The following is a 40,885-nucleotide window of genomic DNA, read 5'->3' as shown; positions in this document are numbered from 1 at the left end:
GACCCCGAAATCGACCTCGACGTCGTCGCGGGCAAACCACGGCCGGGCACCTACGAGTACGCGATCAACAACTCGTTCGGGTTCGGCGGACACAACGTGGCCATCGCCTTCGGGCGTTACTGATAGACCGCGGGGTCTGATCCTCGAGCGCTCGTTTGGTGATGCAAGCACGGGGAAGTCAGCGACTATGGCTTTCGCCGAGTATCAAAACGAGTTGTACGACCAGTCGCTGCATGGCAATCAGCCGCAGTACCCGATCAGGTTCGAGGAGCTGGAGAAGAAGGCGTCGGCGGCGATGACGCCGAAAGTGCTGGGATATGTGGCCGGCGGCGCGGGTGATGAGCACACTCAGCGCATCAACTGCGAGGCTTTCAAGCGGTGGGGGTTGTATCCGCGCATGGGGATCGCCCCCGAGCAGCGCGATATGTCGGTCGAGCTGTTCGGCATCGAGTTCGGTTCTCCGATATTCATGGCGCCAATCGGCGTCATCGGGGTGTGCGACCCGAACGGCCACGGGGACATGCTGTGCGCGCGGGCCTCGGTCCGCACGGGTGTGCCGTTCTTCGTGGGGACACTGTCGGCCGACCCGATGGAAGACCTCGCCGCCGAGCTCGGCGATACCCCGGCGTTTTTCCAGCTGTACACGCCGCCGGACCGCGAGATGGCCACCAGCCTGGTGCACCGGGCCGAGGCGGCCGGCTTCAAAGGCATCGCCGTCACCCTGGACACGTGGGTCACCGGCTGGCGCCCCCGCGACCTGAAGGGCGGGAACTACCCGCAGGTGCCCAGTGGCTGCCTGGCCAACTACACCAGCGATCCGGTTTTCCGCGCCAATCTGAAACCGGGTGAAGACGCCACCGAGGCGGCGGTGCGCAAGCTGCCGATCTTCGGTGGGCCGTTCCGGTGGTCGGACCTGGAATGGCTACGGTCCGAGACCAGCCTGCCGCTGATGGTCAAGGGCATCTGCCACCCCGACGACGTTCGGCGCGCCAAAGATATTGGCGTGGATGGCATTTACTGCTCCAACCACGGCGGTCGGCAAGCCAACGGCGGACTGCCCTGCTTGGATTGCTTGCCCGCGGTGATCGAGGCCGCCGACGGGATGCCGGTGCTGTTTGACTCGGGCGTGCGCGGCGGCGCCGACATCATCAAAGCCCTGGCGCTGGGCGCGACCGCCGTGGGGATCGGTCGGCCCTACGCCTATGGTCTGGCCGTCGGTGGCGTGGACGGCATCGTGCATGTGCTGCGCTCGCTGCTGGCCGAAGCGGATCTGATCATGGCCGTCGACGGATATCCCTCGCTCAAAGATCTGACCCCCGACGCGTTGCAGCGCGTCGAATACGCTGAAGCGCAAAGTTACTCGTAGCTTCCCTCGAGGTACCAGCGCCGCCGGCGGTAGCACAGCAGAAAGGCCCGCTCGTCCTTTAGCAAGACCTGGGCGCGGGCGGTGCGCCCCTTGCTCAATTCGGGATCCCACCATCGCTCGTCGACCGGCCAGGGCCCCGACCACCAGCACAGCCGATCGTCGCGGCCGTGGGCGATCATGCGCGCGGGGTCGGCGGAGAACAGCCCCCGGATGGTCACCCGTATCGGGTTCCCTTGGGCGTCAAGCAGTTCCACCGGGTCGTCAAGCAGGACCGCCGGTGACGGCTCGGGCAGCCGCCCGGGCCACGGCGGATCGGGATCGGCCCGCGGCACCGGCTCGTCGCCGAGCGGGATCAGCGTGATCCGCTCGGCCGGGCCGCGCCCGCCGGACAGCACCGGCACTCGCACCGCCTCCGGGCCGAGCAGGCCCTGCACCCGCACCAGCGCCCTGCGGGCCCGCAGCCTGTCCTCCTCGCCCAGGCCACCCCAGAGCGGCAACTGCAGCGCCTCGGCGGATACCACCTCCACCGCCTTGACCCGCAACAGCGTCACCGCAGCGGTGGGACGGGGATTGTGCGCGGTGCGGCTGGTCAACCATCCGTCGAGCTGCCAGCGCACCCGGTCGGCGGTGGCGTCCTCGGTCAACGGCTCGGCGCACCGCCACACCCGGTGCAGTTCTTCGCCGTTGGCGGTGACGGCGTGGATGGCCAGCCGGGTGCATCCCACCCCGGCTGCCATCAGCGTCTGATGCAACCTGCCGGCCAGCGAACGCCCGGCGAACGCCGCGGCATCGACCCGGTCGATCGGCGGATCGCAGTCCAGCACGGCCTCGAGTTCGGCCGGCGGCTCCCGGCCCGACGGCGGCCGTTCGGGTTCGCCGCGGGCCAACCGGTGCGCGGTCACCCCGTCGGCGCCGAACCGGGAAGCCACGTCGCTGCGCGATAACGCGGCGAACTGCCCTATGGTGCGAATCCCCATCCGCCACAACAGGTCCGTCAGCTCTTCGCGACCGGCGCCGGACAGGCTCGGCTCGGTGGCAAGTTGGCGGATGGACAGCACCGACAAAAACTTCGCGTCACCTCCTGGCTCGACGACACGGCCCGCCCGCGCCGCGAAGACCGCGGTGGACAGCCGGTCGGCGACCCCGGCCTGACACTCGGCGCCGGCGGCGGCCACCGCGTCGATCAGCCGCTCGGCGGCGGTGGCCTCGGAGCCGAAATAGCGGGCCGCCCCGCGCACCGGCAACACCAGGAGCCCGGGCCGCAGCACTTCGGCGCGGGGCACCAGGTCGTCCACCGCGGCGATCACCGCCTCGAAAAAGCGGGCATCGCGGTCCGCGTCGGCGGCGGTGACGTGCAACTGCGGGCATCGGGCGGCCGCCTCGCGGCGTCGCAGCCCCCGCCGCACCCCCGCCGCGCGGGCGGCCGACGAGCAGGCGATCACCCGGTTGGCCAGGGTGACCGCGATCGGGGCGGTCGCGGACAGACCCGCGGCCGTGGCCGCCGCGACCGCGGGCCAATCCATGCACCAGATCGCCAGAACCCTTGAGCCAGAAGGGGATACCACGGTGCTACCCGGCCCGCGATTGGGTCATCACCCGTCGTCCCGCGCACGTACCGCTGACCTGCAGCCGCACCTCGCCGATCCGGCCGAATCCGGGACGGCCGTCTGCGGTGATCTCATAACCACAGACCCGGGCGGCAAGGCGCGTCGGGGCCCCCTGCCAATCGCCGCCGGTGACCAACAGGGTGCAGCCCTTGTTCCGGGCGCGGGCCACCACCGCCCGCGCCCGGGTGTGCGGCACGTGGCGCCCGCCCAGCCCCAGGACCACCAGATCCATGCCGTCGACGAGCACCGCGGCCACCTCCACCGGATCGGTGCCGGGATCTGGTATCACCGCGAGGCGGCTCAGATCCGCCCCCATCTCCGCGGCGGCCAGCAGCCCGATGTCCGGCTGGCCGACGATTGCGGCGTTGCCGCCGGCCGCCGTGACGGCGGCGACCATGCTCAACAGCAGCGACCGGGCACCCGAGAGCACCGCGACCGATCCCCGCGGTACCGGCACGGGCAGCAGTTCGGCCAGCCACGGCGGGAGGGCCAGCTGGGATTCGGAGTTCGGTAGCAGGTCCTCGGCGGGCGCGGCGGCGGCCGGGGCGGCCTTCTTCCCGGAGATGCTCGCCATCCGCCGGCGAAGCGATTCCAGCTGCTCAGCACGGGTTTCCCGGCGGCGACTGGAGGCAAAGGCCGCAGTCATGACCCAGCCTCCTATCACCAGCTTTCAGCGAGTGTATTCGAATGTATGTTCGATACATTTCGAAGTAAACACCCGCCCTCTGACAACCGTCAAGCGACGTGAGGGACAGTGTTATGCGATCGGTACTGGTGTGGCAGATGGGTGCAATGTGGCCGCATTTTCGCGACGGCCGGCTACTCCCACTCGATGGTGCCGGGCGGTTTGCTGGTGATGTCCAGCACCACGCGGTTGACCTCGGCCACCTCGTTGGTGATGCGGGTCGAGATGCGCTCGAGCACCTCGTAGGGAACCCGGGTCCAGTCGGCGGTCATAGCGTCCTCACTGGTCACCGGCCGCAGCACGATCGGGTGCCCATAGGTGCGATTGTCGCCCTGCACACCGACCGAGCGGACCTCGCCCAGCAGCACCACCGGGCACTGCCAGATCAGGGTGTCCAGGCCCGCCGCGGTGAGTTCCTCGCGCGCGATCGAATCCGCACGCCGCAGGGTGTCCAACCGCGGCGCGGTGACCTCCCCGACGATACGAATTCCCAGGCCGGGGCCCGGGAAGGGTTGGCGCGCAACGATTTCCTCGGGCAGACCCAGCTCGCGACCGACGGCGCGAACTTCATCCTTGAACAGCAGCCGCAACGGCTCTACGAGCTTGAACTTCAGGTCGCCGGGCAAGCCGCCAACGTTGTGGTGACTCTTGATGTTCGCGGTGCCGCTGCCGCCACCGGACTCCACCACGTCCGGATACAGCGTGCCCTGCACCAGGAACTCAACGTCAGAATCACTGTCGCCCACGATGTCTCGCACCGCGCCCTCGAAGGCCCGGATGAACTGGCGGCCGATGATTTTGCGCTTGCCTTCCGGATTGGTCACTCCCGCGAGCGCATCCAGGAAGGTGTCGGCGGCATCGACGGTGACCAGGTTGGCGCCGGTGGCGGCCACGAAGTCGCGTTGCACCTGTGCGCGCTCTCCGGCGCGTAGCAGCCCGTGGTCGACGAAGACACAGGTCAACCGGTCACCGATGGCCCGCTGCACCAGCGCGGCGGCCACCGCGGAATCCACGCCGCCGGACAGCCCGCAGATCGCCCGACCATCGCCGATCTGGGCGCGCACCTGCTCGATCAGCACACCGGCGATGTTCGCGGCGGTCCAGTCCGCGCCCAGCCCGGCGAAGTCGTGCAGAAAGCGGCTGAGCACCTGCTGCCCGTGCGGGGTGTGCATGACCTCGGGGTGATACTGCACGCCCGCCAGGCGCCGCTGCCGGTTCTCGAAGCCGGCCACCGAAGCGCCGGAGCTGCGGGCCACCACCTCGAACCCGTCCGGTGCGGCCGTGACCGCGTCGCCATGGCTCATCCACACCGGTTGCGAACTCGGCAATCCCGAATGCAGCTCGCCACCAAGAACTTTCAGCTCGGTACGGCCGTATTCGCTGGTGCCGGTGTGCGCGACGGTCCCACCCAGGGCCTGAGCCATGGCCTGAAACCCGTAACAGATGCCGAATACCGGAACCCCGAGATCGAACAGGGCCGGATCGATCTGGGGCGCGCCGTCGGCGTAGACGCTGGACGGCCCGCCGGAGAGCACCAGCGCCAGCGGATCACGGGCCTTGATCTCCTCGACCGTCGTGGTGTGCGGTATGACCTCGGAGAACACCCGCGCCTCACGGACACGGCGGGCGATCAGCTGCGCATACTGCGCGCCGAAGTCCACGACGAGCACGGGTCGGGCCGGCGCTCCGGACGCATCGGACACCTCGATTTCAGGGGTTTCGGTGGGGTCGGCCACGCACGCGAGTCTAGTGGCTACCTGCGTCGTCTCCGCCCCGGACGGCTATAGCCCAAACGCGGTGCGCAGCGCGCCGACGGCCGCGGCGTCGCCGTCGAACTTGATTCGCCGCAGGGCGGCGTTGCGGTCGCCTTCTTCGGCCCCGAGCCGGGCGGTGACGAGATCCGCGGCCACGGCCGTGCAGGTGACCGCGGGCTCACCGCGAGCCGGACCCAGGCGGCCCTGCGTGACGGCGAATTCGAAACGGCGACCGTCGATCTCGACGCGGTACGTCGCCTCCAGCCCCGCCGCCGCACCGGAGTTGAAGCCGAGCAGTATCCCGGCCAGAAACCCGTTGAGCGGTGAAACCGGCGCGTCGCCGATCGGGTCCAGGTGGTCCACCCCGAACCACGCGAGACCCTGCAGGATGGGCAGCACCCGCTGCCAGCCCAGATCACTGAGCGTGTAGACGGTGCGACCGATCGGCGCCGGTAGGTCGGCCCGCTCGACGAGCCTGGCATCCTGCAGCTCCTTGAGCCGCTCGGCGAGCAGATTTGTTGCGATACCGGGCAGTTCGGCTCGCAGGTCGCCGTAGCGACGGGCTCCGCCGACGAGCTCGCGCAGGATCAGCAATGTCCAGCGCTCGCCCAGGACATCGAGGCCGCGCGCGATCGGGCAGTTCTGGTTGTAGTTCCTGCGGGACGCCACCCCGTCACTTTAACCGCTGCCAGACATATTTTTCAACCTAGTACTTGATTTATTTGTCTATCAAATTTACTGTTTTGTCCATGCGCACCGACCCGACCCTCCGGACCCACCCCATCGCTGCCCTGAGCGTCATCTGCCTCGGCGTCTTCGTCATCAGCGTCGACGCCACCATCGTCAACGTCGCGCTGCCCACCCTGTCGCGTGAACTCGGCGCCGACACCGCACAACTGCAATGGATCGTCGACGCCTACACCCTGGTGATGTCGGGACTGCTTCTCTCGGCGGGCAGCCTTTCCGACCGCTACGGCAGGCGAGGCTGGCTGAACTCCGGGCTCGCACTGTTCGCCGGCACATCTGCGGTTGCCGCACAGATGCATTCGGCGGACGCATTGATCGCGGCGCGCGCGGCCATGGGCGTGGGCGCCGCGGTCATCTTCCCGACCACGCTGGGGCTCATTACCAACATCTTCACCGACCCGATACCGCGAGCCAAGGCGATCGGGCTGTGGGCGGCCATGGTCGGCGTCGGCGTCGCCGTCGGGCCGATCAGCGGCGGATGGCTGCTCGAACACTTCTGGTGGGGCTCGATATTCATGGTCAACATTCCGATCGCGGCGCTCGCCATCATCGGCGCCGCGCTGTTCGTACCCACCTCGCGAGACCCTGCGGCGCCCCGCGTCGACGTCCCCGGCCTCGTCCTGTCCGCAACCGGAATCACCACACTGGTCTACACGGTCATCGAGGCGCCCACGTGGGGGTGGACCGACGGCCGGACCGCGGCCGGATTCGCCTTCGCCGCAATCTTTCTCGGCGCTTTTGCGCGCTGGGAACGGCGCTGCACCCATCCGATGCTCGACGTCTCTGTGTTCTTCAACCGCCGGTTCTCCGGCGGCAGCCTGGCGGTGACCGCCGGTTTTCTCACCCTGTTCGGCTTCATCTTCGTCATCACCCAGTACTTCCAGTTCATCAAGGACTACACCGCGTTTCAGGCCGGCGTGCGCCTGCTACCCGTCGCCGCCTCGATCGCCATGGCGAGCGTGCTGGGGCCCCGACTGGTCGAACGGGTTGGCACCACCGCGGTCGTCGCCGCCGGACTTACCGTGTTTGCGGCCGGCCTGGCCTGGGCGTCCACCGCCGACGGAGCCACGCCGTACAGCCAGATCGCCACACAGATGCTGCTGCTCGGCGGCGGCCTAGGGCTGACCTTCTCGCCGGCCACGGAGGCCATCATGGGATCGCTGCCGGTCGACAAGGCCGGCGTGGGTTCGGCCGTCAACGACACGACACGCGAGTTGGGCGGCACCCTCGGCGTCGCCATCGCGGGCAGCATCTTCGCTTCGGTGTACTCCGGGCACCTCGGTGCGGCCGCGCTGACGGGATTGCCCGCCGACGCGATGCGCCACTCGATGGCGTTCGCGCACACAGTGATTCAGCGCCTGCCCACCCAGCAAGCCGGCCAGGTGCGCGCCGCCGTCGACCGCGCGTTCCTGGACGGCCTGCGGGTCAGTTCGCTGGTGTGCGCGGGCATCGCGCTGGGCGCGGCGGTCGTCGTCGGCTGGCTGCTCCCAGCCAGGGAACAGGCGCGTCAACGAGAAAAGGTTGCAGCACGATGAGCAACGCACCACAAGGCAGCACCTACGTCTTGGGCCACGCCGACGCGCAGGTGCAGCGGCTCCTCCTGCAAGGTCGGCTGTACGACCACTACACCGAGCACGCGCTGCGACTGGCCGGGCTGCGGCCGGGCATGCGGGTGCTCGATATCGGGTCAGGGCCCGGCGACGTGTCGTTCGTCGCCGCGCGGCTGGTCGGTCCGACGGGGACCGTTCTGGGTGTCGACGCCGCGCCCGCAATGGTCGAGTTGGCCCGCGCTCGTGCTCGCGAAAAGGGTTTGTCCACTGTTCGTTTCACGCAGGCCGCGGTTGACGAGATCGTGCCGGACCACCCGGTGGACGCGGGCCTGGGCACCCCGCGCCTCACCCGGGGGACGCCGATCGGTACCGCCGCCGACACCGAGCTGTTGGCCTGTGCCGCGGAAGTCTGGCGACTGGTGTCCCCGGTCGCTGAACAACACGGTTTCGCATCGAAATCGACATCGACACTTTCATCGGACAATTCCGTCGAGAAGCGCTCGAGGCCAACGCCCTCATCGCGATGCCCCCGATAATCACCGCATGGGTGCAGGTGCGGAAATGAGGAGCATCGAAAACCAGTACTCGACCGGGCTTTCGCGGCCCAACATCGAGCGGGCCCTGATCGACGCCGGTAAGGATCTCGAGCGCCTTGCGCCCGCGGACCTGGCGCCGCTGGAGGACTTTCACACCATGGGCCGCTTCGCCACCGCACAGTTGGTGGAGGTTTGCCGGGTCACCGATGACGACAGGGTCCTCGACGCGGGCAGCGGGATCGGCGGCAGCGCGCGCTACCTCGCCTCCACCTACGGCTGCGCGGTCAGCGCGGTGGATCTCACCACCGAGTATTGCAACACGCAACGCTGGCTCAATCGACTTGTCGGGCTTGATGATTCGATCACCGTTGCGCAGGGCGACGTCACCGCCTTGCCCTTCCCCGACGGCTCCTTCGACGTCGTTGTCAGCCAGCACGTGCAGATGAACGTGGCCGACAAGGCGCGCCTGTACAACGAGGCCCGCCGCGTGCTCGCGCGGGGAGGCCGGCTGGCCTTGTGGGATCTGACGATTGGCGATCACCGCAGGCTCGATTTTCCGCTGCCCTGGTCCGACGCACCCGCCAACAGCCACCTCGTCAGCCCTGGCGAGCTGCGCGCCCTGGTAACCACCGCCGGGTTCGCGGTCAAGGAGTGGAACGACCTCACCGAGCAGGCCAGCGCATTCATGCAGGCATTGCTGAGCCAGCCACCCCAACCACTCGGCCTGCACGCGTTTGTCTCCGACTTTCGGCGCAAGGCCCAGAACCTCACCCGAGCGCTGGCCGATGGGAGACTTCGCGCGATTCAGGGGGTTGCGACGGCAATCGGCGCGTGAACCTGGCGACACGCATAGCGGGCGTGGTGAAGTGGGTATCGGTTAACCAGCCCCGAGACCAGGAAGCGAGGACCGCCGGTGAGCTCAGCGCTGGGTCTGCCCGAGAAAGTCCGTGCCTGCCTGTTCGATCTCGACGGTGTGCTCACCGACACCGCCAGCGTGCACACCAAAGCCTGGAAGGCCATGTTCGACGCCTATTTGTCGGACCGGGCAAGGCGCACCGGAGATGAGTTCGTTCCCTTCGACGAGGCGGCCGACTACCGCGAATACGTCGACGGCAAAAAACGCGAGGACGGCGTCCGCTCGTTCCTGGAAAGTCGCGGCATCCACCTGCCCGACGGCAGCCCCGACGATCCCGACGACGCCGAGACGATCTACGGCCTGGGCAACCGCAAGAACGAAATGTTCCAGAAGGTCTTGAAGGAGGACGGGGTCAAGGTGTTCGACGGGTCGCGGCGCTACCTCGAGGCGGTGTCGGCCGCGGGGCTGGCGATCGCGGTGGTGTCATCGAGCGCCAACACCCGCGACGTCCTCGAGATCACCGGTCTGGACCGGTTCGTGCAGCAGCGGGTGGACGGCATCACTTTGCGCGACGAACACATCGCCGGCAAGCCGGCCCCCGACTCCTACCTGCGCGGGGCCCAGCTGCTCGACGTCCCCGCCGACGCCGCGGCCGTGTTCGAGGACGCCCTGTCCGGGGTGGAAGCCGGCCGGGCCGGTAACTTTGGGTTCGTGGTAGGTGTCGACCGGGTGGGCCAAGCCGAGGACTTACGCCGCAACGGCGCCGACGTGGTCGTCAAGGACCTCGCCGAGTTGCTGCAGTCATGATCACCGACGAAGCGTTCCCCGTTGATCCCTGGCACGTGCGCGAAACCCAGCTCGACCTCAACCTGCTGGCGCAGTCCGAATCCCTGTTCACCCTGTCCAACGGGCACATCGGGCTGCGCGGCAACCTCGACGAGGGCGAGCCGTACGGCCTGCCGGGCACCTACCTGAACTCCTTCTACGAGATCCGGCCGCTGCCCTACGCCGAGGCCGGTTATGGCTACCCCGAAGCCGGGCAGACGCTGGTAGACGTCACCAACGGCAAGATCATCCGGCTGCTCGTCGAGGACGAGCCGTTCGACGTCCGCTACGGCGAATTGCTCTCCCACGAGCGGAATCTGGACCTGCGCGCCGGAACGCTGACCCGCACGGCGCACTGGCGCTCGCCCGCGGGTAAAGAGGTCAAGGTGGTCTCCACCCGGCTGGTCTCCCTGGTCCAGCGCGGCCTGGCCGCCATCGAATACTGCGTGGAAGCGATCGACGAATTCGTTCGGGTGACGGTGCAATCCGAGCTGGTCACCAACGAGGACCAGCCACAGACCTCCGGCGACCCGCGGGTGGCGGCCATCCTGGAAAACCCCCTCGAAGAGGTCGCTCACGAAAAAACGGACACCGGAGCGGTTCTCATGCACCGGACGCGCAGCAGTGCGCTGATGATGGCCGCCGGTATGGATCACGAGGTCGACGTGCCCGGACGCGTCGAGGTCGGCACCGATGCGCGCGCCGATCTGGCGCGGACCACCGTCATCTGCGGCCTGCGCGAGGGACAGCGGCTGCGCATCGTCAAATACATCGCCTACGGCTGGTCGAGCATGCGTTCGCGCCCGGCACTGCGTGACCAGGTCGCCGCCGCGCTGCACAGCGGTCGTTACAGCGGCTGGCAGGGGCTGTTGGATTCCCAACGCAGGTATCTGGACGATTTCTGGGATTGCGCCGACGTCGAGGTCGAAGGCGACTCCGAATCCCAGCAGGCCGTACGTTTCGGGCTGTTCCACCTGCTGCAGGCCAGCGCCCGCGCCGAACGTCGCGCGATCGCCGCCAAGGGGCTCACCGGAACCGGGTATGACGGCCACGCCTTCTGGGACACCGAGGGTTACGTGCTGCCGGTGCTCACCTACACCGCACCGCACACCGTTGCCGATGCGCTGCGCTGGCGCGCCTCCACCCTGGATTTGGCCCAGGAGCGGGCGGCCGAGTTGGGCTTGGAAGGCGCCGCCTTTCCGTGGCGGACCATCCGCGGGCAGGAGTGCTCGGCCTACTGGCCGGCCGGCACGGCGGCATGGCACATCAACGCCGACATCGCGATGGCCTTCGAGCGCTACCGCATCGTCACCGGGGACCAGGACCTGGAAGCCGAGTGCGGGCTGCAGGTGCTGGTCGAGACCGCCCGGCTCTGGCTCTCGCTTGGGCATCACGACCGGCACGGCGTCTGGCACCTCGACGGCGTCACCGGCCCCGACGAGTACACGGCGATAGTGCGCGACAACGCGTTCACCAACCTGATGGCCGCGCACAATCTGCGCGTCGCGGCCGAAGCCTGCAACCGCCACCCCGATGTGGCCAAGGCGCTGGGAGTCACCACCGAGGAGACGGCGTACTGGCGCGATGCCGCCGAGGCCGCCAACATTCCGTACGACTCCGGGCTTGGGGTGCATCAGCAGTGCGAGGGATTCACCACCTACGCCGAATGGGACTTCGATCGCAACACGACCTACCCGCTGCTGTTGCACGAGGCCTACGTGCGGCTGTACCCCGCGCAGGTGATCAAGCAGGCCGACCTGGTGCTGGCGATGCATTGGCAGAGCCACGCGTTCACGCCCGAGCAGAAGGCCCGCAACGTGGACTATTACGAGTCACGCATGGTGCGTGACTCGTCACTGTCGGCCTGCACGCAGGCGGTGATGTGCGCCGAGGTCGGGCACTTGGACCTCGCGCACGACTATGCGTATGAGGCCGCCCTGATCGATCTGCGGGACCTGCACCACAACACCCGTGACGGCCTGCACATGGCCTCGCTCGCGGGTGCCTGGACCGCGCTGGTGGCCGGCTTCGGCGGCCTGCGTGACGACGAGGGCATTCTGGCGTTGGATCCCCAACTGCCCGACGGCATTTCGCGGCTACGGTTCCGGCTGCGGTGGCGCGACTTCCGGGTCACCGTGGACGTCAACCACGCCGAGGTCACCTACACGCTGCGCGACGGCCCAGGCGGCGAACTGACAATTCGGCACGCCGGCGAAGAGCTCGAGCTGAGCACCGACTCCGCGACGACAGTCGCAATACATCCCCGCAAACCACTGCTGCCGCCGCCGCACCAGCCGCCCGGCCGCGCGCCCATGCACCGACGGGCGCTCTCGCGTCGTCACTAAGGGTCGGAGGGCTCGAGAATCCGTTGCACCTCGGCGCCGACAGCCTGGCGGAGTTCGGCGTCCGTCAGGCTGTCGATCCCGGTGGCCGCGCGCAGGATTGGCGCGAACAACCGCCAACCGAATTGCAGGGCAAGGGCATTGGCGACCGCGACCCGGGCCTTGACCTCATCGTCGTAATGTGGCCGCACGCCGTCGAGCAGCGTCGCGATGTTGGGAAAGCGTTTCTGTAGCTGGCCCGCCGGATAGCCGTCCAGGACGGTCCGGGCCATCACCCGCATCTGCCGGTCCAGAGAACTCTCCAGCACGGCCGCGGGCGTATCGGTGCCCAGCAGGGCGCTCAGGTTCGCGCCGAGATGATCGAGCACGGCACCGACCAGTTGCTCCTTGGTGCCGAAGTGGCGGAACACCAATCCGTGGTTGACGTTGGATCGCGCGGCGATGTCGCGGATGGACGTCGCGGCGGGACCGCGCTCGGCAAACAGGTCGGTGGCGGCCTCCAGGATCGCCGCGGCGACTTCCGTGCGGCCGGTGGGCGTTTTCCCGCGACCCGTTGCGGAAGCTGTAGTCATCTGACTACACTACCAAATGTAGTCACCTGACTACAGCACTTTTGATCCAAGGACGACGAAAATGACAGGTCAGGTAACCGTCACCAAGCTGGGCAGCCGCATCGGCGCCCGGGTGGACGGGGTCCGTCTCGACGGCGAGCTCGACCGGGACGCGGTCGAGGAGATTCGCCGGGCGCTGTTGGCCCACAAGGTGATCTTCTTCCGTCACCAGCACCACCTCGACGACGAGCAGCAGCTCGCGTTCGCCGGGCTCCTGGGTACGCCCATCGGCCACCCGGCCGCCGGGGCGCTGGCCGCGCCTACCGTCCCGGTGATCACCCCGATCGACTCCGAGTACGGCAAGGCGAACCGCTGGCACACCGACGTGACGTTCGCCGCCAACTATCCGGCGGCGTCGATCCTGCGTGCGGTCAAGCTGCCGACGTACGGCGGTTCCACACTGTGGGCATCGACCGCGGCCGCCTATCAACACCTGCCCGAGCCGCTCAAATGTCTGGTGGAAAATCTCTGGGCGCTACACACCAACCGCTACGACTACGTGACCACAGAGGCGGCCTTGTCGATGAGCGACACCCAGCGGGCGTTCCGGCAGGCGTTCGAAAAGCCGGACTTCCGCACCGAGCATCCGGTGGTGCGGGTGCACCCGGAGACCGGCGAGCGCACCCTGCTGGCCGGTGATTTCGTGCGCGGGTTCGTCGGCCTGGACAGTCACGAGTCCACCGTGCTGCTGGAACTGCTGCAGCGACGAATCACCTTGCCGGAGAATACAGTTCGCTGGAACTGGGCGCCGGGCGATGTCGCCATGTGGGACAACCGCGCGACCCAGCACCGGGCGGTCGACGACTATGACGACCAGCCCCGGCTGATGCACCGCATCACCCTGATGGGCGATGTACCGGTGAACGTGCGCGGGGAGCGCAGCCGGGTGATCAGCGGCGCACCGCTCGAGGTGCTCGCGAGTTGATGGTGACGACCCGCAGCGCCGGGCTTCGCCGCGCTCGCGATCGTCACGAGCTAACTGGCGTCGGCGGCGGAGTTGATGTGATTGCTCGGCAACCAGCGCAGCGCGCCGGGCGCATCGGCCGGGACGACGGGCGCCTTGGGCGCGATCGGCTCCAGCCGGCGATACGGCTCGCCCTGCGCTGGGCGCTGGTCGGCCTCGCCGTTGTTCGGCCACAACGACGCGGCACGCTCGGCCTGGGCGGTAATTGACAACGAGGGGTTGACGCCCAGGTTCGCCGAAATGGCCGCGCCGTCTACCACGAACAGCGTCGGGTAGCCGTAGACCCGGTGATACGGGTCGATCACGCCATGGTCGGGATTGTCGCCGATCACGGCGCCGCCGAGGAAATGCGCGGTCAGCGGGATGTTGAACAACTCTCCCCAGGTGCCACCGGCCACGGCGTCAATCTTGTCGGCGATGCGCCGGGTCACCTGGTTGCCGACCGGGATCCAGCTCGGGTTCGGCTCGCCGTGTCCCTGCTTGCTGGTGTACCAGCGGATGCCCAGCCTGCCGCGCTTGGTGTAGGTGGTGATGGAGTTGTCGAGGTGCTGCATCACCAGGGCGATCAGCGTGCGTTCGCTCCACCGGCGGGTGTTGAGCAGCCGGAGCATCCGCTTCGGGTCCTCGCGAGCCTGGTCGAACAGCTGCTTCCAGCGCGGCACGTCGGTGCCCTCGGGGCCATGGCCGTCGGTCATCAGCGTCTGCAGCAACCCCATCGCGTTCGAGCCCTTGCCATAGCGGACCGGTTCGATGTGGGTGTCCGACGTCGGGTGGATCGACGACGTGATCGCCACCCCGTGCGTCAGGTCCAGGTTCGGGTCGACCTCGAGCTTCCCGGCGCCGACGATGGACTCGCTGTTCGTGCGGGTCAGCACGCCAAGCCGATTCGAGAGCCGGGGCAGCAGACCCTGATCGCGCATGTTGAACAGCAGATGCTGGGTGCCCCAAGTTCCGGCGGCCAGGACCACGTGCTTCGCGGTGTAGGTGCGCCGGTCGCGGCGCAGCCAACTTCCGGTGCGCACGGTGCGGACCTCCCACAGCCCATCGGGACGCTGCTGGAAGCGCTTCACCGTGGTCATCGGGATCACCTGCGCGCCAGCAGATTCCGCGAGGGCGAGGTAGTTCTTCAGCAGGGTGTTCTTGGCGCCGTAACGGCAGCCGGTCATGCAGCAACCACACTCGAGACATCCGGTGCGTTCCGGCCCCGCGCCACCGAAGTACGGATCCGGCACGGTCTTGCCCGGGGCCTTGGTGCCGTCGGGGCCGAAGAACACGCCGACCGGTGTCGGAACGAACGTGTCGCCACAACCCATCTCGTCCGCGACCTCTTTAACGATCCGGTCGGCGTCGGTGAAGGTCGGATTCTCCACCACGCCGAGCATCCGCTTGGCCTGCTCGTAGTGCGGCATCAGCTCGTCGCGCCAGTCGCTGATGTGCTTCCACTGCGGGTCGTTGAAGAACGGGTCGGGCGGCACGTACAGCGTGTTGGCGTAGTTCAGCGACCCGCCGCCCACCCCGGCCCCGGCCAGGATCAACACGTTCTTCAGCGGGTGGATGCGCTGAATCCCGTAGCAACCCAGCTTCGGCGCCCACAAGAACTTACGCAGATCCCAGGACGTCTCGGCAAAATCCTCGTCGGCGAACCGGCGCCCGGCCTCCAACACGCCGACGCGGTAGCCCTTTTCGGTCAGCCGCAACGCGCTGACGCTGCCCCCGAAACCCGAACCGATGATCAGTACGTCGTAATCCGGCTCCATCGCACCAGTATGGCCTTACCGACGGGTAAGGAGCCAGCGGCCCTCGTCGCGCTAGCTACCGACGCTCAGGCCGACCTTCTGGAACTCCTTGAGGTCGCAATAGCCGGCCTTGGCCATCGACCGGCGCAGCCCGCCGACCAGATTGAGGCTGCCGAACGGGTCGTCGCTCGGTCCATTGAGCACCTGGTGCAGCGGTGGGCGCTCGCCGACGGCGATCTGCAGCAACGCCCCGCGCGGCAGCGACGGGTGCGCCGCGGCGGCCGGCCAGAACCATCCCTCACCCAGCGCCTCGGCGGACTCGGCCAGCGGCGTGCCCAGCACTACCGCGTCGGCCCCGCAGGCGATGGCTTTCGCGAGCTCGCCCGAGGTGTGGATGTCGCCATCGGCCAGCACGTGCACGTAGCGGCCGCCGGTCTCGTCGAGGTACTCGCGCCGCGCGGCGGCGGCGTCGGCGATCGCGGTGGCCATCGGCACGCTGATGCCCAGCACCTCGTCGCTGGTGGTCACCCCCCTCGTCGCGCCGTAGCCGACGATGACGCCGGCGGCGCCGGTGCGCATCAGGTGCAGCGCGGTGCGGTGGTCTTGCACACCGCCGGCTACCACCGGGACGTCGAGTTCAGAGATGAAGGTCTTGAGGTTCAGCGGTTCGCCGTCGCTGGCGACGCGTTCCGCCGAGATTATGGTGCCCTGGATGACCAACAGGTCGATGCCGGCCTGCACCAGCACCGGCGTCAGCGCCTGGGCGTTCTGCGGGCTGACCCGCACCGCTGTGGTGACCCCGGCCTCTCGGATTCGCGCAACCGCGGAGCCCAGCAGGTCCGGATTGAGCGGCGCCGCATGAAATTCCTGCAGCAGCCGGATCGCCGCCGACGGTTCCGGCTCCTTGCTGGCGGCCTCGACCAGCTGCGCGATCTTGGCCTCGACATCGGCGTGCCGCCCGATCAGTCCCTCGCCGTTGAGCACGCCCAGACCGCCGAGTCTGCCGAGTTCGATCGCGAACTCCGGCGACACCAGCGCATCGGTCGGATGGGCCAGCACCGGAATCTCGAAGCGGTAGGCGTCCAGCTGCCACGCGGTCGACACGTCCTGCGACGAGCGGGTGCGCCGCGAGGCCACGATGCTGACTTCGCTCAGTTCATAGCTGCGACGGGCGACGCGGCCCATCCCGATCTCGACCATCTCCGGCCTCAGCGTGCGTAGTAGTTGGGGGCTTCGACCGTCATGGCGACGTCGTGCGGGTGGCTTTCCCTCAAGCCGGCCGCCGTGATCCGGACGAACTGCGCCTGCTGCAGCGCCTCGATGCTGGGCGAGCCGGTGTAGCCCATCGCCGCGCGCAGGCCGCCGGTCAGCTGGTGGATCACCGACGACAGCGGGCCGCGGAACGGCACCCGTCCCTCGATGCCCTCCGGCACCAACTTGTCTTCCGAGAGCGCGTCGTCGGCGAAGTAGCGGTCCTTGGAGTACGACTTTCCGCTGCCCGAACCGCGGCCGGCCATGGCGCCCAGCGACCCCATCCCGCGGTAGCTCTTGAATTGCTTGCCGTTTACGAAGATCAGCTCGCCAGGGGCTTCGGCGGTGCCCGCCAGCAGCGAGCCCAGCATGGCCGTCGACGCGCCTGCGGCCAGCGCCTTGGCGATGTCGCCGGAGTACTGCAGTCCGCCGTCGGCGATCACCGGCACACCCGCCGGACCGCAGGCCGCCACGGCCTCCAGAATCGCCGTGATCTGCGGTGCGCCGACCCCGGCCACCACCCGCGTAGTGCAGATCGAACCCGGACCCACGCCCACCTTCACCGCGTCGGCGCCGGCGGCGACCAGGGCCGCGGCCGCCGAGCGGGTGGCGACGTTGCCGCCGATCACTTCGACCTTCTCGCCCACCTCGGCCTTGAGCTTGCCGACCATGTCGAGCACCAGCCGGTTGTGCGCGTGCGCAGTGTCCACGATCAGCACGTCAACCCCGGCGTCGACCAGCATCATCGCGCGCACCCACGCGTCGCCGCCGACGCCGACGGCGGCGCCCACCAGCAGCCTGCCGTCACTGTCCTTGGTGGCCAGCGGATGTTGTTCGGTCTTGACGAAATCCTTGACGGTGATAAGACCGGTCAGTCGGCCGTGGCCGTCGACGATGGGCAGCTTCTCGATCTTGTGGCGCCGCAACAGGCCCAGCGCCGCGTCGGCGGACACGCCCTCCTGCGCGGTGATCAGCGGGGCCTTCGTCATCACCTCGGCGACCTTCTTGGTCTGGTCGACCTCGAAGCGCATGTCGCGGTTGGTGATGATGCCGACCAGCGCGCCCGACTCGTCGACCACCGGCAGCCCCGAGATCCGGAACCGCGCGCACATTGCGTCGACCTGAGCCAAGGTGTTGTCCGGACGGCAGGTGACGGGATCGGTGACCATGCCGGCCTCCGAGCGTTTGACCATCTCCACCTGGCCGGCCTGTTCGGCGACCGGCAGGTTGCGGTGCAGCACACCCATGCCGCCGGCACGGGCCATCGCGATGGCCATCCGCGACTCGGTGACCGTGTCCATCGCCGAACTCACCATCGGCACTTTGAGCCTGATCTTCTTGGTCAGCTGGCTGGAAGTGTCCGCGGTCGCGGGCACGACGTCAGAGGCCGCGGGCAGCAGTAGCACATCGTCGAATGTCAGGCCGAGCATGGCGATCTTGTGCGGGTCGTCGCCTCCGGTGGGCACCGGGTCATCGATCAGGCCACCTACCCGCACATACGCACTGCCGACGAGGTCAGAACTGTCTTCCAGGTGGGACGTGCCACGGGTCATCAGTGGGGCCCTCCATACGGTGCGTGGTGAGAGATCCATCCTATCGGCTTGTTCCCGCCGCAGTTCGCTTGCTCGGGCGCGCCGCGCGCGAAAGGGCAGGGAATGCCGGGTGGGTTCCCTGCTGGCGTTATCCCGGGCGGGCTGCGTAGGCTAGGGGCGTGCGCGACCACCTCCCACCGGGTTTGCCGCCCGACCCTTTCGCCGACGACCCCTGTGATCCGTCGGCTGCGCTGGAAGCCGTTGAGCCGGGCCAGCCCCTGGACTCCCAAGAGCGGATGGCCGTCGAGGCCGACCTCGCCGATCTGGCCGTGTACGAAGCGCTGCTGGCGCACAGGGGTATTCGCGGACTTGTGGTCTGCTGCGACGAATGTCAGCAAGATCACTACCACGACTGGGACATGCTGCGCGCCAATCTGCTGCAGCTGCTGATCGACGGCACCGTGCGTCCGCACGAGCCCGCATACGACCCCGAACCGGATGCCTACGTCACGTGGGATTACTGCCGGGGCTACGCCGACGCGTCGCTCAACGAGGCGACGTCGGACGCCGACGGTTTGAACCGCCGGCACTGATCGCTCACTGATTCGGACTCAACGGCGCCACCGGGGGTGGCGTCTTTCCGTGATGGTGATGCTTGCCCACTGATGGACTTGGTGGCACGCTCGGCGGGCTGAGCGGCGCAGGCGTTGCCGCCTTGGTCGGTGCGACCGACGCGGCGGGCGGCGGCGCCGGAATCGCAGTGGCCGGCGCGGGTGGCGCCGCCGGGGGCGGAGCGACCGGCAGCGTGGCGTTCGGATCGCGCGCGTCGACCTTGGCGTTCAACAGCCTCAGCTGGTTCGTCAGATCTTGTTTGCTGGCCGGGTCGTTGATCGACTGCACCAGGCTGCTCACCTCGGTCAGCTGTTGCTTGGCCTGCTCCCACTGACCGCGGTCGATCGATTCCTGGACCTTCGCCAGGTCGGCCTTGGCGGCCAGCATCTCCTGACTTCCGTGTAGCTGGGGCTCATCGAAGAACATCGCGTGCAACCCGTACAGGGTGCCGCCGGGCTGGGCCTCGACCACCATGGCGCCGAAGCCGCTGAGCGCTATCAGCGCCGCAGCGACCGATCCGACGACAGCCAGGCCACGATGGCCCCGCCGGCGCTCGGCCAGTCCGGCGCGCAACGCATTGACCGCCTCTTCGGGTGTCACCAGCGCGCTGGCCGGCGGCCACCTCAGGTTGTCGCGCCAGTCCTCGAGCAGGGTGGTCAGCACGTCGACGTCGGAATCCTCGACGTCCACCGGCCTGCGCTGGGAGAGCGCATCGAGCAGCAGGTCGGTGCGGGCAAATTCATCTAGGGATTCAGGCACAGTCACCTGCCGCGATCATTTCGGACTTCAACCGCGACAAAGCGCGGTGCTGGGCGACTCGGACCGCCCCGGTGGTACTGCCGACCGCGGCGGCCGTCTCCTCGGCGGACAGCCCGACGACGACACGCAGGATCAGGATCTCGCGCTGCTTGGCGGGCAGGATCTCGAGCATTTCGCTCATCCGGCTGACCGAATCGGCTTCGATCGCAACCTGTTCCGGTCCCGCGTCGTTGGACCACCGCTCGGGGATCGTGTCGGTGGGATAGGCGAGATCGCGCCCGGCGGCCCGGTGCGCATCGGCGACCTTGTGGGCCGCGATGCCATACAGGAAGGCCAGGAATGGACGTCCGCGATCGCGATAACGCGGCAGTGCCGTGATAGTCGCCAAACACACCTCCTGTGCCACGTCATCCGCTGACAGGCCACCCCGATCGACCGTGCCGACACGCGCTCGGCAATATCGCACGACGATCGGACGGATGGTCTCCAGCACCTCCCTCAATGCGTCGTGGTCTCCGGTGACGGCCTTGGCGACCACAGCGTCGAGACGTTCCCCTGCTGGAATTGTCATCGACTGTGATATCTCCAACGTTACGAAGCGGACACATCGCGGCCCAACCGGGCTAACTTACGGAATGACAATAACGGGCAGAGGGCCGTTTCAAGCGGAACGCCACGTCCCACCGGCGCGCCGCACCTGGCCTGCGCAGACATCTCGGATTTCGTGCAGCTGATGTGCTGTAAACGTGACACTTTCGATATCGATCAGCAAGCAAGCCAGCGCCCAGCGAAGGGGCAGCAGCCCTAGCCGGCCGGTGGTCTGCAGTGTGGCGTCCGCGACAGTGCGGGCGCGCTCGAGATCACCGGCGCAGCACAGCGCGGCGGCCAGCACCACTTCGCTTTTGGCCCGGTGCCGCGGCGATGCGACGGCCATGGTTGCGGCCAGCTCCACCCCTTCGCCGGCAAGACGGACGGCGGCGTCGCCCTCGCCGCGGGCCATCGCCAGCTCGGCGGCCACCCACCGTCGACGCACCGGGAGCCGGTCGGGCACTGGGGGGTTGGGCGATGCCAGCAATGACTCAGCGCGCGCCAGCAGCGTCTCCGCCGCCGCGAAGCGGCCGACACCCAGCGCGTCGGCCGCCAGCCCGATGAGGGCGTCGGCGCGCGCCTCGGGATCGCCGGCGGCCAGCGCGAGGGCGCGCCCGTCCCAGCCCCGAGCCAAAGTGTGCCAACCGAGTTGGCGCAAAAACGACCCCTGCGTGCTCATGCCCAGCGACACCAGCCGTCCGGCCGACGCGCTGCGGCGCAGCACCGCGAGGTCGCGGAAGGCAGCGCCGTAGCGCCCCTGTGCCCCGGCCGCCACGGCGCGCAGCCACAGTTCGGCCGGCGTCGTCGCCGTGGGCAGCGGCCAGCTACCGGGCCGGTCCCCGAAGGCGGCGTCGGCCAACTGCCGCCCAATCAGGCAAGTGTGACGAGTTTCAATCACAATGATGTAGTAAACAGTTTGTGGTCTTCATGTTACCGAGCCGTTAATCACTATAGCCCATGGATAAATTCGCCTTAACGCTCTGGTGGGCACTGAGCTGGGAAATCGCGTTTCGGCCAACTGCCTGGTAGCACGGTTCGGGATTCACATTTTCAATCGAGATGAACGCAACGTTAATTCTGCTCCAACAGGCACATACTTTGCCGGGCTAAGTGGCTATTGACGGAAATTCGCCGTCGCCCCTAACGTCTACGCATGACGGGTAGTCATCGGTGACCCCACTCCACTTAATTTAAGTTGCACCCAGTCGCTTTCATGAACCTGATCTCGAGCGGACGGTGCAGAGAGGGAGCAAGCCAATGCCACAGCCGGAACAGCTACCTGGACCCAACGCCGACATCTGGAATTGGCAACTGCAGGGCTTGTGCCGCGGCGTTGACTCATCGATGTTCTTTCACCCCGACGGAGAGCGGGGGCGGGCCCGCATGCAACGCGAGCAGCGCGCGAAGGAAATGTGCCGGCAGTGCCCGGTGATCCAGGAATGCCGCTCGCACGCCCTCGAAGTCGGTGAGCCCTATGGGGTTTGGGGCGGTCTGTCGGAATCGGAGCGCGACCTGTTGCTCAAGGGCGACATCGGGCGCGCCATCCGCCGCTCCGCCTAGCCCCTCATTCGACCCGTCCGCCCCGGTCGCCGATGAACGATCCTCGGTGCCAATCCGTGTCTTAGTCATGGACTAGGCCGGCCAGGCCGCGGTCCTAGTCGACGCGGCGTCGAACCCGTTGCGTCACGCCGGCTCTCGCATACACCGGAGGGGCCATGGCGAATCGGGGGCATTTCAATCGGATCCGCAGTACCGGGCCTGCGGTGCGGACAATCCTGGGGCGACAAGCTTGGCTGGATCGTCCCAGCTACCGGCTCGAGCACGCCTTGACCCTTTTGTTCGCGACCCTGGGCCGCAACCGCGATCGGGTCAGCGACGCATTGCACGGCACCTGGCTCGGCCATCCGCTGCATCCGGCTTTGACGTCGGTGCCGACCGGCGCGGTGGCGACGACGCTCGTCATGGATGCGGCCAGCATGCTGCCCGGCAGCACCACCCGACTGTGTGACGGGTCGAGGTACGCGTTGGGCGTCGCACTCGCAGGAAGCGTCGGCGCCGCCGCGACCGGCGTGACGGACTGGCAGCACACCCACGAGCAGTCGCGTCGGATTGGCCTTGTGCATGGCGCGCTGAACGCGATCGCGACGGGGTTGTACGCGGCGTCGTGGTGGGATCGGCGCCGCGGCCACCACCGGCGCGGGATGGCGAGCAGCGCACTGGGCTATGGCCTCACCCTCGCCGGCGGCTACCTCGGCGGGGATTTGGTGTTCGGTGCGGGCACCGGGGTGGACCGGTCCGGCGCCCTGCTCAGAGGCAACCGCTGGATGCCGGTGCTGCCCGCGGCCGCGCTGGACGGCCGGCCGCAGCGGGTGGCGGTCGACGGCGTCGGCGTGGTTCTGTATCGCACCGACGACCAGGTGACCGCGGTGGGTGAGCGCTGCCCGCACCTGGGCGCGCCGATGACTGACGGGTGGATCGACCGCGGCCGAATCGTATGCCCGTGGCATGGTTCCCGATTCGCGTGCGAATCGGGTGACGTGCTGCGCGGACCGGCGACAGCGGCGCTGCCGAATTACCCGGTGCGGATTCGCGACGGGCTAATCGAAGTGCACGGTGTGCCGAAATGAACGCCTACGAGGTGCTTTTCGAACACCACACGCTCTTACGCGAGCTCTGCACCAAGATCACCGGTACGCCGGTGGACAGTGACGAGCGGCAAGAGGCGCTCGATGAGCTGTTGATCGAGCTGGACATCCACATGCGCATCGAGGACGACCTGTTCTACCCGGCGGTAGCGGAGGCCAGCGCACTGGTCGCCATCGCCCATGCCGAGCATAGGCAGGTGTGGGATCAGCTGGCGGTGCTGCTGCGCACGCCGCCTACGGCGCCCGAGTACGCCGACGAATGGCATTCGTTCGTCACGGTTCTCGACGCCCACGCCAGCGAAGAGGAGCGCGACTTATGCCCGCCCCCAGTAGATTTGAGTGAGGACATGATCGAGGCGCTGGGATGCCGAATGAGCGAGCGCATCGCGCGGTTACACCTATCCCCCATCAACAAGTTCCGCGTCCGCAGCCGCAAAACCCTGCTGAGCTCCCTGCGGGGCTAGGCTCCGTCGCCCACCGCCGGGCTCGCCCGCCGAAGGATTATCTAAAAGCGTCAGAACGCGCCATCAACAACGCCTTTGAGGCGGTGAACACGACGGCGACGCACCTCGGGCGCATCGTGGGCCTGGTCGCTGGCGCGGCGGGCCGCGCCGCGCGGGAAATGGTGGATTTGGTCTGGACTACCGCGACCTGGCCGATGAGGTGCGCAAGCCCGCCCGGTGGTTCGCCGTTTCGGCACGGGCCAATGTGGGTAGCTACCGCAAATGAATAAGGCCGCATGTTTTGCGGTCGCGGCGCTCACCGCGGCCGTCGCTCCGCTAGCCGCCTGCGCGAATCAGCAAGGCAGTCAGCCCAACACCTCGCCGCTGACCAGTCCGACCTCCGGGGCGGAGAGGCTGACCACCCAGTTGAAGACCGCCGACGGCACCCCGGTCGCCAATGCCACCTTCGAATTCGCCAACGGGTACGCGACGGTGACCGTGGAGGCGGGCCCCAACCAGGTGCTCAGCCCCGGATTCCACGGGCTGCAAATTCACGCGGTCGGCAAGTGCGAGGCCAGTTCGGCTGCTCCGAACGGCGGCTCGACGGGCGACTTCGACTCCGCCGGGAGTGTCTACCAGGCGGCCGATCACACGAGTTACCCAGCCAGCGGCGACCTGACCGCGCTGCAGGTGCGCTCCGATGGCTCGGCGAAACTGGTGACCACCAGTAACGCCTTCACCTCGGCCGACCTGAGGAACACCTCGGGCACCGCGCTCATCATCCACCAGACTGCGGACAATCTGGGCACCACCGCCCCAGCGGGTGAATCGGGCAAGCGGCTGGCCTGCGGTGTGATTGCGGCGCCGTCCGCGACGACGACGTCGTCGACAACCAGCGTCACGACGAGCACCACCACCACCGTCGTGCCACCGGCCACTACCAGCACCAGCACCAGCACCGTGACGGTCACCGGCACCCCGACCACGACGTCCACACCGACCACGACCGTGCCGACCCCGCAGTACTCGCCGCCAGGGCGCTGACGCTCACCATGAAAGGAACACCCCGGATCCGCAAGGGACCGGGGGTGTTCGCGCCACCTACCCCATGGCGGGTGACGACGCGCTAATGCGCGTGTATGTCCGGCGTGCGGACGTGCTCGGGACGGAAGCCACGCCCGACGAAAAGTGGCGGAATCGCCTGCAGCGGGCCGAATCCCACGATCTTCGGAACGCGGATCGCCGACAGGTCACCGTCCAAGTTGGGCGCGACCACGTTGTCCTGCACGAGCACCTGAAAAGCCTGGATGATCCGCGTGGGCAGCTCGCGTCGCCGTTGCACCTTTGCGAGATCGGTGTCGGCCAACCGGCCTTGGCGCAGCGGGGCGCACAGGATGTTCGCCGCGGCCACCGCGTCGGCGACGGCAAGGTTGATGCCGACACCGCCGGCCGGCGACATGGCGTGCGCGGCATCGCCGATGCACAGCACACCGGTACGCCACCACCTATCGAGCCGGTCCACCCGCACGTCGAGCTCGCTGGTGTCATCCCAGGAGCTCAGGTCATCGACATGCTCGCGCAGCCGCGGCTGGGCGGTGACCAACCGCTCCTTGAACTCCGCCAATGATCCGGCCCTGGGATTTGAACCCTTAGGCATCAAATAGGCGACTTGCCAATAGTCGCCCCGATAGATCATGACCATCAGCAGGCCTCTACGGGCCACGCCGAACAGTTCCTGAGGGTCACCGAGGCGCCACTTCAGCCGGAACCACAGCACATCCATCGGGGAGTGCGCCGCAGCGGTCTGTAGCCCGGCGGCAGCGCGCACCGCGGACTTGCGCCCGTCCGCGGCGATGACGAGATCGGCCCGCACCTGAAGATCCGGCGTGCGCACCCCGGCCACCCGGCCACCATCGAAGATCAGGTCGGTGACCTCGGCGTTGCGAACCAGGGTGAATTCGGGGTAGGCGGAAGCCTTTTCAGCGATGAAATCAAGAAAATCCCACTGCGGCATCATGGCGATATACGGCTGTTTGAAGCCGAGCCGCTTGAGCACCTTGAAGTTGCCGAAGGTGCGAATCGAGCCATCGGTGTCGAAGGCGACGCGGTCGATCTTCGTGTGCGGTAGCCGCAGGAACTCGTCGATGAAGCCCAGCTCGTCCATGATCCGCAGGGTGGTCGGGTGCACGGTGTCGCCGCGGAAATCGCGCAGGAAATCGTTGTGCTTCTCCAGGACGACAACCCGGATTCCGGCCCGCGCCAGCAGCAGTGCATGAATCATGCCGGCGGGACCGCCGCCGGCAACGCACACCTGGGTCTGCATCAGTTGTGTCATGGCTCTGCACTCCCGGGTATTGTGAAATACAACTACAGTCTATATCAACTAATGTATCATGGCGGGCGAGGAGGTGGAATGGCTCGACAGGTGTCGACACCCGAAGTGGTCCAGGCCGCGCTACGCGCCGCGGAAAAACTGGGCAAGGATGTCGCCGACGTTTCCGTCGCATCGATCGCCACCGAGGCCGGGATCTCGCGCAGCACCCTGTTGCGACGCTTCGGTGGCTCACGCACCGCCTTGAACGACGCCGTTCGTGCCGCCGGAGTCGACCCCGGCGGGCTGCCCCCCGTCCGCATCCGGGCGGTGGCCGCTGCTGCATCGTTGATCGGCGAAGCCGGCCTCGCCGCAACAACACTGGAAGCCGTCGCCGACCGGGCGGGTTGTTCGGTGTACAGCCTCTATGCGGTCTTCGGCGGGCGCGACGAGCTGATGCGTGCGGTCTTCGAGCAGCACAGCCCGATCGCTGCTATCGAGGAATACCTCGCGCATCCCGGTGACGACCTGCTCGAAACGGTGCGGGGCTGCTACCGAACCGTGGCGAACGCGCTGGGCGCCGAACCCCTCGTTGCCCCAGCGATATTCGCCGAGGCCTTCGCACGGCCGAGCAGCCCCGCCGTGCGATCCCTCGCCGCCTACGGCGCCCCGCGCATGCTTGGTGTGCTCAGTCGCTGGTTCGACGCCGAGATCCGTGCCGGACGCATCCGACGTTTGCCGATGCCGCTGCTGGCCCAACAACTTCTCGGCCCCATCGTGATTCACTTGCTGACCCGGCCGGCGTTGCCGAATGTCGTCGCGTGGTCGCTTCCCGACATCGACACCACCTGCGACGTCTTCGCCGAGGCGTTCGTGCGTGCCGTCGCGACGTCGGGCGCGGTGCCGGGGATACTTACCTATCGACCTCAGAGATGAATCGGGTGAGCAGATCCTCAAGCTGTTTTGCCTCGCCGGGCCCCATTACAGAAACCAAGCGTTCGGCTAGTGGTTCGGCGATTACGTGAGCGGAGTCGAAGAGCTTAAGCCCCTTGCGGGTGATCTCCACCGCCCGCACCCGGCGATCCCCGGGGACGGACTTGCGGACGGCAAGCCCCTTACGCTCCAGGTCGTCCACTACCCGCATGATTCCTGCCTTGTCCGAACCCGTCGCCTCGACCAAGTCCCGCTGCTCGGTAGGCCCGCGGTTGACGAGGACGAGCAGCACGGCGAAATGCCGCATTTCGATGCCCAGCGGCCGAATCGCTTCCGACATCACCGTGGCTGCACGCCGGTGCGCCCGGCGCAGCAGCAAACCGAGAGCGAAAGGCGAGAGGTCTCCGGGGCGGTCGGTCGCACGGGCGGTGGGATGCTTGGCAGCCTCGCGGGTCATCGGGCGTGCCTTTCTTCATCCAGATCGTCACCGGCCTCGGTCCGAGTGGGGTGCTGAGCCTTCCGGAGACTTGGCGACTCGTCGTCGACGAATGTGACCGTCTCCTCAAGCGGTGCCCGGCCCGTACGGGCGTATTTCACAGCGGGATCCTCGTAACCAATCGACATGCCGCAAAAGAGGATCAGCCCGTCCGGCGGTGACAGGAGCTCCGCGACCGTTTCGCGAACCTGCGACCAGGCCATTTGGGGACAGCTGTGCAGCCCCTCGGCGCGGAGTAGCAGCATCACTGTTTGCAAATACATCCCGACATCGGCCCACTGGGCCACGCCTAGGTCGTGATCGATGTAGCAGAACAGTGCGGCAGGCGCACCAAAACAGTTCCAATTCCCAATAGCCGCCCGCTGGCGCGCCTCCCAGTCCTCGCGCGCAATGCCGAGGGCACTGTAGCGCTCCTTGCCGAAGGCGGATCGGCGCTCACTGTACGGCGGCTTCAGTGCGGGCGGGTACATCTGATACTCCCGCTCGTCCCAGGGGTCACCGTGGGCAACGCGCTCGACGGCGCGTGTCTTGAGCTCGGTCAGCAGGGCACCGGTCACCACATACGTTTTCCACGGCTGGATGTTCGACCCTGATGGTGACCACGCCGCGGCGGACAGCACCCGCTCCAGAACCTCCTTGCGCACGGGCTGATCCGTGAATCCGCGCACTGCCCGTCGACTTGTCACTGCCTCGTATACGTCCACGGTCTCGCCTGCCTAACCATCCGGTTTTTGTTATCTGTATCGTACAATACTGTATCAGTCGATACTATTCCCGTTGAAACGGGTGCCCTCGGTCGGACGGATCTAGGTGAGCGAGGTTGAGCTGCTAAAACAACCCAGCGCCCGGAGCTGGTCCAGCGCACTTGAGTAGTCGATTACGCGGTCAAACCCACGGCGCTCGGCGGATACTCACCTCAGAACCGGAGGGAGAACGTCATGTCGGACCAATTCGATGGCAAAGTCGCCTTCATCACCGGCGCCGCGCGTGGACAAGGCCGCTCGCATGCGGTTCGGTTTGCCGAGGAGGGCGCGGACATCATCGCCTTCGACCTCTGCGGTCAAATCGACAGCGTCGCCTACCCGATGACGACGCGCGAGGATCTCGACGAGACCGTCAACCTCGTTGAAAAGACCGGTCGCCGAATCGTCGCGGCGCAAGGCGACGTCCGCGACTTCCGGAGCCTGAAGGCTGCTGTCGCGAATGGCGTGGCCGAATTGGGCAGAGTCGACTTCGTGCTCGCCAACGCCGGGATCCTGCCGGCGGTCGGTGAACAGCGCCATGACATCGCCGCCTTCATCGATTCGGTGAACGTGTTGCTCAACGGCGTGTACTACACGATCGAGGCCGCCCTGCCCGCGATGCTCGACCACGGCGAGGGCGGGGCCATCGTGATCACGAGCTCGACTGCGGGGTTGAACAGCCTGTGCCCGACGTTCAGCGGTCGAAGCCACGGCCTGGCCGGCTACCAGGCCGCGAAACACGGCGTGGTCGGCTTGATGAGGTATTACGCAACCTCTCTGGCGGAGAAGAACATCCGGGTCAACACCGTGCATCCGACCGGGGTCGCGACGCCGATGATCGTCAACGAACCATTTGCCGAATTGATGGCCGAGCACCCCGAAGGTGCGTCCGCGTTACAGGCGCCGTTGCCCGTAGAGCTCATCGAAGCCGCCGATGTGAGCGAGGCGATGATTTACCTCTGTGGGCGCTCCGGGCGCTATATCACCGGAGTCACGTTGCCGGTCGACGGCGGAATCTCGGTCAAGTAGTTCAGCCCGGTTAATGAACCGCTGACTCAAGTCCGAAGATGTTCACGGCGGTCGACTTGCCTTTCAGTTCATGTGATCCCCGGTCGACGAGCCCACCTGGTCGAGACGCCAGCGCGTCAACGGTCTGCTGGGTGAGAAGGATGGCGTCACCTGTGGTCTTGGTGAGCTGCTCGACGCGGGCCGCGACGTTGACGGTGTCGCCGATCAGGGTGAACTCGAGCTTGCCTCCGCCCCCGATGGTTCCGGCGATCACCACTCCGGTGTTGATGCCGACCCCAATCCGAAGCTCACCGCCGAATCGCTCGGCCACGAGGCGCTGAATCCGCACCGCCGCGGCCACCGCGGCATCGGCATGATCGGCGAGATCGTGCGGGGCGCCGAACACCGCCAGTGCGCCGTCGCCGAGAAACTTGTTCACATGCCCGCCGCCCCCGACTACGGCCGGCACGACGATCTCTAACAAGGCATTGAGCCGAGAAACCGTGTCCTCGGCGGTATTCGCCTCGGCGAACGGGGTGAAGTCGCGGATGTCGACGAACATCACGGTCACCTCGCGGCGCTCGCCGGTGAAGACGTCGTTACCCTGCTGCAGCAGTCGCGCCGCCAACGCCGGGTCGACGTAGGTGCCAAACGCACTCTGAAGCCGTTGCCGCTCAGCCAAACCCGCCTGCATGCGGTTGAACGATGCCGCCAGCGCGCCGAGATCGTCATCCTGAACAACCTGCAGGCGTCGCGAATAGTCCCCGGCCGCAACGCGTTTGGTGCCTTCGGCAAGATCGCGAATGGGTTGCAGCAGCGGCGAGTACGCCGCCCAGAGCGACGGCCCGATGACGAGCACGAGTACACCACCGATCACCATGGGTAGGGCCGGGCCGTGCCTGGCCACGTCCAACACGGCTCCCAGAATCGCGCCCGCAACGGCAAACGCGAACCCCACCCCGAGCATGGCCACGTTGGTCCACGTGGCGAACGCCGGGCGAGAGCGAGGCAGGGAATCGCCGATCTCCGTGTTCGAGGCGATCGCGGCCCGGGCCGGCCGCACGGCTTGTTCGGTGTAGCTGTGCAGGGTGATCAGCTGGCCGGCAGTCCCGGCGACGGCGCCCAGAATCGCGTACTGGACGAGCCGCGACCCGCTTGCTCCGGCAATGATCGCGACACCGGCGAACAGCGCCGCGATCCAAAAGAAGGTGACGACCAGCCCTCTGGTGATCAATTTTCGGCCATAGCTGTAGGTGGCGCGCAGTGCGCTCTCTGGATCAACATCGTCGCCGGCGGCCCACCGCTCGATGAGACGTGGATCCTTTCCGCCGGGTACTGCCACCACATACAGGTACGCGAGCACGGCGACCACGGTCACCGCGGCCGCCTCGGTGTAGCGGTCAGATCTCTCGAAAGCGACGATGCCAAACGACCAGGCGAGATAGACCGGGAGCGCCAGCGGGAGCGTAAGCGCCCAGCATGCCCACGAATACCTGGATTTGTACCGCTCCCACGCCAATTGCCAGATGCGACCCATCCCAATAGCGAAACACCACCGGCGGTGAACCGGGGGTGTTTCTTCGGCACTACCCAGTGATCGCGGTGGCCGTGGTCACGATCGCAGCGACTTCAATCTCGATGCGCATCTTCGGACCCGCCAGCGCGGCTACGCCGATGCATGTCCACAGCGGTGCGCGGTCACCCATGCGCAGGCGAAACTGTTCGACCATGGTGTCGAGGTGCTCAAGCCCGATCCGGCCGTCCGCATCCGGCACGTGGTACGAGTGCACGGTTATCACTTGGCGCCAAGATGCTCCTGCTGTTGCCAATGTCCGTTCCACGTTGTCGAAGGCCTGAATGACTTCGTCGCGGACTGACTCCGGATAGCCCCACTCGTCATCCCAGCCTCCTTGACCGGCGGTCTCCACCCGGTCGCCGTACCGAACGACCTGTGAGTAGTGAAAGTCCCGCAGCGGGCGTTGCCCGTAGCCAGGAGTAATGGAAAAAATCGGCTCATCCATGTGTGCCATCTTCATGGCCGGCGGCCTCACCGGTATCGAGGATGACAAAACACCCCCGGGCCTATGACCCGGATGTATTCCGCTCACACTGTTTGTGGTGAATGTGGCAGTGGACTTCCTCTTCGGCTGGCTTGTCGACGACGGCCGTCTCGGTAATTCTCGATTGCAGCCCGCAACGGCACGGAAACCAGCGAACGAAATGCCCGACGCGTGTATCCAAGATCGCACACCCTAAGTGCAGGGGACGCCGCGCGCTGCTCAAAGCTAGCCGACTTGATGCGGGACGCCGGTGAGCATCATTTCTGTCACGCGCCGCGGCACTTCAGACACCATCGGGAAGATGGCGGTTCGCTTAGGAATCCGTACGTGCCTACGGCCTTTGCGAACGGCCTTGACAACCTTTTTGGCGACCTTCTCGCGCGGGACGTCCACCATGAGACGCGTCTGGTAGAAACGCCGGAACGATTGCGATGTTGGCTCGTAGTCGTGGAACCCCGCGCTCAGCTCAGTGGGGATCGGGCCGAGCTCCACAAGGGTAGTGCCGATCGGCAAGCCTCGGAGCTCGGCGCGCAACCCCGCGGTGAAGTGGGACAACGCCGCTTTGGATACGCAGTAGCTGACCAGGCCCGGCATCACACCGACGCCCGCCAGTGAAGACATGTTGACGATGTGGCCGCCGCCGTTCCCGAGCATCCGAGGTATGGCCTGACGGCACAGCTCGGCCGGGGGCGAGGTAGTTGACCTGGGTGATTTCGCGCAGGTGGTCGGGCCCGTCAGTGAACGCGGCGGGAGGCCCGATGCCGGCATTGTTCACCAGGACGTCGATCGGACCAGCTTCTTCGTCAATCTGATTGAAGAGGCCGTCGACCTGCGTCGGATCCGAGAGGTCGGCGGGATAGGCAGTGCCCCCAAGCTCGGCTGCGAGTGCATGGATGGCGTCCTTGCTGCGGGCAACGAGCACAACGATGGCCGCCGCCTCGGTGATGGCATGGGCAAGGGACTCACCGATGCCTCGCGACGCCCCGGTAATCAGCACCCGCTTCCCGCGCATGTCCACGCGTTGAGCTTAAGTAGTCCATCAGCAAACGGGGTGATCGGTGCGTCTACACACCGCGTTGGAGCCTGGCGTCAAGCACGCAGTGCGGCTAATCAACACCCGCCTTTTCGTCACCCTGCTTTTTCAGCGTCTCACTCGCGCTGCTGACGACGCTTCGGATGAACTCGTACTGGGTCTTGACGAGTTTGTCGGCCATGTCGAGAGCGGCGTCGACGATGGTCTCGCGTCTAGACGGGTGATCGTCGCCATGCCCCGGCAACGACTCTTCCACGGCGCCAACGAATTTGCGTACGGCATCGATCGCGTTCCGTTGTCCGGATTCCACCGATTTGAGCACTTCGTCAGACAAGCCTGCTGCCCGTCGCGCCAGGTCGGACGCACGTTCCACCGGAGAATTCTTCTCGGTCCCCTCCGTCATGATCACTCCTGAAGGATTGAGTGCAGAAACGAGCCAAACGGCTCCCCGTCAGGATGCGCTCCGACGTCGGGCTCTCATAGGGCCGATGGTCCTTAACTTAAGCGAAGCCTCACCCGAGCGCTAGATGCCGAATGTGGGGCCTATGCACGGAAATCGACGAAATCCCATGCATAGCCCCAGATTCGAGACTGCAACTAACTTCTAGTGAGATGGCCATGACCGTGGCCGTGCTCGTCCTCCTCCTCAGCAGGCTTCTCCACAACCGCCGTCTCCGTGGTGCGAGATGTACCACCGCCCAACATTTCCGTTCAACGCGCAGCGGTGTTTCGTCTAAGCGAGATCTAGGTGTATGAACTCGATCTGAATTCCATCAGGATCGACGAAGTCAAAGATGTGCGCGCGACCGTCCGCCGCTTCCCGAACGGCTGACCGCGCCACGCCGCGGACGTCGAGCCAAGTCGCCCACGCGTGCAACTCATCCAAAGACGTCGCCGTCAATGCGAAGTGATCGAGGCCGGTACGTGTTGGGTGGAACCGCTCTCCCCCGTTACCTGAATGTTCATAGAGATCAAAGATGCATCCGCCCAGGGAAAGGATGGCCATGCGACCGATAAACGACGCGCTCGTGCCGCCGTGCGGTCCAACCAAGAGATCCGCTCCCAGCACGTCGCGATAGAAGCCCATGCTGCGCTCGAGGTTCGTCACAGAAATCCCGAGGTGATGCAGTCCGGCCAAGTGCGGACGATCACGACCCACGACCTAAATGGTGCCATTGATGGCAGTGAGGTAAAACGAAAACCCCCGGCCGATAAGCCGGGGGTGTCTCGTTACCTACCGCTAGTGATGGTGGTGATGACCGTGGCCGTGGCCGTGGCCGTCGTTCGCCCGGCTCGGCGGGCTTGTCCACGACCGCCGTCTCGGTGGTGCAGGAAATACCACAGGCCCCGACAACCACGGTCACCATCACGACCACTGGGAGCACGCTGCACGAAACATCCCAGCCCTCCTCAGGGGTGCTTCCGTTTCACTTCAGCTTCGCAAACGGCAGCATCTTGATAAATTCGCTGAAACCACTTGCCAATCATCGTCGGAGTTTCCGACGTGCACCGGGATGATCCAATGAGCGACTCACCAGAATCGGTTGTCCGAAGGTTTTTTGCCGCCTGGTCTGACCCGAAAGCAGATGAATTGGGCAGCTTCTTCAACGAAGATGCCCAATGGGTCGACGGTCCGCAAGGAATCCGCGACGGCGCGGAGGCCATCAAGGTCGAATTGGCGGCCCAGCTCACTGCAGTGGGAGGCGTGAAGGTTGATATCAAGACGCTCGTCGGCCGTGGGCGGACCGTCATGGTCGAACAGGTCTCGAACTCGATTGTTCGCGGCAGCCTCATTAGCAGCGTTGTCATGGCAGTCTTCGAGTTGGGTGAAAGCGGGCGAATTCAGCAGTGGCGGGAAGCTTACGATCTGAAATCGGCGACCGACCAGATCGCAGCTGCCGCAAAATCTTAAGGCGTCGGTCACGCCACGCTGCCTTGCAGCAGAGTTGAAACACCCCCGGACCAATCATGATCCGGGGGCATCTCGCTGGAACTACTCAGTGGTGGTGGTGCCCGTGGCCATGGCCGTGGTCATCGTCGGCCTCGGCCGGCTTCTCGACCACCGCGGTTTCGGTGGTGAGAACCATCCGGGCCACCGACGCCGCGTTGAGCACCGCCGAGCGGGTGACCTTGACCGGGTCGATGACGCCGTCGGCGATCAGGTCGCCATATGTCAGCTTGTCCGCGTTCAGCCCGTGCCCGTTGGGCAGCTCGGTCACCTTGTGCACCGCGACCGCGCCGTCGAGCCCGGCGTTGGTGGCGATCCAGTACAGCGGCGCCGCCAACGCCTCGGAGAAGACGTCGACGCCCAATGCCTGATCGGCAGTCAGGGACTTGCGGAGCTCGTCCAGCGCCTTGCGCGTCTGCAGCAGTGCCGAGCCGCCGCCCGCGACGATGCCTTCCTCAACAGCCGCTTTCGCGGCTGCGACGGCATCCTCGACGCTTTCCTTGCGTTCCTTGAGCGCGGTCTCGGTGGCCGCTCCCACCTGGATCACGGCCACGCCGCCGGCCAGCTTGGCCAGGCGCTCCTGCAGCTTCTCGCGGTCCCAGTCAGAGTCGCTTGCCTCGATCTCGGCGCGCAGCTGCTTGACGCGGTTGGCCACCGCCTCCTTGGAGCCGCCGCCGTCGACGATGACGGTGTCGTCCTTGCTGACCACCACACGGCGGGCCGAGCCCAGCACGTCCGTGCCGACCTCCCGCAGCAGTAGGCCCGCGTCGGGGTTGATCACCTGGCCACCGGTCACCACCGCCAGATCCTCCAGGAACGCCTTGCGGCGGTCACCGAAGAACGGCGCCTTGACCGCGACGGCCTTGAGCGTCTTGCGGATGGAGTTCACCACCAGGGTCGCCAGCGGCTCGCCCTCGATGTCTTCGGCGATGATCAGCAGCGGCTTGCCCGATTCGGCGACCTTCTCCAGCATGGGCAGCAGGTCGGGCAGTGAGCTGATCTTCTCCTGGTGCAGCAGGATCACCGGGTCGTCCAGTACGGCCTGCTGGGAGTCGAAGTCGGTGACGAAATAGGCCGACAAGAAACCCTTGTCGAAACCGACGCCCTCGGTGAACTCGAGCTCGGTGCTCAGCGTCGAGGATTCTTCGACGGTCACCACACCGTCGGTGCCGACCTTGGTCATCGCCTCGCCGACCAGCTCACCCAACAGCTGGTCGCGCGAGGACACGGTCGCCACCTGCGCGATCGCGTCCTTGCCCGAGACCGGGGTGGCCGACGCCAGCAGCGCCTCGGACACGGCGTCGGCGGCCTTGCTGATCCCCGCGCCCAGTTCGATGGGATTGGCGCCCGCGGCAACCAGCCGCAGGCCGCCCTTGACCAGCGCCTGTGCCAGCACGGTCGCGGTCGTGGTGCCGTCGCCCGCGACGTCGTTGGTCTTGGTCGCCACCGACTTCACCAGCTGGGCGCCCAGATTCTCGAACGGGTCTTCCAGCTCGATCTCACGCGCGACGGTCACACCATCGTTGGTGACAGCCGGGCCGCCGAATGCCTTGGCCAGCACCACATGCCGGCCGCGCGGCCCGAGCGTCACCCGCACCGCGTCGGCGAGCGTGTTCACGCCCGCCTCGATGGCACGGCGCGCTGTCTCGTCATATTCAATGATCTTGCTCATCAGGCTCCTTCACCCAAACGCATGCCGCCCCGGAAATCGCCCGCGCAGGACGCGGGGATCGCCGGGGCGGAACACGGTTCTTACTTGGAGACGACAGCCAGCACGTCGCGTGCCGACAGGATCAGGTACTCCTCGCCGCCGTACTTGATCTCGGTGCCGCCGTACTTGCTGTAGATGACGGTGTCGCCTTCCGAGACGTCCAGCGGGATGCGCTTCTCGCCATCGTCGTCCCACCGGCCGGGGCCGACTGCGACGACGGTACCTTCCTGCGGCTTCTCCTTGGCGGTGTCAGGAATGACCAGACCGGACGCGGTCGTGGTCTCGGCCTCGTTGGCCTGCACGAGAATCTTGTCCTCGAGTGGCTTGATATTCACCTTCGCCACGATTGGAGCCCTCCACTGTTTGGGTCGGGTCCGGGACGCGCCCGGACCGGAGTTGACGGCCGATACGGGTTGGCCCCGAACCGGTCGAGTTATCAGGTGTTCGGCATCCGTCCTTGCCCGAGCGCCGTCGTCGCGGGTGCCGGCACAGGGCTTGGCCGATTGCCACCTAGCACTCTATACATGAGAGTGCTAGCACTCAAGGGCGCCCTGCTGCTTCCTATGTGAGCCGCGGTCGTCGCGGCGAGTCACTTTGCGTAAATCGGCCGAAGTGAATAATAAATCTGTGCACTTGGGCATCTGGCGGGCCAATGGCGCGGCCGCGGCTCTGGCAACCTCCATGGCGCTCTTAGCGGGCTGCACCGGGTTGACCGGGGCAGCTCACGCCGACCCGAACGGCCAGATGTACGGGAACCCTCAGGCCGCGGCGCCCTATTGGCGCTATCAGATCGGCGAAGACTGCGGCCTGATGGCAGTCGCCGACGTGGTCGGACAGGTTTCCGGTAAAGAACCCAGCCAGGTCGGCATCGAGCTACGCGGCGTGTTCACCAAAAGCGAAGTGCACCACGGCGGCGTCTACCTTTTTGACGGGACCTCGCCGCAAGACATGGTGCTGCTCCTGAGCAGGTACGGCGTGCAATCCCAGCTGACGACGGGCAACACGTTGCAAGGAATGGAGCGGGACCTGGCCAGCGGCCGCAAGGTGATCGCGGCGATCAACGCCGAGACCATCTGGAACTACCCGCCAGGCAAAGGACAGCGGACCAACGCCGACCACGCCGTCGTCGTCACCGGCGTCGACACCCGCAACAACATCGTTCATCTCAACGACAGCGGCACCCCCAGCGGCCGCAACGAGCAGATCCCCTTGGCCACCTTCACCCAGGCCTGGGCTACGAGCGACAACCTGCTCATCGTCGCCTAGGCCACCACCTGGCCGCGGACCACCGGCAGCCCGGGGTCGCTGGGCACGTCCAACGGTGACTCTGGCGCCCCGGCGGCCACCAGGTGAGCGGCGAAGGACGCGATCATTGCCCCGTTGTCGGTGCACAGCCTGGGCTTGGGGATCCGCAGGGTCAGCCCGGCCGACGCGCTGCGCTGCTCCGCCAGCTCGCGCAACCGTGAATTCGCGGCCACTCCACCCGCGATCAGCAGCGTCGAGACCCCGAGGTCGGTCGCCGCGCGCACCGCCTTTCGGGTCAGCACGTCGGCGACGGCCTCCTGGAACCCAGCGGCGATATCGGCGTTCACCGCGTCCGGGTGGCTTTCCAGGTATCTCGCGACGGCCGTCTTGAGCCCGGAGAAGCTGAACGCGTACGGGTCGTCGTGCGGCCCGGACATACCGCGCGGGAACGCGATGGCGTCGCGATCACCGGTACGGGCAAGCTCATCGAGGACCCTGCCGCCCGGGTAACCCAGGCCCAGCAGCCGCGCCACCTTGTCGTAAGCCTCGCCGGCGGCGTCGTCGACCGTACTGCCGAGCTCGACGATCGGCTCGCCGAGTGAACGGACATGCAACAGGTGAGTGTGGCCGCCGGAGACCAGCAGCGCCACACACTCGGGCAGCGGCCCATGCTCGTAGACATCGGCGGCCAGGTGTCCGCCCAGATGGTTCACCGCGTAGAAGGGCACCCCCCAGGCGGCCGAATACGCTTTGGCCGCAGCGACTCCCACCAGCAGGGCGCCGGCCAACCCTGGCCCGATGGTGGCCGCGACGACGTCGGGCCTCTTTAGGCCGGCGGTCGACAGCGCGCGGCGCATGGCGGGCCCCAGCGCCTCCAGGTGTGCGCGTGAGGCGATCTCGGGGACCACGCCGCCGAACCGCACGTGTTCGTCAACACTGGAAGCCACCTCGTCGGCCAGCAGCGTCACGGTGCCATCGGCATCCAGCCGCGCGATGCCGACTCCCGTTTCGTCGCAAGAGGTTTCGATCGCGAGGACAGTTGTCATGAGCGCTCCACGCTTCGCTTGGCATCGTCGTCCACGCGTGTCACAAGGCCTCCCTGCGCATCGTGTACGCGTCGGCGCCGCTGACGCGGTAGTAGCGGCGGCGCAGGCCGATCCGCGCGAACCCGACGCTGGTGTACAGCCCGATGGCCGCCTCGTTGTCGGTGCGGACTTCCAGGTAAACCGCGCCGCCGTCAGCAAAGGTCAGGAGCTCGTCGAGCAGCCGGCGGCCGATCCCCCGCCCCTGGTATGCGGGATCCACGCCGATGGTGTGCACCTCGTACTCGTAGGGCGGGGTGCGGCCGAGCCGCGAGATCCCAGCGTAGCCGACCAGCGTCTCGCCGACCCGCGCGCCCACGTAATGGTTGTGCACACTGGCCAATTCGCGGTGGAAAGCTGCGGCGGGCCAGGGATCGTCTCCGTCGAAGAGCTGCGCCTCGAGCTCGCCGCAGCGGCGCGCGTCTGCGCGGGTCAGTGGGCCGACCGTCACGGCCTCGCTGTGGGCGGTCATTGCCGTGCCGCCAACGGTTTGGCGTCGGGCCGACGCAGATACAGGGCCACCAGTGGCGGCGGATTGGCGGACCAATCAGCTACCGCTGCAACCAATCCGGCCGGGGTGGGGCAGCGCGGCCCGCACACCGGCAAACCGAACAGGCTGGCGTGCTCGGGTGATCCTGCAACGGCCGCAGCGGTATCCGGGTCGACGTCGGTCGCGGCGTTGACCGCGGGCCCGTAGGTGCGCACGCCGTCGCGGTAGCGGGCCCAGTAGACCTCGCGCCGACGGGCGTCCGTGACCACCAACGTGTCCCCGGGGGTTCGCACGCCGATGGCGTCGAGGCTGCACACGCCATACACCGGAATGTCCAGCGCGTGCCCGTAGGCGGCGGCGGTGGCCATCCCGGCTCGCAGGCCGGTGAACGGCCCCGGGCCACAGCCCACCACGACGGCATCGAGGTCGGCCATCGTCAACTCCGCATGAGCCAGGGCCGCACCGACATTCGGGGTGAGCCGTTCGGCGTGAGCGCGGGCGTCGACGGTGACCCGTTCGGCGAGCACGCACAGGTCTTCACGGCGCACGAGTCCGGCCGTCACGGCAGGGGTGGAGGTGTCGAGCGCGAGGACGATGCTCATGCCCACCTCCAGGTGGCGATCCGCACATCGGATCCGGTGACGCGCTCCAGCCGGATATCCAAATGATGCTCGGCCAGCCGCTCGACCAGACCCTCGCCCCATTCCACCACGACGACAGCGTCGTCGAGATCGCTGTCCAAGTCCAGCGAATCGAGCTCGCCGAGCAGGTCTGCTCCCTGGTGGCCGGTGTGGTCGAGCAACCGGTACATGTCGACGTGAATCAGCGTCGGGGCGCCCGGGCACCGCGCCGGATGCACCCGCGCCAGCACGTAGGACGGTGAGGTGACTGGCCCGTCGACATCCATTGCCACGGCAATTCCCTTGGCCAGCACGGTCTTTCCCGCGCCGAGCGGACCGGAGAGCACCACCACGTCGCCCGCCCGCAGCTGTTGCCCCAGTCGCGACCCCAGCGCCATGGTGTCTTCGACGTGCTCCAGCGTCGCGGTGCCCTCGCCCTGCGGCGATCGCGAGCGCGGCACCGCCGGGCGCGGCGGGTCGCCGCCACCGGACTTAGCCACGGCGCCGCAACCATTCTCGCAGCCGTCGCATCCGCAGCGCCACCTTGCCCGGGGTGGCTCGCCTGACCAATCGGACCAGCCCGCCGTTGATGGCGTCGGGCTTGTCCAGCAGCGCCAGATGGCTGGCCCCCGCGACGATGACCAGCTCGGACTGCGGCAGGCTGGCGGCCATCTTTCGCGAATACTCGTCCGGGGTGAGCAAGTCGTGGTCGCCGCATGCGATGAGGGTCGGGACGCGCAGCAGCGTCCACAGCCCGGCGGTCTCGTCATGCTTTTCCAACGCGTCCAGGAAACCCACCATGGTGGGGATGGGGGTGCTGTTCATCATGCGCTGGGAGAACGCGTCCAGGCTCCGACTGACCTGCAGGTCGCTGAAGGAGGCGGCCCGCAGCACCGGGCCGATCAACGACCGGGACACGTTGCGGCCGCGGTGCATCAGCTTGGGCGCGGACCGCGCCGCAACCCGGACTGCTTCCAGCGCAGGGTTTTTGAGTATCTCACCAAGTGGTGACCTCGCAACACCCTCGGCCGCGGAGGAAATCAGCGCGCCGCCCACTATTCGGCGCCCGTACTGCTCGGGGAATTGGCGGGCATGCGACAACACCGTCATGCCGCCCATCGAGTGGCCCACCAACACGATCATTCCACGCGGCGCCACCACGTTCAGCACGGTCTGCAGGTCCCTGCCGAGTTGGGTCAGCGTGTAGGTTTCGGGGTCCGCCTCGCCGGATCTGCCGTGTCCGCGCTGGTCGTAAAAGACCATCCGCACGTCGGGTCCCAACTGATCGGGCAGCCGCGTGCGCTGAAAATGAAAGGCGCCCATCTGCAAACAGAATCCGTGAACGAACACGATGGTCAGCGGTGCGTCGGCCGGACCGGCTTCGCGGACCGCCAGCGGAATCCCGTCGGGAGTGGTCACCACCACGCTGGTGTCGTCTTCGAGCCTGTTGAAATCCTCATGGGCATACGGGTCTTCGACCGCGGAGCGCTGGGTGATCGACCGGCGCGCCGACGCCCCGATAATGGTGGCGACGGCCGTCACCCCCGCACCTCCCGCAAGCCAGGCCCTGCCCTTGCGGCGCCTGCGGGATTTCTCAGGACTCAACGGTTCGCGCCTCGCGGTAGGTCCTGGTGATCCGGCCGCGGGGGCTGGTCACCACTTCGTAGTGGATGGTGCCGAGCAGATCGGCCCAGTCCTGCGCCGTGGGTTCACCACTGACGCCCGGCCCGAACAGGATCGCCTCGTCGCCTTCGGCCACGTCGGTGCGTCCCGGGCCGAGGTCGACGACGAACTGG

The 40,885-nt window shown here is 67.0% G+C and carries 44 protein-coding genes and 1 pseudogene (1 of these 45 only partly in view); 17 read left to right on the top strand and 28 right to left on the bottom strand.

What is annotated here, in order from left to right:
* Both AC5Y4F_RS18350 and AC5Y4F_RS18345 read left to right on the top strand, forming a co-directional pair.
* A partial coding sequence (locus tag AC5Y4F_RS18350) for a hypothetical protein (RefSeq protein ID WP_499997791.1) occupies nucleotides 1-123 on the top strand: 123 nt, incomplete at its 5' end.
* A 64-nt stretch (nucleotides 124-187) separates the two neighbouring features.
* Nucleotides 188-1,366, top strand: coding sequence for an alpha-hydroxy-acid oxidizing protein (locus AC5Y4F_RS18345; protein ID WP_067932729.1), 1,179 nt, complete (start codon nucleotides 188-190; stop codon nucleotides 1,364-1,366).
* On the opposite strand, the gene AC5Y4F_RS18340 is transcribed toward AC5Y4F_RS18345, so the two are convergent.
* The 4 genes from AC5Y4F_RS18340 to AC5Y4F_RS18325 form a co-directional block, all read right to left on the bottom strand.
* Nucleotides 1,357-2,889: a DNA polymerase Y family protein gene (locus tag AC5Y4F_RS18340; RefSeq protein WP_499997787.1), complete on the bottom strand. Its 1,533-nt coding sequence runs from the start codon at nucleotides 2,887-2,889 to the stop codon at nucleotides 1,357-1,359. The two genes, AC5Y4F_RS18345 and AC5Y4F_RS18340, sit on opposite strands and share 10 nt — an antisense overlap.
* Before the next feature lie 46 nt (nucleotides 2,890-2,935).
* Nucleotides 2,936-3,619 (bottom strand): DnaE2-dependent mutagenesis accessory factor ImuA', encoded by a 684-nt coding sequence (gene imuA', locus AC5Y4F_RS18335; RefSeq protein WP_067932784.1) that lies wholly within the window; start codon nucleotides 3,617-3,619, stop codon nucleotides 2,936-2,938.
* A gap of 173 nt (nucleotides 3,620-3,792) precedes the next feature.
* A complete protein-coding gene (guaA, locus tag AC5Y4F_RS18330; RefSeq protein WP_369829686.1) occupies nucleotides 3,793-5,367 on the bottom strand; it encodes a glutamine-hydrolyzing GMP synthase in 1,575 nt (524 codons plus the stop codon).
* A 72-nt stretch (nucleotides 5,368-5,439) separates the two neighbouring features.
* Nucleotides 5,440-6,081: a winged helix-turn-helix transcriptional regulator gene (locus tag AC5Y4F_RS18325; RefSeq protein ID WP_067932726.1), complete on the bottom strand. Its 642-nt coding sequence runs from the start codon at nucleotides 6,079-6,081 to the stop codon at nucleotides 5,440-5,442.
* 80 nt (nucleotides 6,082-6,161) lie between these two features.
* Here AC5Y4F_RS18325 and AC5Y4F_RS18320 point away from each other — a divergent pair, with 80 nt between their 5' ends.
* The 5 genes from AC5Y4F_RS18320 to AC5Y4F_RS18300 all read left to right on the top strand — a co-directional run bounded on the left by AC5Y4F_RS18320 (nucleotide 6,162) and on the right by AC5Y4F_RS18300 (nucleotide 12,271).
* Nucleotides 6,162-7,694, top strand: a complete 1,533-nt coding sequence (locus tag AC5Y4F_RS18320; RefSeq protein WP_499997786.1) for an MFS transporter — start codon at nucleotides 6,162-6,164, stop codon at nucleotides 7,692-7,694.
* Complete coding sequence (locus AC5Y4F_RS18315) at nucleotides 7,691-8,245, top strand: methyltransferase domain-containing protein (RefSeq protein ID WP_499997785.1); 555 nt, start codon at nucleotides 7,691-7,693, stop codon at nucleotides 8,243-8,245. The genes AC5Y4F_RS18320 and AC5Y4F_RS18315 overlap by 4 nt, the downstream gene beginning before the upstream one ends.
* 25 nt (nucleotides 8,246-8,270) lie before the next feature.
* Nucleotides 8,271-9,080 carry a class I SAM-dependent methyltransferase gene (locus tag AC5Y4F_RS18310; RefSeq protein ID WP_499997784.1) on the top strand — a complete coding sequence of 270 codons (810 nt, stop codon included), beginning with the start codon at nucleotides 8,271-8,273 and terminating at the stop codon, nucleotides 9,078-9,080.
* 78 nt (nucleotides 9,081-9,158) lie between these two features.
* Nucleotides 9,159-9,908: a beta-phosphoglucomutase family hydrolase gene (locus AC5Y4F_RS18305; protein ID WP_067932719.1), complete on the top strand. Its 750-nt coding sequence runs from the start codon at nucleotides 9,159-9,161 to the stop codon at nucleotides 9,906-9,908.
* Entirely contained in the window at nucleotides 9,905-12,271 is a 2,367-nt protein-coding gene (locus AC5Y4F_RS18300; protein ID WP_499997783.1) for a glycoside hydrolase family 65 protein, read from the top strand. The genes AC5Y4F_RS18305 and AC5Y4F_RS18300 overlap by 4 nt, the downstream gene beginning before the upstream one ends.
* On the opposite strand, the gene AC5Y4F_RS18295 is transcribed toward AC5Y4F_RS18300, so the two are convergent.
* Entirely contained in the window at nucleotides 12,268-12,840 is a 573-nt protein-coding gene (locus tag AC5Y4F_RS18295) for a TetR/AcrR family transcriptional regulator (RefSeq protein WP_499997782.1), read from the bottom strand. The two genes, AC5Y4F_RS18300 and AC5Y4F_RS18295, sit on opposite strands and share 4 nt — an antisense overlap.
* Before the next feature lie 61 nt (nucleotides 12,841-12,901).
* Here AC5Y4F_RS18295 and AC5Y4F_RS18290 point away from each other — a divergent pair, with 61 nt between their 5' ends.
* Nucleotides 12,902-13,804, top strand: a complete 903-nt coding sequence (locus tag AC5Y4F_RS18290; protein WP_499997781.1) for a TauD/TfdA dioxygenase family protein — start codon at nucleotides 12,902-12,904, stop codon at nucleotides 13,802-13,804.
* 50 nt (nucleotides 13,805-13,854) lie between these two features.
* Here AC5Y4F_RS18290 and AC5Y4F_RS18285 read toward each other — a convergent pair whose 3' ends face one another.
* From AC5Y4F_RS18285 to guaB, 3 genes are read right to left on the bottom strand one after another with little or no spacing between them, the layout of a single operon-like run.
* A complete protein-coding gene (locus tag AC5Y4F_RS18285) occupies nucleotides 13,855-15,600 on the bottom strand; it encodes a GMC family oxidoreductase N-terminal domain-containing protein (protein WP_499997780.1) in 1,746 nt (581 codons plus the stop codon).
* A 51-nt stretch (nucleotides 15,601-15,651) separates the two neighbouring features.
* Nucleotides 15,652-16,779: a GuaB3 family IMP dehydrogenase-related protein gene (locus AC5Y4F_RS18280; RefSeq protein ID WP_067932707.1), complete on the bottom strand. Its 1,128-nt coding sequence runs from the start codon at nucleotides 16,777-16,779 to the stop codon at nucleotides 15,652-15,654.
* An 8-nt stretch (nucleotides 16,780-16,787) separates the two neighbouring features.
* Nucleotides 16,788-18,383 (bottom strand): IMP dehydrogenase, encoded by a 1,596-nt coding sequence (guaB, locus tag AC5Y4F_RS18275; RefSeq protein WP_067932705.1) that lies wholly within the window; start codon nucleotides 18,381-18,383, stop codon nucleotides 16,788-16,790.
* A 158-nt stretch (nucleotides 18,384-18,541) separates the two neighbouring features.
* On the opposite strand from guaB, the gene AC5Y4F_RS18270 reads away from it, so the two are divergent.
* Nucleotides 18,542-18,955, top strand: a complete 414-nt coding sequence (locus AC5Y4F_RS18270) for a DUF5319 domain-containing protein (protein WP_067932702.1) — start codon at nucleotides 18,542-18,544, stop codon at nucleotides 18,953-18,955.
* 4 nt (nucleotides 18,956-18,959) lie between these two features.
* Here AC5Y4F_RS18270 and AC5Y4F_RS18265 read toward each other — a convergent pair whose 3' ends face one another.
* The 3 genes from AC5Y4F_RS18265 to AC5Y4F_RS18255 all read right to left on the bottom strand — a co-directional run bounded on the left by AC5Y4F_RS18265 (nucleotide 18,960) and on the right by AC5Y4F_RS18255 (nucleotide 21,219).
* Nucleotides 18,960-19,739, bottom strand: a complete 780-nt coding sequence (locus AC5Y4F_RS18265) for an anti-sigma-D factor RsdA (protein WP_197520511.1) — start codon at nucleotides 19,737-19,739, stop codon at nucleotides 18,960-18,962.
* The gene (locus tag AC5Y4F_RS18260) at nucleotides 19,726-20,304 is read right to left on the bottom strand and encodes a sigma-70 family RNA polymerase sigma factor (RefSeq protein WP_067932698.1); all 579 of its coding nucleotides are present in this window, start codon (nucleotides 20,302-20,304) and stop codon (nucleotides 19,726-19,728) included. The genes AC5Y4F_RS18265 and AC5Y4F_RS18260 overlap by 14 nt, the downstream gene beginning before the upstream one ends.
* A gap of 90 nt (nucleotides 20,305-20,394) precedes the next feature.
* Complete coding sequence (locus AC5Y4F_RS18255) at nucleotides 20,395-21,219, bottom strand: hypothetical protein (RefSeq protein ID WP_067932696.1); 825 nt, start codon at nucleotides 21,217-21,219, stop codon at nucleotides 20,395-20,397.
* Between the two features lie 359 nt (nucleotides 21,220-21,578).
* Here AC5Y4F_RS18255 and AC5Y4F_RS18250 point away from each other — a divergent pair, with 359 nt between their 5' ends.
* The 4 genes from AC5Y4F_RS18250 to AC5Y4F_RS18235 all read left to right on the top strand — a co-directional run bounded on the left by AC5Y4F_RS18250 (nucleotide 21,579) and on the right by AC5Y4F_RS18235 (nucleotide 24,453).
* The gene (locus tag AC5Y4F_RS18250) at nucleotides 21,579-21,881 is read left to right on the top strand and encodes a WhiB family transcriptional regulator (RefSeq protein ID WP_067932695.1); all 303 of its coding nucleotides are present in this window, start codon (nucleotides 21,579-21,581) and stop codon (nucleotides 21,879-21,881) included.
* Nucleotides 21,882-22,036: 155 nt separating this feature from the next.
* The gene (locus AC5Y4F_RS18245) at nucleotides 22,037-22,948 is read left to right on the top strand and encodes a Rieske (2Fe-2S) protein (protein ID WP_499997779.1); all 912 of its coding nucleotides are present in this window, start codon (nucleotides 22,037-22,039) and stop codon (nucleotides 22,946-22,948) included.
* Nucleotides 22,945-23,430, top strand: coding sequence for a hemerythrin domain-containing protein (locus AC5Y4F_RS18240; protein WP_067932690.1), 486 nt, complete (start codon nucleotides 22,945-22,947; stop codon nucleotides 23,428-23,430). Before AC5Y4F_RS18245 ends, AC5Y4F_RS18240 begins: the two co-directional genes overlap by 4 nt.
* A gap of 261 nt (nucleotides 23,431-23,691) precedes the next feature.
* Entirely contained in the window at nucleotides 23,692-24,453 is a 762-nt protein-coding gene (locus tag AC5Y4F_RS18235) for a superoxide dismutase family protein (protein ID WP_499997778.1), read from the top strand.
* Between the two features lie 82 nt (nucleotides 24,454-24,535).
* Here AC5Y4F_RS18235 and AC5Y4F_RS18230 read toward each other — a convergent pair whose 3' ends face one another.
* A complete protein-coding gene (locus tag AC5Y4F_RS18230; RefSeq protein ID WP_499997777.1) occupies nucleotides 24,536-25,744 on the bottom strand; it encodes an FAD-dependent oxidoreductase in 1,209 nt (402 codons plus the stop codon).
* Nucleotides 25,745-25,822: 78 nt separating this feature from the next.
* Between AC5Y4F_RS18230 and AC5Y4F_RS18225 the strand changes: the two genes are divergently transcribed.
* Nucleotides 25,823-26,656: a TetR/AcrR family transcriptional regulator gene (locus AC5Y4F_RS18225; RefSeq protein ID WP_499997776.1), complete on the top strand. Its 834-nt coding sequence runs from the start codon at nucleotides 25,823-25,825 to the stop codon at nucleotides 26,654-26,656.
* Here AC5Y4F_RS18225 and AC5Y4F_RS18220 read toward each other — a convergent pair.
* Both AC5Y4F_RS18220 and AC5Y4F_RS18215 read right to left on the bottom strand, forming a co-directional pair.
* Entirely contained in the window at nucleotides 26,634-27,110 is a 477-nt protein-coding gene (locus tag AC5Y4F_RS18220; protein WP_499997775.1) for a MarR family winged helix-turn-helix transcriptional regulator, read from the bottom strand. The two genes, AC5Y4F_RS18225 and AC5Y4F_RS18220, sit on opposite strands and share 23 nt — an antisense overlap.
* Entirely contained in the window at nucleotides 27,107-27,853 is a 747-nt protein-coding gene (locus tag AC5Y4F_RS18215) for a nitroreductase (protein WP_499997774.1), read from the bottom strand. Before AC5Y4F_RS18215 ends, AC5Y4F_RS18220 begins: the two co-directional genes overlap by 4 nt.
* Nucleotides 27,854-28,087: 234 nt before the next feature.
* Here AC5Y4F_RS18215 and AC5Y4F_RS18210 point away from each other — a divergent pair, with 234 nt between their 5' ends.
* Nucleotides 28,088-28,921, top strand: a complete 834-nt coding sequence (locus AC5Y4F_RS18210) for a mycofactocin-coupled SDR family oxidoreductase (RefSeq protein WP_499997773.1) — start codon at nucleotides 28,088-28,090, stop codon at nucleotides 28,919-28,921.
* 10 nt (nucleotides 28,922-28,931) lie between these two features.
* Here AC5Y4F_RS18210 and AC5Y4F_RS18205 read toward each other — a convergent pair whose 3' ends face one another.
* The 6 genes and pseudogenes from AC5Y4F_RS18205 to AC5Y4F_RS18180 form a co-directional block, all read right to left on the bottom strand.
* Entirely contained in the window at nucleotides 28,932-30,437 is a 1,506-nt protein-coding gene (locus tag AC5Y4F_RS18205) for an adenylate/guanylate cyclase domain-containing protein (protein WP_499997772.1), read from the bottom strand.
* A 49-nt stretch (nucleotides 30,438-30,486) separates the two neighbouring features.
* Entirely contained in the window at nucleotides 30,487-30,921 is a 435-nt protein-coding gene (locus AC5Y4F_RS18200; RefSeq protein WP_499997771.1) for a Rid family hydrolase, read from the bottom strand.
* Nucleotides 30,922-31,185: 264 nt separating this feature from the next.
* Nucleotides 31,186-31,728 (bottom strand): SDR family NAD(P)-dependent oxidoreductase, encoded by a 543-nt coding sequence (locus AC5Y4F_RS18195; protein ID WP_499997790.1) that lies wholly within the window; start codon nucleotides 31,726-31,728, stop codon nucleotides 31,186-31,188.
* Nucleotides 31,661-31,972, bottom strand: a pseudogene (locus AC5Y4F_RS18190) (SDR family NAD(P)-dependent oxidoreductase); the annotation flags it as partial. The pseudogene AC5Y4F_RS18190 and the gene AC5Y4F_RS18195, both read right to left, overlap by 68 nt.
* Before the next feature lie 94 nt (nucleotides 31,973-32,066).
* The gene (locus tag AC5Y4F_RS18185; protein WP_499997770.1) at nucleotides 32,067-32,396 is read right to left on the bottom strand and encodes a hypothetical protein; all 330 of its coding nucleotides are present in this window, start codon (nucleotides 32,394-32,396) and stop codon (nucleotides 32,067-32,069) included.
* 330 nt (nucleotides 32,397-32,726) lie between these two features.
* Nucleotides 32,727-33,152: a VOC family protein gene (locus AC5Y4F_RS18180; RefSeq protein WP_067932670.1), complete on the bottom strand. Its 426-nt coding sequence runs from the start codon at nucleotides 33,150-33,152 to the stop codon at nucleotides 32,727-32,729.
* Between the two features lie 363 nt (nucleotides 33,153-33,515).
* On the opposite strand from AC5Y4F_RS18180, the gene AC5Y4F_RS18175 reads away from it, so the two are divergent.
* A complete protein-coding gene (locus AC5Y4F_RS18175) occupies nucleotides 33,516-33,905 on the top strand; it encodes a nuclear transport factor 2 family protein (protein WP_067932668.1) in 390 nt (129 codons plus the stop codon).
* A gap of 85 nt (nucleotides 33,906-33,990) precedes the next feature.
* On the opposite strand, the gene groL is transcribed toward AC5Y4F_RS18175, so the two are convergent.
* A complete protein-coding gene (groL, locus tag AC5Y4F_RS18170; RefSeq protein WP_067932665.1) occupies nucleotides 33,991-35,613 on the bottom strand; it encodes a chaperonin GroEL in 1,623 nt (540 codons plus the stop codon).
* 80 nt (nucleotides 35,614-35,693) lie between these two features.
* Nucleotides 35,694-35,996, bottom strand: coding sequence for a co-chaperone GroES (gene groES, locus AC5Y4F_RS18165; protein WP_067932663.1), 303 nt, complete (start codon nucleotides 35,994-35,996; stop codon nucleotides 35,694-35,696).
* Nucleotides 35,997-36,279: 283 nt separating this feature from the next.
* Here groES and AC5Y4F_RS18160 point away from each other — a divergent pair, with 283 nt between their 5' ends.
* Complete coding sequence (locus tag AC5Y4F_RS18160) at nucleotides 36,280-36,918, top strand: C39 family peptidase (protein WP_499997769.1); 639 nt, start codon at nucleotides 36,280-36,282, stop codon at nucleotides 36,916-36,918.
* Here the strand turns inward: AC5Y4F_RS18160 and tsaD are convergent.
* The 6 genes in view from tsaD to alr are tightly spaced (at most 52 nt apart) and all read right to left on the bottom strand, a layout consistent with a single transcriptional unit that may run on beyond the window.
* Nucleotides 36,915-37,943 carry a tRNA (adenosine(37)-N6)-threonylcarbamoyltransferase complex transferase subunit TsaD gene (gene tsaD / locus AC5Y4F_RS18155; protein ID WP_499997768.1) on the bottom strand — a complete coding sequence of 343 codons (1,029 nt, stop codon included), beginning with the start codon at nucleotides 37,941-37,943 and terminating at the stop codon, nucleotides 36,915-36,917. The genes AC5Y4F_RS18160 and tsaD overlap by 4 nt on opposite strands.
* A 40-nt stretch (nucleotides 37,944-37,983) precedes the next feature.
* Nucleotides 37,984-38,451, bottom strand: coding sequence for a ribosomal protein S18-alanine N-acetyltransferase (gene rimI, locus AC5Y4F_RS18150; RefSeq protein ID WP_499997767.1), 468 nt, complete (start codon nucleotides 38,449-38,451; stop codon nucleotides 37,984-37,986).
* The gene (tsaB, locus tag AC5Y4F_RS18145) at nucleotides 38,448-39,071 is read right to left on the bottom strand and encodes a tRNA (adenosine(37)-N6)-threonylcarbamoyltransferase complex dimerization subunit type 1 TsaB (protein ID WP_067932656.1); all 624 of its coding nucleotides are present in this window, start codon (nucleotides 39,069-39,071) and stop codon (nucleotides 38,448-38,450) included. The genes rimI and tsaB overlap by 4 nt, the downstream gene beginning before the upstream one ends.
* Nucleotides 39,068-39,550, bottom strand: coding sequence for a tRNA (adenosine(37)-N6)-threonylcarbamoyltransferase complex ATPase subunit type 1 TsaE (gene tsaE / locus AC5Y4F_RS18140; protein WP_499997789.1), 483 nt, complete (start codon nucleotides 39,548-39,550; stop codon nucleotides 39,068-39,070). The genes tsaB and tsaE overlap by 4 nt, the downstream gene beginning before the upstream one ends.
* A 31-nt stretch (nucleotides 39,551-39,581) precedes the next feature.
* Nucleotides 39,582-40,631 carry an alpha/beta fold hydrolase gene (locus tag AC5Y4F_RS18135; protein WP_499997766.1) on the bottom strand — a complete coding sequence of 350 codons (1,050 nt, stop codon included), beginning with the start codon at nucleotides 40,629-40,631 and terminating at the stop codon, nucleotides 39,582-39,584.
* 52 nt (nucleotides 40,632-40,683) lie between these two features.
* Nucleotides 40,684-40,885: the final stretch of an alanine racemase gene (gene alr / locus AC5Y4F_RS18130; protein WP_067932771.1), read on the bottom strand. The gene runs 965 nt beyond the window's last position; the window shows 202 of its 1,167 coding nt (coding positions 966-1,167); its start codon lies off the right edge, out of view; the stop codon is at nucleotides 40,684-40,686.

Source organism: Mycobacterium sp. NGS56 (assembly GCF_059812425.1).
Note: the sequence above shows the minus strand (reverse complement) of the source record. Positions and strands in the feature narration are given on the sequence as shown.

What these genes read in the sequence shown, in the direction of transcription:
- AC5Y4F_RS18345 (WP_067932729.1), top strand. Translation starts at nt 188, where the DNA reads ATGGCTTTCGCCGAGTATCAAAACGAGTTGTACGACCAGTCGCTGCAT.
- AC5Y4F_RS18340 (WP_499997787.1), bottom strand. Translation starts at nt 2,889, where the DNA reads ATGGATTGGCCCGCGGTCGCGGCGGCCACGGCCGCGGGTCTGTCCGCG.
- imuA' (WP_067932784.1), bottom strand. Translation starts at nt 3,619, where the DNA reads ATGACTGCGGCCTTTGCCTCCAGTCGCCGCCGGGAAACCCGTGCTGAG.
- AC5Y4F_RS18320 (WP_499997786.1), top strand. Translation starts at nt 6,162, where the DNA reads ATGCGCACCGACCCGACCCTCCGGACCCACCCCATCGCTGCCCTGAGC.
- AC5Y4F_RS18315 (WP_499997785.1), top strand. Translation starts at nt 7,691, where the DNA reads ATGAGCAACGCACCACAAGGCAGCACCTACGTCTTGGGCCACGCCGAC.
- AC5Y4F_RS18310 (WP_499997784.1), top strand. Translation starts at nt 8,271, where the DNA reads ATGAGGAGCATCGAAAACCAGTACTCGACCGGGCTTTCGCGGCCCAAC.
- AC5Y4F_RS18300 (WP_499997783.1), top strand. Translation starts at nt 9,905, where the DNA reads ATGATCACCGACGAAGCGTTCCCCGTTGATCCCTGGCACGTGCGCGAA.
- AC5Y4F_RS18295 (WP_499997782.1), bottom strand. Translation starts at nt 12,840, where the DNA reads ATGACTACAGCTTCCGCAACGGGTCGCGGGAAAACGCCCACCGGCCGC.
- AC5Y4F_RS18290 (WP_499997781.1), top strand. Translation starts at nt 12,902, where the DNA reads ATGACAGGTCAGGTAACCGTCACCAAGCTGGGCAGCCGCATCGGCGCC.
- AC5Y4F_RS18285 (WP_499997780.1), bottom strand. Translation starts at nt 15,600, where the DNA reads ATGGAGCCGGATTACGACGTACTGATCATCGGTTCGGGTTTCGGGGGC.
- AC5Y4F_RS18280 (WP_067932707.1), bottom strand. Translation starts at nt 16,779, where the DNA reads ATGGTCGAGATCGGGATGGGCCGCGTCGCCCGTCGCAGCTATGAACTG.
- guaB (WP_067932705.1), bottom strand. Translation starts at nt 18,383, where the DNA reads ATGACCCGTGGCACGTCCCACCTGGAAGACAGTTCTGACCTCGTCGGC.
- AC5Y4F_RS18260 (WP_067932698.1), bottom strand. Translation starts at nt 20,304, where the DNA reads ATGACAATTCCAGCAGGGGAACGTCTCGACGCTGTGGTCGCCAAGGCC.
- AC5Y4F_RS18250 (WP_067932695.1), top strand. Translation starts at nt 21,579, where the DNA reads ATGCCACAGCCGGAACAGCTACCTGGACCCAACGCCGACATCTGGAAT.
- AC5Y4F_RS18245 (WP_499997779.1), top strand. Translation starts at nt 22,037, where the DNA reads ATGGCGAATCGGGGGCATTTCAATCGGATCCGCAGTACCGGGCCTGCG.
- AC5Y4F_RS18240 (WP_067932690.1), top strand. Translation starts at nt 22,945, where the DNA reads ATGAACGCCTACGAGGTGCTTTTCGAACACCACACGCTCTTACGCGAG.
- AC5Y4F_RS18235 (WP_499997778.1), top strand. Translation starts at nt 23,692, where the DNA reads ATGAATAAGGCCGCATGTTTTGCGGTCGCGGCGCTCACCGCGGCCGTC.
- AC5Y4F_RS18230 (WP_499997777.1), bottom strand. Translation starts at nt 25,744, where the DNA reads ATGACACAACTGATGCAGACCCAGGTGTGCGTTGCCGGCGGCGGTCCC.
- AC5Y4F_RS18225 (WP_499997776.1), top strand. Translation starts at nt 25,823, where the DNA reads ATGGCTCGACAGGTGTCGACACCCGAAGTGGTCCAGGCCGCGCTACGC.
- AC5Y4F_RS18220 (WP_499997775.1), bottom strand. Translation starts at nt 27,110, where the DNA reads ATGACCCGCGAGGCTGCCAAGCATCCCACCGCCCGTGCGACCGACCGC.
- AC5Y4F_RS18210 (WP_499997773.1), top strand. Translation starts at nt 28,088, where the DNA reads ATGTCGGACCAATTCGATGGCAAAGTCGCCTTCATCACCGGCGCCGCG.
- AC5Y4F_RS18205 (WP_499997772.1), bottom strand. Translation starts at nt 30,437, where the DNA reads ATGGGTCGCATCTGGCAATTGGCGTGGGAGCGGTACAAATCCAGGTAT.
- AC5Y4F_RS18200 (WP_499997771.1), bottom strand. Translation starts at nt 30,921, where the DNA reads ATGGATGAGCCGATTTTTTCCATTACTCCTGGCTACGGGCAACGCCCG.
- AC5Y4F_RS18195 (WP_499997790.1), bottom strand. Translation starts at nt 31,728, where the DNA reads ATGCCGGCATCGGGCCTCCCGCCGCGTTCACTGACGGGCCCGACCACC.
- AC5Y4F_RS18185 (WP_499997770.1), bottom strand. Translation starts at nt 32,396, where the DNA reads ATGACGGAGGGGACCGAGAAGAATTCTCCGGTGGAACGTGCGTCCGAC.
- AC5Y4F_RS18175 (WP_067932668.1), top strand. Translation starts at nt 33,516, where the DNA reads ATGAGCGACTCACCAGAATCGGTTGTCCGAAGGTTTTTTGCCGCCTGG.
- groL (WP_067932665.1), bottom strand. Translation starts at nt 35,613, where the DNA reads ATGAGCAAGATCATTGAATATGACGAGACAGCGCGCCGTGCCATCGAG.
- tsaD (WP_499997768.1), bottom strand. Translation starts at nt 37,943, where the DNA reads ATGACAACTGTCCTCGCGATCGAAACCTCTTGCGACGAAACGGGAGTC.
- rimI (WP_499997767.1), bottom strand. Translation starts at nt 38,451, where the DNA reads ATGACCGCCCACAGCGAGGCCGTGACGGTCGGCCCACTGACCCGCGCA.
- tsaB (WP_067932656.1), bottom strand. Translation starts at nt 39,071, where the DNA reads ATGAGCATCGTCCTCGCGCTCGACACCTCCACCCCTGCCGTGACGGCC.